General features: G+C 63.2%; 39 protein-coding genes and 1 tRNA gene (2 of these 40 only partly in view). 18 read left to right on the forward strand and 22 right to left on the reverse strand.

What is annotated here, in order from left to right:
- From E5K00_RS15425 to E5K00_RS15445, 5 genes are all read left to right on the forward strand, one after another.
- Positions 1–60 carry the 3' end of an ABC transporter ATP-binding protein gene (locus E5K00_RS15425; protein WP_135465014.1) on the forward strand. Its footprint begins 609 nt before the window's first position, so only the last 60 of its 669 coding nucleotides appear in the window; its start codon lies off the left edge, out of view; it ends in the stop codon at positions 58–60.
- A 111-nt stretch (positions 61–171) separates the two neighbouring features.
- Positions 172–732, forward strand: a complete 561-nt coding sequence (locus tag E5K00_RS15430; RefSeq protein ID WP_135464211.1) for an RNA polymerase sigma factor — start codon at positions 172–174, stop codon at positions 730–732.
- Positions 722–1969 carry an ABC transporter permease gene (locus tag E5K00_RS15435; protein WP_135464212.1) on the forward strand — a complete coding sequence of 416 codons (1248 nt, stop codon included), beginning with the start codon at positions 722–724 and terminating at the stop codon, positions 1967–1969. The genes E5K00_RS15430 and E5K00_RS15435 overlap by 11 nt, the downstream gene beginning before the upstream one ends.
- A 218-nt stretch (positions 1970–2187) precedes the next feature.
- The gene (locus E5K00_RS15440; protein ID WP_167856917.1) at positions 2188–3327 is read left to right on the forward strand and encodes an ABC transporter permease; all 1140 of its coding nucleotides are present in this window, start codon (positions 2188–2190) and stop codon (positions 3325–3327) included.
- 245 nt (positions 3328–3572) lie between these two features.
- The gene (locus E5K00_RS15445) at positions 3573–4952 is read left to right on the forward strand and encodes a sigma-54-dependent transcriptional regulator (RefSeq protein ID WP_135464214.1); all 1380 of its coding nucleotides are present in this window, start codon (positions 3573–3575) and stop codon (positions 4950–4952) included.
- A gap of 16 nt (positions 4953–4968) precedes the next feature.
- Here the strand turns inward: E5K00_RS15445 and E5K00_RS15450 are convergent, their stop codons facing one another.
- Positions 4969–5394: an endonuclease domain-containing protein gene (locus tag E5K00_RS15450; RefSeq protein ID WP_135464215.1), complete on the reverse strand. Its 426-nt coding sequence runs from the start codon at positions 5392–5394 to the stop codon at positions 4969–4971.
- Between the two features lie 153 nt (positions 5395–5547).
- On the opposite strand from E5K00_RS15450, the gene E5K00_RS15455 reads away from it, so the two are divergent.
- The gene (locus E5K00_RS15455) at positions 5548–6861 is read left to right on the forward strand and encodes a sensor histidine kinase (protein ID WP_135464216.1); all 1314 of its coding nucleotides are present in this window, start codon (positions 5548–5550) and stop codon (positions 6859–6861) included.
- A gap of 15 nt (positions 6862–6876) precedes the next feature.
- On the opposite strand, the gene E5K00_RS15460 is transcribed toward E5K00_RS15455, so the two are convergent.
- Together E5K00_RS15460 and E5K00_RS15465 are read right to left on the reverse strand one after the other, a co-directional pair.
- Complete coding sequence (locus tag E5K00_RS15460; protein ID WP_167856918.1) at positions 6877–7077, reverse strand: helix-turn-helix transcriptional regulator; 201 nt, start codon at positions 7075–7077, stop codon at positions 6877–6879.
- A complete protein-coding gene (locus E5K00_RS15465) occupies positions 7067–7537 on the reverse strand; it encodes a hypothetical protein (protein ID WP_135464217.1) in 471 nt (156 codons plus the stop codon). Before E5K00_RS15465 ends, E5K00_RS15460 begins: the two co-directional genes overlap by 11 nt.
- 273 nt (positions 7538–7810) lie before the next feature.
- On the opposite strand from E5K00_RS15465, the gene E5K00_RS15470 reads away from it, so the two are divergent.
- Positions 7811–8485 carry a DUF1345 domain-containing protein gene (locus tag E5K00_RS15470; protein ID WP_135464218.1) on the forward strand — a complete coding sequence of 225 codons (675 nt, stop codon included), beginning with the start codon at positions 7811–7813 and terminating at the stop codon, positions 8483–8485.
- A gap of 44 nt (positions 8486–8529) precedes the next feature.
- On the opposite strand, the gene E5K00_RS15475 is transcribed toward E5K00_RS15470, so the two are convergent.
- Positions 8530–9183: a response regulator gene (locus E5K00_RS15475; protein ID WP_135464219.1), complete on the reverse strand. Its 654-nt coding sequence runs from the start codon at positions 9181–9183 to the stop codon at positions 8530–8532.
- 431 nt (positions 9184–9614) lie between these two features.
- On the opposite strand from E5K00_RS15475, the gene E5K00_RS15480 reads away from it, so the two are divergent.
- Positions 9615–10265 carry a response regulator gene (locus E5K00_RS15480; RefSeq protein ID WP_135464220.1) on the forward strand — a complete coding sequence of 217 codons (651 nt, stop codon included), beginning with the start codon at positions 9615–9617 and terminating at the stop codon, positions 10263–10265.
- Between the two features lie 77 nt (positions 10266–10342).
- On the opposite strand, the gene E5K00_RS15485 is transcribed toward E5K00_RS15480, so the two are convergent.
- The 5 genes from E5K00_RS15485 to E5K00_RS15505 all read right to left on the reverse strand — a co-directional run bounded on the left by E5K00_RS15485 (position 10343) and on the right by E5K00_RS15505 (position 20705).
- A complete protein-coding gene (locus E5K00_RS15485) occupies positions 10343–17752 on the reverse strand; it encodes an Ig-like domain-containing protein (RefSeq protein ID WP_167856919.1) in 7410 nt (2469 codons plus the stop codon).
- Positions 17753–18083: 331 nt separating this feature from the next.
- A complete protein-coding gene (locus tag E5K00_RS15490) occupies positions 18084–18632 on the reverse strand; it encodes a phage tail protein (protein ID WP_135464222.1) in 549 nt (182 codons plus the stop codon).
- Positions 18633–18703: 71 nt separating this feature from the next.
- Positions 18704–19246: a phage tail protein gene (locus tag E5K00_RS15495; RefSeq protein ID WP_135464223.1), complete on the reverse strand. Its 543-nt coding sequence runs from the start codon at positions 19244–19246 to the stop codon at positions 18704–18706.
- Between the two features lie 546 nt (positions 19247–19792).
- Entirely contained in the window at positions 19793–20266 is a 474-nt protein-coding gene (locus tag E5K00_RS15500) for an RNA polymerase sigma factor (protein ID WP_245328309.1), read from the reverse strand.
- 367 nt (positions 20267–20633) lie between these two features.
- Positions 20634–20705: transfer RNA gene (locus tag E5K00_RS15505), tRNA-Arg, on the reverse strand.
- 116 nt (positions 20706–20821) lie between these two features.
- Here E5K00_RS15505 and E5K00_RS15510 point away from each other — a divergent pair.
- Positions 20822–22027 carry a DUF2652 domain-containing protein gene (locus E5K00_RS15510; RefSeq protein WP_135464225.1) on the forward strand — a complete coding sequence of 402 codons (1206 nt, stop codon included), beginning with the start codon at positions 20822–20824 and terminating at the stop codon, positions 22025–22027.
- A gap of 66 nt (positions 22028–22093) precedes the next feature.
- On the opposite strand, the gene E5K00_RS15515 is transcribed toward E5K00_RS15510, so the two are convergent.
- Entirely contained in the window at positions 22094–23320 is a 1227-nt protein-coding gene (locus E5K00_RS15515; RefSeq protein WP_135464226.1) for a Pycsar system effector family protein, read from the reverse strand.
- A 293-nt stretch (positions 23321–23613) separates the two neighbouring features.
- Here E5K00_RS15515 and E5K00_RS15520 point away from each other — a divergent pair, with 293 nt between their 5' ends.
- Positions 23614–27459, forward strand: coding sequence for a metallophosphoesterase (locus E5K00_RS15520; protein ID WP_245328310.1), 3846 nt, complete (start codon positions 23614–23616; stop codon positions 27457–27459).
- A gap of 184 nt (positions 27460–27643) precedes the next feature.
- Positions 27644–28783: a DUF6268 family outer membrane beta-barrel protein gene (locus E5K00_RS15525; RefSeq protein ID WP_135464228.1), complete on the forward strand. Its 1140-nt coding sequence runs from the start codon at positions 27644–27646 to the stop codon at positions 28781–28783.
- 74 nt (positions 28784–28857) lie between these two features.
- On the opposite strand, the gene ppk1 is transcribed toward E5K00_RS15525, so the two are convergent.
- The 6 genes from ppk1 to E5K00_RS15555 form a co-directional block, all read right to left on the reverse strand.
- Complete coding sequence (gene ppk1 / locus E5K00_RS15530; protein ID WP_135464229.1) at positions 28858–30960, reverse strand: polyphosphate kinase 1; 2103 nt, start codon at positions 30958–30960, stop codon at positions 28858–28860.
- An 80-nt stretch (positions 30961–31040) separates the two neighbouring features.
- On the reverse strand, positions 31041–31538 hold the full coding sequence (locus E5K00_RS15535) for a SixA phosphatase family protein (RefSeq protein ID WP_135464230.1): 498 nt from the start codon (positions 31536–31538) through the stop codon (positions 31041–31043).
- A 181-nt stretch (positions 31539–31719) separates the two neighbouring features.
- Positions 31720–33351 carry a GEVED domain-containing protein gene (locus E5K00_RS15540; RefSeq protein ID WP_245328311.1) on the reverse strand — a complete coding sequence of 544 codons (1632 nt, stop codon included), beginning with the start codon at positions 33349–33351 and terminating at the stop codon, positions 31720–31722.
- 445 nt (positions 33352–33796) lie between these two features.
- Positions 33797–35077 carry a M43 family zinc metalloprotease gene (locus E5K00_RS23270; RefSeq protein WP_135464232.1) on the reverse strand — a complete coding sequence of 427 codons (1281 nt, stop codon included), beginning with the start codon at positions 35075–35077 and terminating at the stop codon, positions 33797–33799.
- 309 nt (positions 35078–35386) lie between these two features.
- Positions 35387–36718: a GTPase HflX gene (hflX, locus tag E5K00_RS15550; protein WP_135464233.1), complete on the reverse strand. Its 1332-nt coding sequence runs from the start codon at positions 36716–36718 to the stop codon at positions 35387–35389.
- Between the two features lie 52 nt (positions 36719–36770).
- Complete coding sequence (locus E5K00_RS15555) at positions 36771–37115, reverse strand: c-type cytochrome (protein WP_135464234.1); 345 nt, start codon at positions 37113–37115, stop codon at positions 36771–36773.
- A gap of 97 nt (positions 37116–37212) precedes the next feature.
- On the opposite strand from E5K00_RS15555, the gene E5K00_RS15560 reads away from it, so the two are divergent.
- The 3 genes from E5K00_RS15560 (at position 37213) to E5K00_RS15570 (ending at position 40444) form a co-directional block, all read left to right on the forward strand.
- Complete coding sequence (locus E5K00_RS15560; protein WP_135464235.1) at positions 37213–38334, forward strand: glycosyltransferase family 4 protein; 1122 nt, start codon at positions 37213–37215, stop codon at positions 38332–38334.
- A gap of 68 nt (positions 38335–38402) precedes the next feature.
- Positions 38403–38948: a dTDP-4-dehydrorhamnose 3,5-epimerase gene (gene rfbC / locus E5K00_RS15565; protein ID WP_135464236.1), complete on the forward strand. Its 546-nt coding sequence runs from the start codon at positions 38403–38405 to the stop codon at positions 38946–38948.
- A 230-nt stretch (positions 38949–39178) separates the two neighbouring features.
- Positions 39179–40444 carry a hypothetical protein gene (locus tag E5K00_RS15570; protein WP_135464237.1) on the forward strand — a complete coding sequence of 422 codons (1266 nt, stop codon included), beginning with the start codon at positions 39179–39181 and terminating at the stop codon, positions 40442–40444.
- 263 nt (positions 40445–40707) lie between these two features.
- Here E5K00_RS15570 and E5K00_RS15575 read toward each other — a convergent pair whose 3' ends face one another.
- Positions 40708–42162, reverse strand: coding sequence for an IS1182 family transposase (locus E5K00_RS15575; RefSeq protein ID WP_167856920.1), 1455 nt, complete (start codon positions 42160–42162; stop codon positions 40708–40710).
- 356 nt (positions 42163–42518) lie between these two features.
- Between E5K00_RS15575 and E5K00_RS15580 the strand changes: the two genes are divergently transcribed.
- Positions 42519–43220 carry a helix-turn-helix domain-containing protein gene (locus E5K00_RS15580; protein ID WP_394346326.1) on the forward strand — a complete coding sequence of 234 codons (702 nt, stop codon included), beginning with the start codon at positions 42519–42521 and terminating at the stop codon, positions 43218–43220.
- 79 nt (positions 43221–43299) lie between these two features.
- Positions 43300–43716 (forward strand): hypothetical protein, encoded by a 417-nt coding sequence (locus E5K00_RS15585; protein WP_135464240.1) that lies wholly within the window; start codon positions 43300–43302, stop codon positions 43714–43716.
- A gap of 503 nt (positions 43717–44219) precedes the next feature.
- On the opposite strand, the gene E5K00_RS15590 is transcribed toward E5K00_RS15585, so the two are convergent.
- A complete protein-coding gene (locus E5K00_RS15590; protein WP_135464241.1) occupies positions 44220–45512 on the reverse strand; it encodes a UDP-N-acetylmuramoyl-tripeptide--D-alanyl-D-alanine ligase in 1293 nt (430 codons plus the stop codon).
- Between the two features lie 58 nt (positions 45513–45570).
- Here E5K00_RS15590 and E5K00_RS15595 point away from each other — a divergent pair, with 58 nt between their 5' ends.
- Positions 45571–47868: a T9SS type A sorting domain-containing protein gene (locus tag E5K00_RS15595; protein WP_167856921.1), complete on the forward strand. Its 2298-nt coding sequence runs from the start codon at positions 45571–45573 to the stop codon at positions 47866–47868.
- Positions 47869–47944: 76 nt separating this feature from the next.
- On the opposite strand, the gene E5K00_RS15600 is transcribed toward E5K00_RS15595, so the two are convergent.
- The 4 genes from E5K00_RS15600 to msrA form a co-directional block, all read right to left on the reverse strand.
- Positions 47945–48754 carry an amidohydrolase gene (locus tag E5K00_RS15600; protein WP_135464243.1) on the reverse strand — a complete coding sequence of 270 codons (810 nt, stop codon included), beginning with the start codon at positions 48752–48754 and terminating at the stop codon, positions 47945–47947.
- A 156-nt stretch (positions 48755–48910) separates the two neighbouring features.
- Positions 48911–50068, reverse strand: a complete 1158-nt coding sequence (locus E5K00_RS15605; protein ID WP_135464244.1) for a methionine aminotransferase — start codon at positions 50066–50068, stop codon at positions 48911–48913.
- A 65-nt stretch (positions 50069–50133) separates the two neighbouring features.
- Complete coding sequence (locus tag E5K00_RS15610; RefSeq protein WP_135464245.1) at positions 50134–53991, reverse strand: PAS domain-containing protein; 3858 nt, start codon at positions 53989–53991, stop codon at positions 50134–50136.
- Between the two features lie 190 nt (positions 53992–54181).
- On the reverse strand, positions 54182–54844 hold the full coding sequence (gene msrA / locus E5K00_RS15615) for a peptide-methionine (S)-S-oxide reductase MsrA (RefSeq protein ID WP_135464246.1): 663 nt from the start codon (positions 54842–54844) through the stop codon (positions 54182–54184).
- A gap of 231 nt (positions 54845–55075) precedes the next feature.
- On the opposite strand from msrA, the gene E5K00_RS15620 reads away from it, so the two are divergent.
- Positions 55076–57671, forward strand: the 5' portion of a protein-coding gene (locus E5K00_RS15620) for a TolB-like translocation protein (protein ID WP_135464247.1). Its footprint extends 287 nt past the window's final position; the window shows 2596 of its 2883 coding nt (coding positions 1–2596); its start codon is at positions 55076–55078; its stop codon lies off the right edge, out of view.

Below are 57671 nucleotides of genomic sequence, written 5' to 3' on the forward strand. Positions count from 1 at the left end.
CAGCAGGCCCTGAAAACGGAGCGCGTCATCCGCTTCTTCGACGGCAGCCAGGTGCAGTAATTCTGAATTCTGAATTGGAAGCAACTGCCACCCGGGTAGCCCAGTCCGGCGAAAGTCCCTTCAGGACCCGGAATTCAGAATTCAGAATTCAACATTCATAATTCAACAGTCATGTTATCCGAAACCGACCTCGTGGCCGAGTGCCGCCGCGGCAACCCCCGGGCCCAGAAGGTGCTCTACGACCGGCTTGCCCCCGCTATGCTGGGCGTGTGCCTGCGCTACCTGCGCCACCCGGAAGACGCTGAGGAGGCCCTGGTGCTGGGCTTCGTGAAGGTGTTCCGGGCCCTGGCGCAGTACCGCCACGAGGGCAGCTTCCGGGGCTGGGTGCGCCGCATCATGATCAACGAGGCCCTGGGCCAGCTGCGCCGCAAGCAGCCCCTGCACGTCGACATCGACGAGTGCCACGACGGGGTGGCCACGATGGCTGCCGCCGCCGAAAGCAACCTCGACGCGGCCGATTTGCAGCGCCTGATTCAGGCGCTGCCCACCGGCTACCGCACCGTGTTCAACCTCTACGCCGTGGAGGGCTACAACCACCCCGAAATTGCCGCGCTGCTCGGCATCTCGGAGGGTACTTCCAAGTCGCAGCTCAGCAAGGCCCGCGCCCAGTTGCAGCGGCAGCTGGCCGTGCTTCACCACTCTTCTTTTCAGCCCCAGTCTTATGCTGCTTAGCTACCTCAAAATTGCCTGGAAGGTGCTGTTGCGCCGCAAGTTCTTCACCTTCATCAGCCTGTTCGGCATCAGCTTCACGCTGATGGTGCTGCTGGTGGTAGTGGCCATGTTCGACCATACCGTGGGCGCCCACGCCCCCGAGACGCGCCTGGACCGGATGCTGTTCGTCAACTTCATGCGGATCAAGTTCAAGGACAACGGCAACCAGAACTCGCCGCCCAGCTACTACGTGCTCGACCGGTATGTGCGCAAGCTCAAAACCCCGGAGCAGGTGGCCATCTACTCCAACTTCCACTCGACGCCCAGCTACGTGGGCAACAGCCGCATCGACCTCGACCTGAAGTACACCGACGAGGCGTTCTGGCAGGTGCTGGACTTCACCTTCCGGGACGGGAAGCCCTTTTCGGCCGCCGACGTGAAGGCCGCCGCCCACGTGGCCGTCATCAACCGCACCACGGCCCGCAAGTATTTCGGCACCGAGCGGGGCGTGGTGGGTAAGATCATCGAGGTAAACCAAACCAACTTCCGCGTGCTGGGCGTGGTCGACGACGTGCCGGCCATGCGCATCAGCTCCTACGCCGACGTGTGGGTGCCCATCACCATCCACCCCAGCGACCTGAACCGGGTGAGCCTCACCGGCGACTTCTCGGCCATTATCCTGGCCCGCTCGGCTGGCGACCTCAAGGCCGTGCAGGCCGAGTTCGACCAGATGGCCAAGCAGATTCCGCTGACCGACCCCAGGACCATGCTCTACCTGGACCTGCACGCCGACTCGCTGTTGGGCTCCTTCTCGCGGCAGATCATGAGTCCGCTGACCGAGCACAGCTCCGACGGCCTGAACATTCTCTACGCCATCCTGGCCGGCCTGGCCCTGCTCTTTATGCTGCTGCCGGCCCTGAACCTGGTCAACATCAACGTGAGCCGCATCATGGAGCGCTCCTCCGAAATCGGGGTGCGCAAGGCCTTCGGGGCCACCGGCGGCACCCTGATTGGGCAGTTCCTGGTCGAAAACATCTTTCTGACCACCATTGGGGGCCTGCTGGGGTTGCTGATGGCCTACGTGGCCCTGCAGCTCATCGGCGGCTCGCAGCTGCTGGCCTACGCCCACTTCGAGCTGAACTGGCGCATTTTCAGCTGGGCCCTGCTCGTGACGCTGTTCTTCGGCGTGCTCTCCGGGGTGTACCCGGCCTTCAAAATGTCGCGCCTCCAGCCAGTGCAGGCCCTGAAGGGAAAGTGAGGTGTGAAATGGTGAGATGGTGAGTTGTCGTTCAAGCTGCGCCAACTGCGCAACACGCTCCGGCAGAGCATCAACTCACCATCTCACTACTCACAAACTCACCATTTCACCCCGCCACCAGAACATCAAACTCACCATTTCACCACTTCACCATTTCACCGATGGTTCGTCACCTGTTTATTCTGATCTGGAACCGTAAGCGGTCCAACTTTTTGCTCATGGCCGAAATTCTGCTGTCGTTTTTCGTGCTGTTCGTCGTGAGCGTGCTGCTGGTGAATTACTACTACAACTACCGCCAGCCCATGGGCTTCCACTCCGACAACGTGTGGGAGTTCGGCATCAATGCCGGGCAGGACACGGTGGCGCGGCGCGAAAAGATGCGGCTGGTGGTGCAGGAGCTGCAGGCCACGCCGGGCGTGGTGGCCGTCACGGGCACCGGCGACAACACGCCCTTCTCCTTCAGCACCATGAACACCGACGAGTACCGCTACCACGGCCGGCAGATCGGCTACATCGACCGCTACGACGCCGACGATGAGGCGGTGAAGGTGCTGGGCCTGAACGTGGTGGCCGGCCGCTGGTTCGACCGCCGCGACGATGCCGCCGGCCGCCGCTTCCCGGTGCTGATCAACCAGGCCTTTGCCCAGCAGATGTTCGGCGACGAGGCCCCCGTGGGCAAGGTGCTCACCAACGAGAAGAAGAGCGAGGAGTGGCACGTGGTGGGCGTGGTGGACGCCTACCGCTCCGCCAGCGACTTTGCCGCCAACGAACCGGCCATCTTTCACCGCAAAACCCTGGATGATACTTCGCGCTACGTGCAGCAAGAAGTCCCGATTCTGCTGGTGCGGGTGCAGCCCGGCAGCGGGGCCGTGCTGGAGCAGCAGCTGGTGCGCAAAATCAAGAACGTGACCAAGGGTTGGAGCGCCAACGTGAATACGCTGGCGGAAAACCGCCGCGACAAGCTCAAGTTCATCATGACGCCGCTGGCCGCGCTGGGGCTGGTGGGCCTGTTCCTGATTATCAACGTGGCCCTGGGCTTGTTCGGGGTGCTGTGGTACAACATCAACCAGCGCAAGGCCGAAATCGGGCTGCGCCGGGCCCTGGGCGCCACCGGCAACGGTATCAGCAAGCAGTTTCTGGGCGAAATGCTGGTCGTGACGACGCTGGGCGTGCTGGGCGGGCTGGCGTTGGCGGTGCAGTTTCCGCTGCTGGGCGTGTTCGGGGTGGCCTCCGGGGTGTACGTGCAGGCCATGCTGCTGGCCACCGTCCTGATTTTCGTGCTGACCGCCATCTGCGCCCTGCAACCCAGCCGCATTGCCGCCGGCATTCAGCCCGCCGTGTCGTTGCGGGAGGAGTAGGGGGGCGGGCGTTGGTTGTTAAAAAAATAAAAAAAGTTTTTTAACAACCGGCACCTGGCCTGCTGCCTGGTTGTGAAAAAAATAAAAAAAATTTCTTTACAACCCGAGCTAGCTCTATTACCTGGGTGTAAACAAAATTTTTTCTTCTGGTTTACACCCGGTTTGCTGCCTAGTCGGCCCCGGAGCCGGCTTTATCCGCTGCGGCGTTCTTTTCTATTGATCTTTTCCGTCCTTCGCGGCTACCTATGATTCTTGTCGTCGATGATGATTTGGCCGTCCGCACTTCGCTGGGGCTGCTGCTCAAACAGGCCGGCTACCCGGCCAAAGGCGTTGCCACGCCCGAGGAAGCCTTGCAGGTGGTGCAGGCCACGCCCCCGGCCCTGGTGCTGATGGACATGAACTACTCCCTCGACACCTCCGGCCACGACGGGCTGCAGCTGCTGGCCCAGGTGAAGCAGGTGGCCCCGCAGGTGCCCGTGATTCTGATTACGGGCTGGGGCTCCATCACGCTGGCCGTGGAAGGCATCAAGGCCGGGGCCGCCGAGTTCGTGACCAAGCCTTGGAACAACGACTCCCTGCTCCAGACCATCCGCACCATCCTGAGCCTACAGGAGCGTCCCGCCGCCGGCTCCACCCTCAGCCGCCGCGACCTGGACCGGCAGTTCAACTTCCGCAACATCGTGGGGGCCGATGCCCAGCTGCTGCACGTGCTGCGCAACGTGGGCCAGGTGGCCGCCACCGACGCTTCCGTGCTGATTGAAGGGGAGAGCGGCACGGGCAAGGAGCTCATTGCCGAGGCCATCCACCAGAACAGCCACCGCCGCGACAAACCCTTCGTGAAAGTGAACCTGGGCGGTATTTCGGCTTCCCTGTTCGAGAGTGAGATGTTCGGGCACCGCCGCGGGGCCTTCACCGACGCCAAAACCGACCGGGTGGGCCGCTTCGAGTTGGCCAACAAAGGCACCATTTTCCTCGACGAAATCGGGGAGCTGGACCTGGGCAGCCAGGTGAAGCTGCTGCGCGTGCTGCAAGACCGTACCTACGAGGTGCTCGGCGACAGCCGGGCCCGCAGCCTCGACATTCGGGTGATTTGCGCCACCAACCGCAACCTGGCCGAGATGGTGCGCGAAGGCCGGTTCCGCGAAGACCTCTACTACCGCATCAACCTGATAACCGTGCGCCTGCCCGCCCTGCGCGAGCGGCCCGACGACATTCCGCTGCTGGTAAATCACTTCGTGCAGAACCTGCGCACTACTTACAACCGCCCTTCGCTGAAAGTGGGGACCCGGGCCCTGCACTGGCTGCGCGAGCTGCCGCTGTCGGGCAACATCCGGGAGCTGAAAAACCTGGTGGAGCGCGCCGTGCTGGTGTCGGGCAAAGACGAGCTGAGCCCCGAGGACTTCCAGGCCCAGTTCACCAAAGTGCCCGCCAAGGCCGCGCCCGGCGAGCTGCCGCCCGTGGGCTCGATGACCCTGGAGGAAGTGGAAGTGCAGATGATCCGCAAGTCGATGGAGTTCTACGCCGGCAACGTGAGCCGGGTAGCCAAAGCCCTGGGCCTAAGCCGCGGTGCGCTATACAGAAGGCTGGAGAAGTACGACATTCCGTTTGACGCGGCCCAAAGCTAGAGCTAAGGCTAGAAAGCTAGTTCCCCTCCTCAGATGAGGAGGGGCTAGGGGTGGTTGAAACGCCAGAACAACCCCCAGCACCAAACGCCGCTTCAATTCCGGCCAATACTCCATCCAACTGCTCCAGTACCAGCCTATTCTCGAACCGCAGTACCCGCAGGCCCAAACCCGCCAGATAAGCTGTCCGTTCCACATCGTGGGCCTCGCCAGTTACCGTGAAGTGTCCCGCACCATCCAGCTCCACTATCAGCTTTTCGGCCGGGCAGTAGAAGTCCACGATGTAAGCGCCAATGCCATGCTGGCGGCGAAACTTGCGGCCAGCCAGCTTGCTGCTTTGTAGCGCCCTCCATAAAGTAGCTTCGGCCTCGGTAAGATGATTTCGAAGCTCACGGCGCGTAGCTTTCTGATGGGTAAGATTATGAATATGTTCGGTGTCGGGCATAATAAATAGTTTTAGGTAGCTCAATATAAACAACGCTCCGGTCAACCACCCCTAGCCCCTCCTTGCTTGATGCGCAACATCATCTGAGGAGGGGAACTAGCTTTGTAGCTTCTCCTAGCTTTCTAGCCTTTAGCTTTGGCCTAATCCTTACCCATGACCCTGCGCGTCAAGTTTTTGCTCTTTGTCGTCATTATTCACGGGGTCCTGATTGCGCTGGCCGCCCAGGTGATGCGCACCAACGCGCCGCTGTTCGTGGCCACGGAAGTCATGCTGCTCGGGTCCATTGTGCTCACCGTGCAGCTCTACCGGGGCTTCGTGCGGCCGTTTCAGCTGATTGCGGCCGGCACCGAGGCCATTCGGGCCAAAGACTTTTCCATGAAGTTCGTGCCCGTCGGCCAGCGCGAAATGGACCAGCTCATCGACGTGTATAACCACATGATTGACGAGCTGCGGCAGGAGCGCGTCACGCAGCACGAGAAAAGCTACCTGCTGGAGCACCTGATTCAGGCCTCACCGGCCGGCATCCTGCTGCTCGATTTCGACGGGCGCATTGAGGCCGCCAACCCCGCCGCCGAGCGGTGCCTGCTCTTGCCCCTGGCCGGGCTGCTGCGCCAGCTGCCCAGTGAGCTGCCCGGCGGCTGGGGCCCGGCCCTGAGCACGCTGCGGGCCGGGCAGCCCCAGGTGGTGCAGCTCTCGGGCATCCGGACCTACCGCGCCCACTGCTCCCACTTCCTCGACCGGGGCTTCACCCGCAACTTCATCGTGCTGGAAGAGCTGACCCAAGACCTGATCCGGCAAGAAAAGCAGGCCTACGAGAAGCTGATCCGGATGATGTCGCACGAAATCAACAACTCCATCGGGGCCATCAACTCCATCCTGCAAAGCTTCAGCTACTACACCCCGCAGCTGCGCCCCGATGACCAGCCCGACTTCACGGAGGCCCTGGAGGTGTCCATCAACCGCAATACCCACCTGGCCAACTTCATTGCCAACTTTGCCAACCTGGTGCGCCTGCCCGCGCCCACGCGCCGCCCCTGCGACGTGCACGACTTGCTGCGCTCCATTCACCGCCTGATGCTGGTGCCCAGCGAAAAGCGCCGTATTGCCTGGCACTGGGCGCTGGCCCCCGCCCCGCTCTGGGTGGAACTCGACTGCCAGCAGATCGAACAGGCCGTGCTCAACATCGTCAAGAATGCCCTAGAAGCCATTGGCGCAGACGGCAACCTGACGATTCATACCAGCCTGCAGCCGCCCATGCTGCGCATCGAAGACGACGGGGCCGGCATTGCGCCCGAGGTGCAGCGGCGGCTGTTCACTCCGTTTTTCAGCACCAAGCGCGACGGGCAGGGCATCGGCCTCACCATGATCCGCGACATCCTGCTCCAGCACGACTTCACCTTCAGCCTCGAAACCACCCCGGCCGGTACCACGGCCTTCACCATCTGGTTTGCGGCGGCCAAGGCCTAGCGGCGCACGGCGGGCTTAGTCTGCGGCTTCGAGGGCGAAGAGCTGCTCGACGGGTTTGCCGAATACGGCGGCCAGCTTCAGGGCCAGCACCGTGGAGGGCACGTACTTGCCGGCTTCCAGGGCGTTAATCGTCTGCCGGCTTACGCCGATGCGCTGGGCCAGCTCTTCCTGGGTCAGGCGGAGCACGGCCCGTTCTACGCGGATGTTATTCTGCATGCATAGCCGCTTTAGCGCCGCGAAACAGGACCACGTGAAACCGCACCAGAAACAGCAGCAGCGGCGTGAACATGGCGTAGGTCATGACCTCGAAAAAAGGCATGCCGCTGACCAGCAGGAAGGCCAGCACGAGCAACGCGTAGTAGGCGTACATGGCCCACAGCAACGATTCGAGCCGGAGCTGCGCAATGTATTCGTCTTCGTGCTTTTCGCGGGAGCAGGCTGCCAGCAGGCCGCCGCCAATGAGCACAATGGCATACAGGTCGTGGTTGGCGCGCACCTGCCGCCCGTTCACCAGATCTGGCAGGTCGGCGCTGCCGATGGGCGAGGGCAGCCACGCCAGCAAATGGGGCAGGTGCAGCAGGTTGTACCATTCCAGCAAACCCAGTACCAGGGCCACTGCGGCCAGGCCCAGGCCCAGCAGCTTGTAGCGGTGCGGAAATAAATAGCGTGTCGGCATACCAACAGAATGAGGCGGTGAAGTATGCTCTAAATGTATAGTTTATTTTACTTAATGTAAAGTTTAATTTACATAAAAATATATTTTTCGCCCAGATTCCACGGAACTCCGGCAGCACCCAAGCCGGCCGGCAACAGCAAGCCACCCACCAAGCCGCTCTACCCGGAACGGCTTTTGGTGCAATCGGAACCATCCAAAAAATGCCGGTGAACCGTAGAAGCTGAGCCGGGAGAATTACGCACCTTTGGCTCCCGACTCCCGCTTCCCGTCTGTATGCCGACTGCCGTTTTTCGACTTATTCACCGCACGGGCCAGCTGCCGGCGGGGCCCCGGCTGCTGCTGGCCCTGGCCCTGGGCCTGCTGACCTGGGCGGGGCTGGCCACGCTGCCACCCGCCGCCCGCATCGTAGCCGCCTGGGACGCCTTCGGCTTGTCGTCATTGCTGCTGATCTGGGCGGCCATTACCACGGCCGACGCGGCCCACATTCGCCAGACGGCCCGGCGGGAAGATGCCAGCCGCACCTTGTCGTTCGTGTTTGTGCTGGTAGCGGCGCTGGGTAGCCTGCTGGCGGTGCTACTGCTGCTCAGCTCGGTGCACGAGCTCAGCCGCTCCGAGCGGCACCTGCACGTGTGGCTGGCCACGGCCGCCGTGGCGCTGGCCTGGCTGCTGGTGCACACGGTGTTCACGCTCCGCTACGCCCACCTCTACTACGATGCCACCACCGCGGGCCGCCCCGGCGGCCTGGAGTTTCCCGGCGGCGAGCAGCAGCCCGATTACCTCGACTTTGCCTACTTCTCCTTCGTGGTCGGCATGACGGCCCAGACCGCCGACGTGAGCATCAGCGGGCGGCAGCTGCGGCGGCTGGCGCTGCTGCACGGTATCGTGTCGTTCGGTTTCAATACGGCGGTGGTGGCCCTGAGCATCAGCGGGCTGGCCGGGGTGCTCTGAGTGCCGCCTCGGCACAGAATGGGGCGCGGGCCCAGACCCCGATTCTACTTCACCAGGCCTTGGTTCACGGCGAACTTGATGAGGGCGGCGGTGTTTTTGGCCTGGGTTTTCTCGATGATGTTCTGGCGGTGGGTTTCGATGGTGCGCTTGCTGGTGAAGAGCTTGTCGGCAATTTCGGCGTTGGTCAGTCCCTCGGCAATGAGCTGCAGCACTTCCAGCTCCCGCCCCGACAGCTCGGCCGGGTGATGGTCGGGGCCGCCGTCCCAGGGCTTGCCGGTGTTCATCGTGAGCTTGCGCAGCAGCTCCAGGCCGATTTCGGTGCACAGAAAGGGCCGGCCCTGCGCCACCGTCCGGATGCCGTACACGATTTCCGCAATGGAGGCATTCTTCAGGACGTAGCCCGCAGCTCCCGCGTCCAGGGCCTGGGCCACGTACCGCTCGTGGTCGAGCATAGACAGCACCAGCACGCGCACCTCGGGGTACTGAGCCCGCAGAATCGGCAGCGCCGCGAAGCCGTCCAGCTCGGGCATGGTCAGGTCCAGCACGATGACGTCCGTGGGCGTGGTGGGCAGCAGATCGAGCAGCTGCTGGCCGGTGCCGGCTTCGCCTACCACGTCAAAGTCGGCCTCCGCAACGAGCATTGCCCGAATACCCTGCCGCAAAATAGTGTGGTCATCAGCCAGGATGATACGTGTCATACGACGAAAAAAATAGGTGGGCCGGAGGTAAAATATTAACAGCCAGTAGGGTGCGGTGTTTTTCGCCGCAAATGGGAACTAGGCAAAAATATATCTAATCGTAGGTATTACGACCGGATGGGGTTACCAAGGCTGAAAACGGAAAAAAGCCAGGTCCGTATTTATACGCATGAATAATGAAGAGTAGTCACAGGCGCCGCGCTTTAGAGGTATAAATACTGCTTTTAGTGCCCTGCTGCTGCTTTGCCTGCCCGGCGGCGTAATATTGCTGCCCAGCTGGCGGTTGGTCGGCAGGTTTTTCGGCGGGCCGGCGGAGGCGCCTGCCGAAGCCGGATACCTCCCCCCGGTGCTGGCTGCTAAAAGCAAGGGTTGCGCTGGCAACTGAAGGTGGGCCGGGTCGGAAAGCAGCGATTGAGCTAATAGTGTCTGTCATGATTCGAATAATTCTTACCGATGACCATGCCATCATCCGCGACGGAGTCCGCTCGTTGCTGCGCGATGAGCCTGAGCTGGACGTGGTAGGGGAAGCCGGCAACGGCGAAGAACTTCTGGCCCTGCTACCCGGCACGCCAGCCGACGTAGTGCTGCTGGATCTGACGATGCCGGGTAAAGATGGGTTTGCTACCCTGAACACGCTACGCGAACAATACCCGCAGATCCGGGTGCTGATTTTGTCCATGCTCGACCACGAGCGGTATGTGGCCCAGGCCCTGGATGCGGGGGCCACGGGCTACGTCCTGAAGAACACCAGCCGCAGTGAGCTGGTATATGCCCTGCATCGGGTAGCGGCCGGGCATCACTTCTTGTGCACCGCCATTTCCATGGGGCTCCTGCGCAAGTTTCAGGCTCCTGAGTTGCCCGTGGGGGAAAGCGCCCGGGCTACCAGCTCGCTGTCGAAGCGGGAGCTGGAAGTGTTGCAGCTGATTGCCGAGGGACTGACCAACGCCGAAATTGCCGACAAGCTCTTCACCAGCAAGCGCACCATCGAAACCCACCGCCAGAACATCATCGAGAAAACCCAGGCCAAAAACACCGCCGCCCTCATCAAGTTCGCCGTGAGCAGCGGCTTGCTGCCTGAGTAACTGGCCGGCTACCGCGCAGAAGGCATAAAAAAAGCCCCCTGAAAACTCAGGGGGCTTTTTTGTGCTAGCGACGCCGCTTATTCAATAATGAGGCGCTTGGTAATGGTGCCGGCTTCCGTGCTCAGGCGCAGCAAGTACACGCCCACGGGCAGCTCTTGCAGCGACAACGCGTGGGCCGTAGCGCCCAGCGCGGGTAGCACTTCCTTCCGCACCTCACGCCCAACGGCATCGAGCATGCTCACCGTCACGGGCTTGCGGCCCAGCGCGGCGGGAAGCTCAATCCAGGCCGTTTTGCGGGCTGGGTTGGGGTAGAGCGTAACGCTGGCGGCCAGGGCATTGCTGCCCACGCCCAGCGGACGTACTGCTCCGAAGCTCAGCGAGAACCGGTCCGTAATCAGGGCGGCGTTGCTGGCCGAGAACGTGTAGCTGGACTGCTGCTGCAGGTCGATCTGCTGGCCGGTTACGGCGTCACGCAGATAAATCGACGTGGTACCGAAGTTAGCCAACGACGCGGCTTGCAGCGTGTAGGTGCCCGTTACGGGTACACCCACGGTCAGCGGTACCAGCGTGCTGGTGGTCAGCAGGGGCAGACCGTTCACGGCCAGGCCTTTGCCCACGGCCACCGAAGCCAGGTTCAGGCCGGTGGTGTTGGGCAGCTTCTCGGCGTCGTAGTGGTCGTCGAGCCCCGCCGTGGCGCCTTCTTCGAAGTATACGTAGGCAGGGTCATGCACACCCTGGGCACTCACCAGATCCAGCTGCAGCGCGGGCCGGGTATCGGCGGCGGGGCGGTTGAACACGGGGGAGTCGTAGGACGTGGACCGCCAGGCATCCTGGAAGTTGAAGGAGGCAACCGGCTGATTTACCCGCAGGAAGAAGCCAGCCATGGCGGGCACCGTGCCGTTGGGCAGCGTGCCGAAGCCGTTCTGGTAGAACTGGTAAATACCGCCGTACTGCGTGCTCGACTTATAGACGTAGATGGCATCAATTACGCCGGCCGGCAAGTTGGTCCGGGCCTTGTTCCAGTCCAGGGGCGCCGGATACGGGTTGCCCAGCAAGTGCCAGCCCGAATTGGCTTCGGTCCCAAACGAGAGGCTGCCTACTGGTACAGTGCCCGAGTTGAGCGTGCCAATCAGGTCTACTTTCTCGCTGGCGGCAATGTTGACCGTGTAGCCGCGGCCCCGCACCAGATTGTCGCCGAGCGAGCTGGGCGAGAAGTAGCCGTAGTCGAAGTTCTGCGTCGTGGCATTGGTGCCCACGATGCGCGCTTGGTCATAGCCGTACACGGTGGGGAAGGGGTTCACCGTGTTGCCCTGGGTGTTATAGTCCGGGTTGACGACGGGGGAGAAACCGCTGGTCGTCAGATCGGCTACCGTGGTGGTCTGCACCGGCGAGCTGTAGTGGCGGTAGCCCAGGCCCGTGTTCCGGCTGGGGTCGATATACCGCTGCATCGTGGCCTGACCAATAACGGTTGCCCCATTGTTGTTGATTACCATGGCCGTACCCGTCGCGTCTGACTCCAGCGTGAAAGGATTGCCATTGGTGTTGAAGTTGCCGTTGAGGGTGAGCACCCGCTGCACGGCCGCACCGGCCGAGGTAGCCAGCAAGGCCCCGTTGGCCTCAATGGTCAGGTTCCAGAAGCGGGTGGTACCGCTGCCCGCAATACTAATCAACGCTGTGCTACCCAGGTTCACCGTGCCGCCCGTGGGCTGGAAGGTGCCGTTGTTGCTCAGGTTACCTGCCAGCACTAGCGTACCGCTGGTCTGGGTCAGCCTTGCGCCGCTGTTGATGGTCAGGTTGCGAGCGTTGGCCGTGGCCGTGGTGAGAGATGGAAAGCGGCCACCGCTGGGCGAAGTCGGAATGGTCGCATCGACGCTCGTGGTCGGCACACCGGAGGTCCAGTTGACCGCCGTGAACCAGTCGCTCGAATTGCTTCCGGTCCAGGTGGTAGCCGTCACGACCGGCACCGCAATGACCAGGCTGTAAGAGCGTGATCCGCTGAAGGGGCCCGGCGCTGCCGAGTTGTCGGTCGCCGTCACGGTGAAATTGAACGTGCCGTTGACGATGGGCGTGCCCGCAAGCGTGCCACCGGTCGTCAAGGTCAGACCCGTCGGCAATGCGCCGGCGGTAACGGCAAACGAGTAGGGGGCCGTGCCACCCGAGGCTGTCAGCGTCTGGCTGTAGCCCGTGCCCTGCGTACCGCTGGGTAGCGTGGCCGGATTCACCGCAATAGTCGGCGCCTGGAAGGTAACCGAGTAGGCTGGAGCGGCGGTGTTGCCGTTGCCAGCTTGGTCCTGGGACACGTTGGCCGGTACGTTCACCGTTACGGTGCCATTGGCCGAGGGCGTCACGTTGAACGAGTAGTTCGCGCCCGAGCCCGAGAAGCCCGAAATCGTGCCCCCCGTTACCGTTACATCCCCCGTCACAAAGCCCGTCACGCTTTCCGAGAAGGTTACGCTCACCGGAATCGGAGACGTTGAGGTGGGGTTGCTGGCCGAGGAGCTGATAGCTACTGCGGGGCGGACGGAATCCACCGTGAAGGTGTTCGTGTTCGAGTTGGCACTCACGGCTTGGCCACTGAGCTGGGCCGTGGCGTACACCGTGTGCGAGCCTTGGCTCAGGGCCGAGGGCTGGGCGATGCTCCAGTTGCCGCTGCCGTTGGCCGTGGTGGTGCTGGGCAGCGCCACGCCGTCCACGTACACCTGCACGGTCGAGTTGGCCGGGGCCGTACCGCCGTAGGTGGGCGTGCTGGTGCTGACAAAGCTGCCGTTGGCCGGCACAACTACCACTGGGGCCGCTGTAACGGTCTGGCTGTAGATAAAGCTGAAGGGGGTAGCGGCGGTGTTGCCGTTGCCAGCTTGGTCTTGGGCCACGTTAGCCGGTACGTTCACCGTCACGGTGCCGTTGGCCGAGGGCGTCACGTTGAACGAGTAGTTCAGGCCCGAGCCGGCGAAGTTGGAGATGGTGCCGTTGCTGACGCTTACAGCCCCGGCTACGAAGCCCGTCACGCTTTCCGAGAAGCTCACCGAGAAAAGAACGGGCGAGGTGCTCGTAGTGGCGCCATTCGTGAGGCCCGAAGCACTGAGCACTACAGTGGGCGGGAAGGTATCGACGGTAAAGGTGTTCGTGTTGGAGTTGACACTCACGGCCAGACCGCTGAGCTGGGCGGTGGCATACACCGTGTGGCTGCCCTGGGTCAGAGGTGTCGGCTGGATCAAGCCCCAGATGCCGCTGCTATTGGTCGTCGTCGTGCCAACGGCCGAGCCATCGACGTACACGGTGACCGTTGAGCTGGCAGCTGCCGTGCCGCCGTAAATCGGGCGGTTATTGTTTACTAGGCTGCCGTTCGCCGGTTCCGCTACTACAGGCGCAGGCGTTACCGGCTGCGAATAGATAAAGGTGAACTGGGTAGCAGCGGTGTTGCCATTGCCGGCCGCATCCACGGCCACGTTAGCCGGTACGTCTACCGTCAGCGTGCCATTGGCCGAGGGCGTCACGTTGAAGGTATAGGTCGCACCCGAACCCGCGAAGCCCGAAATCGTGCCGTTGCTGACGCTTACATCCCCGGCCACGAAGCCCGTCACGCTTTCCGTGAAGGTCACCGTGAAAGGTAGGGGCGAAGTCGAGGTCGTCGTGCCGGAAGCCCCCGCCGAGGAGCTGATGGCTACTGCGGGGCGGACGGAATCAACGATGAAGGTGTTCGTGTTCGAGTTGGCACTGACGGCCTGGCCGTTGAGTTGAGCTGTGGCATACACCGTGTGCGAGCCTTGGGCCAGGGCCGTAGGCTGCGTGAAGGTCCAGCTGCCACCAGCCGAGGCCGTAGTGGTGCCGATGCTGATGCCATCCACGTACACCGTTACCGTGGCCGTGGCCACGGCCGTGCCGGAGTAAGCCGGCGTGGCGGTGTTGAGCAGGCTGCCATTGGCCGGCGCCGTTACGACTGGCGTAGCCGTAACCGTCTGCGAGTAAATAATAGAGAATTGGGTGGCGGCGGTGTTGCCGTTGCCGGCCGCATCCTGGGCTACGTTAGCCGGTACGTTCACCGTCACGGTGCCGTTGGCCGAGGGCGTCACGTTGAAGGTAAACGTGGCGCCGGGGCTCGTGCCCGAGAAGCCCGAAATCGTGCCCCCCGTTACCGTGATATCCCCGGTCACGAAGCCCGTCACGTTTTCCGAGAAGGTTACCGAGAAGGGAATCGGCGAGGTGCCGGTCGTGCTACCGTTAGCCCCGGCCGAGGAGCTGATAGCCACTGCGGGGCGGACGGAATCAACCGTGAAGGTATTCGTGTTCGAGTTGGCACTCACAGCCTGACCGTTGCTCTGGGCCGTGGCGTACACCGTGTGCGAGCCTTGGCTCAGGGCCGTGGGCTGGGCGATGCTCCAGTTGCCGCTGCCATTGGCCGTGGTGGTGCTGGGCAGCGCCACGCCGTCCACGTACACCTGCACCGTCGAGTTGGCCGGGGCCGTGCCGCCGTAGGTGGGCGTGCTGGTGCTCACCAGGCTGCCGTTGGCGGGTACAGTTACCACCGGGACGGCCGTCACCAGCTGCTGGTAGACGATGCTGAACTGGGTAGCGGCACTATTGCCCGTATTGTTAGCATCTACAGCCACGTTGGCCGGTACGTTCACCGTCACGGTGCCGTTGGCTGACGGAGTTACGTTGAAGGTGTAGGTCGTGCCCGAGCCCGTGAAGCCCGAAATCGTACCGCCCGTTACCGTCACGTCGCCCGCCACAAAGCCGGTTACGCTGGCCGAGAACGTCACCGTCACCGGGATAGGCGAGGTGTTGGTCGGGCTGGTGGCCGTGCTGCTGATAGTAGCCGTCAGGGCCGGGGCCGTCACGCTGAACGCGGCCGAGGTGAAGGCATCGTACGTGGGGATGTTGTTAGGCTGAATACTGCCTACGAACACGTCGTTCACAAACACGTTCAGCCGCTGGTCGCGTGCGGTGTAGTTGCGCTGGATGGCTTGGAAGCCGACCTGGTAGCTGCCCGTGGGCACGGCCAGGTTTTGCGACGCGCTGGCGTTGTTGTCGCCGTTCGTGCTTTGCAGCAGCAGCACCGCATCACCCGAAAAGGCCGTCGAGCCGAATGCGCTGTTGTTGCGCGAAACGCCGGAGAAAGCCCCGCCAAAGGTCCAGGGGGAAGCTACTACACCTTGGGACTGATACAGGAAGCTGCTCGCCCCCACGTTGTTGCTTTCAAAGCTGCCGTTTTGCAGGGCATTGGCCACGGGGCTGCCGCCGCTGAACACCTGTACTACGTCCACGAAGGCCGTTACATCACTGTTGCCGCTGGCGCTGCCCGCGGCCTGAATGCGCAGGGTGGGCGCCGCCGCGAAGCTCTTGGTGATAGTGTAAGTTTCGCCCAGCGTGTAGGGCACGTTGGTGACCGTGGGCGAAATGCCCGCGCTATTCTGCACGTTCAGCGTCAGAGTTCCGTTGCCAGTGCCGGTGTTCACCACTACGGTGTAGCTAGCACCCGAACCGGATACGGAGCTCACGCTGGCGCCCGTGGAGCTGGTCACCGAGAAATTGCTGGTCGTCAGGCCCGATACGTTACCCGAGAAAACCACCCGGTAGCTTACCTGAGTCGTGGCCGTCGGCGAAGGCAGCAGGCGCGTTATCGATACGACCGTGGCCGTGGGGGCCGTGTAGGTGATGCTGAATTGGGTGGCGGCGGTGTTGAAGTTGCCGGCCGCGTCTTGGGCCACGTTGGCCGGCACGTTCACCGTTACCGTACCATTAGCCGTGGGCGTCACGTTGAAGGAGTAGGACGCCCCCGAGCCGGTGAAGCCCGAAATCGTGCCGTTGCCGACCGTTACATCCCCCTGCACGAAGCCAGTTACTGGCTCCGAGAAGGTCACCGTCACCGGAATGGGCGAGGTGCTGGTCGGGCTGGTGGCCGTGCTGCTGATGGCGACGTTCGGCTGGGTAGTGTCGACCACAAAGGAGTTGGTGTTCGAGTTGGCGCTCTGGGCCGAGCCGTTGATGCTGGCCCGCGCAAACACCGTGTGGCTGCCCTGGGTCAGGGCCGTGGGTTGGGTCAGCGAGAAGGTGCCGCCGGCCGTGGCCGTGGTGGTGCCAATAGCCGAGCCATCCACGTATACCGTGACCGTGCTGTTGGCCGTAGCCGTGCCGGAGTAAGCCGGTGTGGTCGTGGCCAGCAGGCTGCCGTTGGCGGGCGCCGTTACCACGGGAGCATTTGGGGGGGTAGTAAAGCTTACCACGCTGCCGTAGCTGGTGCCCACCGAGTTGATGGCATAGGCTCGCACGTAATACGTAGTGCCTGCCGTCAGTCCGCCGATGGTTTCGGAGAAAGTACCCGTGCCCGTGCCGTTGGTATCCTTCGTGTCGCTGGTAGTCGGGGTGGTGTTGGTGGTGCTGTATACCACGCCGCGCTCCGTGACGGTAGCGCCGCCATCGGCCGTTACGTTACCGCCCAGGATGGCGCTGGTGGAGGTGATGCTGGCCGCCGCAGTTGTGGTTACCGTCGGGGCGCTGGCGGCTACGGAGTTGTTGCCTATGCCGTTGAAGCTGTAGACTCCACCCGCCACGACCGTACTGATGTACGTGCCGGTCAGGGTGAAGCGGGAAATACCCGTGTTGCCGGTGTTCGCGCCGTCGCCGACGTAGATAACGCTGTTGGGAACATCAACCCGCAACGATTGAGGGTTGTTGAACGTGGTGGCCGAGTTGCCCGAGGCCAATACTGTCACACCCGTCCCGTCGAGGTTGGCCGAAACAAGCCGGTCGTCAGCAGCCGTGCCGCTGCTTTGCACCCAGTAGAGCTTGTTGCCCACTACCTGCAGCCCGTTGATGCTAATCCCGGCTACGCCCGCTACGATAGTGTTGAGGTACGTGCCAGACAGAGTGAAGCGGGAAATACCCGTGTTGCCGGTGTTCGCGCCGTCGCCGACGTAGATAACGTTATTGGCCGCATCCACCCACAACGATTGAGGGTTGTTGAACGTCGTGGCCGAATTGTCCGAAATCAGGGTTGTCCTGTTCGTGCCATCAAGGTTGGCTGAAGCAACCTGGTCGAGCGCGGCCGTGCCGCTGCTTTGCACCCAGTAAATCTTGTTGCCTACTACCTGCACGGCATTGATACCAGCACCAGACGTACCCGGCACAATGGTGCTGAGCAGCGTGCCCGTCAGGCTGAAGGTGCGAATGCCGGTAGTAGCGGTAGTCGCGCCATCACCGACGTAAATAATGTTGTTGGCCGCATCCACCCACAGCGCGTTGGGGTTGTCGAAGTTGCTCGCCCCGGAGGCCAGCGCAGTCTGGCCCGTGCCGTCCAGGTTAGCCGACGCAAGCCGGTCGTCGGCAGCCGTGCCGCTGCTCTGCACCCAGTAGATCTTGTTGGCCGTCGTTTGGGCTTGCGCGCCACTGGTGGCCAGCAACAGCAGCAGGAAGGCCAGAAGCCGGCCCGCATATGCCTGGCCGGCTGTACGCCAGCGGCCAGGCTCTCCCACGTCGGAGGGGAGCATCGCTCGGCGAATGATAGAGAGAAAAGGTAAACTCATGGGTTGTAGGAAAAAGTGTAGTGATGCAGTAGTGAGCGAAAAGGTGTTCGGCCTACGCGCTTAGGGGAAAGCAGCTGGCAGTAGAGGAGACAAACCGGACCAAGCGCTGACAGCCCCAAGCGGGTGGCGCGTGCAGGCGAAAGGGAAATATCGGGTATGTATAATGTATCCGGTACTGAATAAACAGGGAAGCACTGCCCCGCTTTTTCAAGCCGGGCAGTGCCTCTGGTGCATTGAGGGTAATGGAAAGCAGGCCTGCCGCGCTCCTGCGCGCCGCCACCTGCCTCCCGGCTGGCTAGCTGCGCGACGGGAACACGCCGTTCAGGCAGATGATGTAGTTGAGGGCCAAGAAAGGGGGGCGGTTTTCGTGGGCCTGGCTGCCGCCGACGGGGGCAATGGCGCTGGGGCTCATGGGCGTCGGCGTGCCGGGGGTGGTGGTGGTGTAGGGGTTCACCGTCACCTCGTCGCCGGTGCTGATCGAGCCGGTGGCCGCGCCCAGCATGGCCCCGGCGGGGGAGGCCACGTTGCCAGTGGCCGTGTTGCCCACCAGCTGGTGGGTGTGAGCCGGCATCTGCTGAGTCGTCAGCGTTACCGTCTCTACCCCGCCGACCTGGCCGATGGTGTAGTTGGTTTGACTTTGGCTTTGACCCATGCCCACGGCCACGCGGCCGTTCAGATTTGGCAGGGCGAAATTGGTGGTGCCGTTGCCCCCGTAAAACGTGCCGATGACGGCAAACAGGGCTTGGTACTGATTGATGGGCAGCAGCTGACCATTGCAGAAGGCCCAGTCCCGGGGAGCGAAGTTGCCGCCGAATAATTTAACGATGCCAATGTACTCGTCCATGTCGATAGAAAGAGAAAAAAGGTTGGTTTACAAGAGTCTAGCTGGTAAGAGCCAGCACAAATGCTATTTAGTTAGCTGCGGGATGGGTACAGCCCGTTCACGCAGATGATGTAGTTGAGGGCCAGGAAAGGGGGGCGGTTTTCGTGGGCCTGGCTACCGCCGACGGGGGCAATGGCGCTGGGGCTCATGGGCGTCGGCGTGCCGGGGGTGGTGGTGGTGTAGGGGTTCACCGTCACCTCGTCGCCGGTGCTGATCGAGCCGGTGGCCGCGCCCAGCATGGCCCCGGCGGGGGAGGCCACGTTGCCAGTGGCCGTGTTGCCCACCAGCTGGTGGGTGTGGCCCGGCATCTGCTGGGTCGTCAGCGTCACCGTCTCCACCCCGCCGATTAAGCCCAGAGGATAATTGCCCTGGCCCAAAATGGCGCCGACGGCCACGCGCCCGCGCAGGTCGGGCAGCGCGAACGTCGATGTGCCGTTGCCTCCGTAAGTAGTACCCAGAATAGAATACAAGGCAGAGTTCTGCGCAATTGAAATCAGGTTACCGTTGCAGATAGCCCAGTTCTGCGGCGCGTAATTACCCGCAAACAGTTTGATCATACCAATGTACTCGTCCATAGAAGGAAAAAGGGGAAGAAAGTGAAAGAAATAGCCTTAGCGTCGGGCCAAGGCCGAAAAGCCAGAGCACACGCTAAAGCCCCTGGTAGGGCTGTGCATGATAAGCCAGGAAGGGTGGCGCGTGTAAGATGACAAAGCGGGTAGGGCTCTTAATAGAAGCCCGGTATCGGGTAGGCAAGCAAAAGGAATAAAACCCACTTGCTGCTCAGGCACCATGCGGGTTATAAGGAGGCTGCACGGGCCGGAGCGCGTATAGCACGAATCAGAGCAATAGGTAGTAGAAAAGGGCGGCGTAGATACGCTCTGGGGGGAGCGGGCAGCAAATCTGCGGAAATAAAACCAGTTTTAATAGTACTATTGTAATATTTATAAAATGGACACCGTTCCGCTTGCGCGCCCGCCCGAGCTGCCGAAATCGTAGAAGTGGTAAGAAGTGAATATTCGGCCCTGCCAACCGGAAAAGGCAGGCGTGAGCCGCTGATCCAGAAAGGATAAGCGAAAATTCACGGATTGTAAAAATACAGTTTTGCCCCGGCCTACAGAATGCTACCGGGCTGCTTTGGCCAGGGCGTGCATGGCGGCGCGGGCCCGCGTCTTGACGGTGCCCAGCGGAACTTGGAGCTCATCGGCTACCTCGGCCTGAGTGAACCCCCCGAAGTACAACAAGTCAATGATTTTACGGTCGTTCGGCTTGAGGCGCATGACTAGTTCGCGCAGGCCTACGTGCTCGGGCTGGAAGCCGGAAGCCGCCATTTCGTAGCAGGCAGTGCTTTTTTCCAGGGATTGGGTTTTCTGGCCCTCGTGGTAGTGCCGGGTCCGGATGCAGTCGATGGCCGCGTTGCGGCAGATGTTCAGGGCCCAGGTAAACAGCCGCCCGCGGTTGGCATCGTAGGAGGCGAATGAAGACCAGATTTTTACCATGCTTTCCTGCAAGGTGTCTTCCGCCAGGGACTCGGAGCGGACGATGCGCAGGATAACGTTGTAGAGAATGTGGCCATAGTTGTCATAAAACATAGTCATAGCCGACTCGTCCCGCGCGTATAGCCGCTGCACTAACACATTTTCACCGACTGGTAGCATTAAAGCAATACGAATAAACGTTAAGCGGAACAGAGACAGAATAAGGGGTTACCCTTGGCAAAAAGTACCGGGCCAGCGCGCAAGGCTTCGCGCGGGCAAAACGCCTTAACCAAGAGTAGCTCCCTGTATACTGGGTTGAAACAAGGAAGTTGCTGCGCTGGCGGGCTAGTCGTTGGAAACCGATCTGGGCCCGCTGAACTTGGGTTTCCGCTCTTTAAAAGTAAGATCGTGACGCTTGGTGCTCTTGGGCAAGCATAGCTCCCGAGCAAAAAAAACCTGCTTACGGAACGTAAGCAGGCGAGGGGAGTAGCCGCGACGGGAATCGAACCCATATCAAGCGTTTAGGAAACGCCTATTCTATCCGTTGAACTACGCAGCCGGCACAGGTTTCCGGGCAAAGGTAACGGGAAAGCAACCTACGACCCAAACCTGCTTCTCTTCGCCTTGCGTATAGGCGGCTATAAAGGCTTGCTGATTTCTTTCTGGTTTGTATCTATGGGTGTATTGGACGACCTACGCACGGCCCGCCGGGCCGCCGGCAAACGACCGGTGACTGCCGCCACGGCCGCCGACGATGGTATGGTGCCCGCACTGCTGTTCATCCCCGATATCAGCGGCTTCACGCGCTTTATCCAGGAGTCGGGCAGCGTGCTGGCCCCGCAGCTCATTGCCGATCTGCTCGAAATTCTGGTGGAAGCCAACACGCTCAGCATGGAAGTCAGCGAAATTCAGGGTGACGCCATTCTGTTTTACCGCCTCGGGCCGCCGCCCTCGGTGCAGGAAGTTGTGACTCAGTGCCGGCGCATCTTCCTGGACTTTCAGAACTACCTGCGTCTGATGGAGCGCGACCTGGATTCGGAGCTGAGCGCGGCCCTGCGCAGCCACGATTTGACGATTAAGATTATCGTGCACTTTGGCAAGGTTAGCGTGGCTCAGATCCGGCAGTTTACCAAGCTGATGGGGCGCGACGTTATTGTGGTGCACCGGCTGCTGAAAAACAACGTGACCGGCAACGAGTACGTCCTGCTCTCCGATGGCTACCTGGAAACCCAGCCGGCGGCCGACGTAGCCCGCAGCTTTTCCTGGACGCGCCTGCTGCGGGGCACCTGCCTCTACGATTTTCTGGGCGAAATCTGCTACCGCTACGCCTACCTGTCGCCGCTGCGGCGGCTGCTCAACGAGGAGGGTACCGGCAACGGCGCCCACCGCGGGGCCGATGGCAACGCCCTAAAGGTGATGAGCACCGTGCGCGTACCGGCGGCTTATGCCCTGCGCGTGCTCAGCAACTTCCGGCTGCGCGCCCACTGGATGCCCGGCGTGAGCGAGGTGACGTACGACCTGACCAAGGCCGGCCGCCTGGGCACCAGCTACAAAGTCAACCTGAACCGCGGGCAGATTGACTTCCAGACCGTGCAGCGCTTCGAGGATGCCGACCGGATTGAGTACGTCGAGAAAATCTCGCTGTTCCGGCTGTTTCCCAATTCCTTCCTGTTCTGCTTTATCGAGGCCGTCGACGACCGTTCCTGCCTCGTGACGCTGGAGTTTCGCTACGGCTACATTGCCAGCGCCCGCCCCCTGATCCGGTTTGGGCAATTGCAGCGCATGCGCCGCTTCATGGGCCGGTCGATAGCGCAGCTAGCCCGCCTCTGCGAGCGAATGCACCGCCGGCGCCAGGTGCATGGCCAGGCCGATGCTTCGTAAGTGCCAGCACAAAAAAGCCCCGCCAGAACAGTGACGGGGCTTTTTTATGAAGCTTGACTGCGAAGCCTACGACTTGTAGAGCAGCACGATGCCGAAGGACAAGGCCGTCAGAATCAGGCCGACCATGAAGATGGTGTAGCTGATGCGCAGCAGCCGGTACTTGCGGGCCAGCACCTCGCCCAGGTAATAAATGTCCGTCACCATGTTGGTGTAGAGGTTGTCTTTGTTGCGCATCAGGCCCGTCATGCCGCTCTGGAAATCGTCGAGGCTGAGCTTGGTGAAGTTGCCGAAGAAGAGCAGGTTTACGCGGCGGTTGGTAGCCACCTGCGGACTTTTCTTGAGCCACTTAAAGCTGGTCACGTCGGGCTGGGCCGACAGGATGGCCGATACCACCGAGCCCAGAGCCGTAGCCAGCAGAATGCCCATCGGCACCGTCAGGATGGGGTTGCGGGTGAAGGCCGGCCCGATGGCCGTGGTTTTGGCCCCGAGGTAGGTAATAATAACCGACATAATCACCGCGTTGAGGCTGATCATCATGCTGGCCTTCTTGTCGGCCATGTCCGAGAGCTTGATGTGGTTGCTGTAGGTGGTCCGGAACATCGTTTCGACGCCCCGCTTGCCCTCGGCGAAGTTGCCCTGCTCTTCCTGCTCCCGCTTCTTCTTTTTCTTCTCGGTCTTCTTCAGCAGCTTGCGCTGGTCCTTGATGTTTTCCTTGAACTGCTCCTTGTACCGGTCCTTGGCTGCGTCGGTCATGAACTTGGAGGAGAGCAGGTAGTCGAGCTGGGTTTCGGCCCACTCCACGCTGTCGTAGCTGCGGCCCAGCACGGTTTCCCACTCGGCCCGCAGCAGCTCGCCGTTGGCAAAGAAATCCTCGCGGCCCATGCTGCTCAGGTCGGCGTCCACCATCAGCTGCTGCAGCTCGGTTTTGGCCGTTTCGTCGCGGTGTGTGGCCTTGATGATGTCTTTTATCAGGGCAATCCGGTCGGCGGGGTAGCCTTGGCTTTGCAGCCACTGCTCGGCCAGGGCCATGCTGCGGTATTCGTGGCCGTCGTAGACCTCGGTGTAGCCCGCGTCGTGAAACCAGGCCGCCAGTACCAGGGCCTCTTGGTCTTCGCCGCTTAGCTCGGTGGCCTCGCCCAGGGCTTTGGCCTCTTTCACGGTGCTGGCCGTGTGCTTGAAGGAGTGGTACACCAGCGGCTTGGGCAGCTTTTCCTCGAACAGCGTCGTGATGTAGGCCTTGGCTTTTTTCAGAATTTCGGCTTTAGCCGGTTTTAGCGTCTCAGTAGTTTCCATGTGGCGGAAGTAGTTGGGGGCGGGCAGCCGGCTGGATGCACCCCGTATTCGCCTAGAACGCGAATCGCAGAGCGAAGTTTTTGCCCGGCCCGAGCCCAACCGTAGCCGGAAAGATTGCGTAGGGCAGCGCAGCAGCCGTCAACGCCCGATGCGCGGTGCCGTATGCTACAGTTTACGACCTTTTTGGCCGGGGCCCAAGCCCTTTTCTACACCTCCCGCGCTGCTTTTACGTTCATTGCTTCTATATGAGAAGACCTTTTCTGCTGGGTTGTTTCCTGCTTGCACTAAGCAGTATGACCACTGCTTTTGCCCAAAAATCTCAAACGCCTCACCCAACCCGGCCCAATTATAACCACGGCGCGGAAAACTGGGAAAGCAAAACCCCGCCCGACAGCAGCCGCATTCGTTACTCCATCTTCCTGATCGGCGACGTGGGCAAGCCCGTCGCGAAAGCCGACGGGGGCGAACCGTCGCTGAACTTTTTGCACCAGCAGATCGTGAAGGCCGGCTCTAAAAGCACCACCATTTTCCTGGGCGACAACGTGTACGAGTACGGCATGCCCCGCGAGGGCGCCTACGACCGCAAGGTGTCGGAGGAGCGCATGATCGGGCAGCTCGAAACCCTGCGCGGCTACGCCGGCGAGAAGTACATGATTCCGGGCAACCACGACTGGAAGCAGGGCCAGACCGGCGGCGTCGACCAGGTAAATCGCGAGCAGCTGTTCGTGGAAAATTACCTGACCAGCGACTCGGCGGCCTTTCCCTTCACCGGCGACTTTTTCATCCCGCGCGATGCTTGCCCCGGCCCGTTTGAGGTGCGCCTGCAGGACGACATTCTGATGATTGCCATCAACTCGCAGTGGTTTCTGCAAACCAACGGCGAGCGGCCCTACGGCGGCAACAGCGGCTGCGGCGTAGCCAACGAAACCGACTTCTTCACCCAGCTCGAAGACATCATTCAGCGGAATCAGAACCGCAACATCATGGTCATTGCCCACCACCCGCTGTTTTCGGATGGTATTCACGGGGGCTACTTCACCCTGGCCGACCATTTCTTTCCGCTTTCCATCGTCTATAAGTACGCGTTTCTGCCCCTGCCCATCATCGGCTCGGTGTATCCGTTTGCCCGTAAGTACGGCGGGGTCAGCCAGGATATTCCCCATCCGCAGTACCAGGCCTACAAGAAGGGGCTGATGGAGATTTTCGACAAGTACCCCAACGTCATCTACGCCGCCGGCCACGAGCACAACCTGCAGTATTTCAAGATAGGCTCGACGCACGAAATCGTGAGCGGCTCGGGCTGCAAAACCCAGCACGTGCGCCCCGGCAAGAGCGGCGACGCCATGTTCTCGGACAAGGAAAAAGGCTGGTCGCGCGTCAATTACTACGACAACGGCGAGGTCTGGACCGAGTTCTGGATTCCCAACGACAAGGGCGAAAGTGGCCGGCTGGTGTTCCGCACCCCGCTCTACGCCAAGGAAACCAAGGTGGTAGCCCAGATTCAGGAAGTGAAGAACGTGAAGCGGCCCAACTTCCGGGACAGCACCGTGACGATGGCCGTGAACAAGAACTACGACGAGCGGGGCAAGTTTCACCGCTTCCTGTTCGGCGAGCATTACCGCAAGGAGTGGGCCACGCCCGTCACCTTTCCGGTGCTCGACATGGCCACGGAGCGGGGTGGCCTGGAGCCCTACAAAATCGGGGGCGGCAAGCAGACGGCCTCGCTGAAGGTGCGCAACGAGGAAGGCCGCAACTACACCCTGCGCGGCCTGAACAAGGACCCCGCCGCGGTACTGCCCGAGGCCCTGCGCGAAGGCGCGGCCAAGGATATTCTGCAGGACCAGATTTCGGCCCAGCACCCGTTTGGCGCCTTCCCGGTGGCCGTGCTGGGCACCACGGCCGGCATTCTGCATACCAACCCGCAGCCGGTCTTTATTCCCCAGGACCCGCTGCTGGGCCAGTACTACGAGCGGTTTTCGAACACGCCGGCCATGATTGAGGAAGACGCCAAGGACGACCAGAGCAACGTGGCCTCGCTGGGCAACGCCGAAAACCTGGTGGGCACCGACAAGGTGATGGAGCGGCTGATCGACGACAACGACAACCGCGTCAACGAAAAAGCCTTTGCCCGCTCCCGCCTCTTCGACATGTGGATTGGCGACTGGGACCGGCACGAGGACCAGTGGCGCTGGGCCGAAACCAAGGACAAGGACGGGGACCGGAAGTTCACGGCCGTGCCCGAAGACCGCGACATTGCCTTCTTCAAGGGCGACGGGCTGCTGCCTTACCTGGCGTCGCGCAAGTGGGCCATCCGCAACTTCCAGAACTTCGGCTACGACTACGCCGACTACAAGGGCCTCAACCTGACGGCCCTGGCCAACGACCGGGTGTTTCTGGCCTCGGTGACCAAGGAAGACTGGGTGAAGCTGGCCGAGAAGATGAAGGCCGACCTGACCGACGCCGAAATCGAAAAGGCCTTCCGCAGCCAGTGGCCCAAGGAAATCTACGACCTGCACGGCCCCGAAATCATTGCCAAGCTCAAGAGCCGCCGCGACCTGCTGCCCCAGCTGGCCGCCGACTACTACGGCACGCTCAACGCCATTGCGGAGGTGAAAGGCAGCTCGAAGCGCGAGAAGTTTGAAGTGGAGCGCCTCGAAGGCGACAAAACCCACGTGAAGGTCACCAAGATCAACAAGGAAGGCAAGCTGACCAAAACCCTGTTCGACAAGACATTCGACAAGGAAACCAAGGAAATCCGCCTCTACGGCTTCTCGGGCCGGGATATTTACAACGTGTCGGGCCAGTCGAAGGGCGGCTCGTTGCTGCGCATCATCGGCGGCACCGACCGGGACTCGATTACCGACAACTCCCGCGTGGGCGGCCTGGGCCACAAAACCCAGATCTACGACGCCGACACCGGCAACGTCATCAACGCGGGCAAGGAAGCCCGCCTGCGGTTGCAGCCCGGCACCGAGGTCAGCCAGTACGACACCCACCCGCGCACCGACCGCAAAGACTACAGCCTGAACTACTTCGGTCCGGCCCTGTACTTTGGCTACAACGTCGACGACCGGCTGTTTTTCGGCGGCGGGGCAACCTACCGCACCTACAGCTTCCGCAAAGCGCCCTTCTCGACCGAGCAGACCCTGGCGGCCAACTACTCGCCCTCGCAGCAGGCCTACAACGTGCGCTACAACGGGCAGTTCGTGGATGTCATCGGCCGCTACGACCTGCTGGTGAATGCCCAGCTCTACGGCCCGCAGCTGCTCTACAACTTCTTTGGCGAAGGCAACGACACCCGCAACGAGCTGCTGGGCTCAGACGACCGAGTCCGCAACCGCGACATCAACGACACCTACCGGGTGCGCTTCTCGCGCCTCTACGTGAGCCCCGTGCTGGAGCGCGACGTGTTCAGCTTCCTGAAGGTGGGCATCGGGCCGCAGTACGACCAGTTCCGGGTGCAGCGCAACCCCATCGGCAGCCAGATTGCGGCCGGTCTCGACCCGAGCAACAACGGCCGGGAAGGTACTGCCGCCGTGGGCATCCGCTCCTCCGACTTCGGCATGAACCGCTACCTGGGTGGCCGGGCCTATCTGAACATCGACGCGGCCAGTTCGCCCAAAAACCCGCGCATCGGTTTGCGCTGGTACAACGAGGTGCAGCAGAACTACCAGCTCAATGCCGAGCAGCTCAACTTCGGCCGCATCACCTCCGAGTTCCGCTTCTACCTCACGCCCAACTTCCCCTTCCAGCTCACCTGGGCCGGGCGCATCGGGGCCGCCCGCAACTGGGGCGACTACCGCTTCTACCAGACCAACACGCTGGGCGGCACCACCAACCTGCGCGGCTACCGCCGCACGCGCTACGCGGGCCGCAGCACGGTGTATGCCAACGCCGAAGCCCGCCTGCAGCTGTTCTCCTTCAACGCCTACCTGGTGCCCGGCAAGTTCGGCATCCTGGGCCTGGCCGATGCGGGCCGCGTGTACTCGGCCTACGACACCCGCTCGGGCATCGACGCCTTCCACACCGGGTTTGGCGGCGGCGTCTGGGTCGACGTGCTCAAGCAAGCCGTTATCAATGCTACTTACTCGGTAGGGGAGGAAAAGCTGGTGTTCGTCGGCTTCGACTTCCTGTTTTAACCACCCGCCGCTTCGGCCCCAATCGTGCCCCGTACGGCTTGCTTTTGGCAAGTGGTACGGGGCATTTTGCCGGGTCCCGAAATGAATCCTGGCTGGGCGGTTTTCGGCCTATCCTTTTCGACTTAAACACGTTTAGAAGCGGGTGTTCCTTCGTCGCGAAACCCTCGCGCTTTTACTGCTCTTCATGAAGACTCGCTCCGTATTGCCGGTTACTATTCCCGTTCGCCACTTTCTGCTTTCCGCCGGTTTCAGCGGCCTTGCCCTGGCCGCGCAGGCGCAGGTAACGCCCACCACGCCGGTGTATCCGCTGCCGGCCCCATCGGCCACCGATACAACTGCCGCCGGCGTCGATGCCCAGCAATTCGCCACGCCCTCGGTCGTGGGCATGGGGCCCAGCAAAGGTCTGATCTTCCATTACGAGCGGGTGCCGCGCTTCAACGTGGCCACCAACGGGCAGAGCGTGGGCCTAGCTGACTACAACACCCAGGCCACCAAAAATGCCCGCCTGATCATTAAAGGCTACATTCCGATGCTGAACCACCCCCACCTCAAGCTGATTCTGGGGGTGAACTATGAGCGGGAGGAGTTTCAGTTCCGGGACCGGCCCACCGGCTTCGAGCTCTACGACAACATCGAAAACAAGGGCCTGAAAACCCTGGGCACCCAGCTGGCCGTTATCCGGCCCGTCAACGAGGTGAACTGGTACATCTTCCGGGTGAAGGGCGAGCTGAGCGGCGACTATACGTCCTCGGAGCTGAACGTATCCGACTACCTGCGGGTGTCGTCGGAGTTTCTGTACGGCTGGAAGCGCAGCCCCATGTTTTCGTGGGGCGTGGGCGTGCAGCTGGGCTACACTTTCGGCCGCTTCAGTCCCTACCCGGCCCTGCTCTACAACCGCACGTTCAACAAGCACTGGGGGATTGAGGCCCTGTTTCCGGCCCGCGTTACGGCCCGCTACAACGCCTCGCCCCGGTCCCTGTTTTTTGCCGGCTACTCCGTCGACGGCCTCAACTACATCGTGAAGCAACGCACGCCGCTGGTCCGCAAGCTGGAAAACGGCCAGGTCGACCAGGGCAAAACGGTGCTGCGTACCCTGGAGCTGCGCGAAACGGAAGTCAAGTTCCGGGCCCGCTGGGAGCGGGAAATCTACGATTTCCTCTGGTTTGGCCTGGAAGGCGGCTACCGCTACAACTACGCTTTCGACGCCTTCGACCGCACCAACTCCGACCGGGAGAAAATCATCGACAGCAAGCTGGCCAACGCCCCCTACGCCAGCGTCGAGCTGTTTATCGTGCCCCCGCGCAAGTTCCTGAAGCGGCAGTAAAGCCTGGCAAGTCCGGAGCCAAAAAGGCCCGCTTTCCTCACGGGAAGCGGGCCTTTTCGTGTTGTAGCCGACGCTTACTTCTTGGCCGCCGGGGCCTTGCGGCGGCGGCTCAGCTTGCGCAGGTACTCGTAGGTTTCGAACTGTGCCCGGATCTGCGGCGCCGACGGGTCGTCTTGGCCCAGGAAGTTGTTGTGGTAGTCCCGGGACTTCACGTTGTCCTGCCGCTGCAGATCCAGCAGGTGGCGCACCTCGGCCCGCAGCTCGTCGTTGTAAATCGGGAAGGCCACTTCCACCCGGCGGTCCAGGTTACGGGCCATCCAGTCGGAGGAGGCCACGTACACCTTTTCCTGGCCGTTGTTGCCAAATACGTACACCCGGGCGTGCTCCAGGTACCTATCGACCATGCCGCGCTGCTGGATGTTGGTGCTCTGGCCCTCGAGCTGAGGCACCAGGCAGGAAATGCCCCGGATGAGCAGCTCCACCCGCACGCCGGCCTCACTGGCTTCGTAGAGCTTCCGGATCATCCGCTCGTCCTGTAGCGCGTTCAGCTTCAGGATGATGTAGGCGTCCTTGCCCGCTTTAGCCAGCTTGATTTCCTTGTCTACTAGCGCGTTCAGCTGCTCGCGCAGCTCAAACGGAGCCACCAGCAGGTGCTTGAAGCCGGACTTGGGCTGCCGGTCGTGGAAGTAGCGGAACACTTCGGCCGCTTCGTGGGTCAGGCGCGGATCGGCGGTAAACAGGCCGTGGTCGGCGTAAATGCCGCTGGTGACTTCGTTGAAATTGCCGGTGCTGAAGTAGGCGTAGAAGCGGTTCTGCTCGTCTTCGGTGCGCGTAATGAGCAGCAGCTTGCTGTGCACCTTCAGATCCGGAATGCCGAAAATAACGTTGGCCCCGGCCTTCTGCAGCTTCTCGGCCCAGTACATGTTCGATTCCTCATCGAAGCGCGCCTTGAGCTCGACTACCACCGTCACCTGCTTGCCGGCCTTCACCGCCTTGAGCAGGGCCTTGGCCACTTCGCTTTTGGCCGAAACCCGGTAGAGCGTGATGCTAAGGCTCGTCACCTGCGCGTCGGCGGCGGCTTCCGTGATAAAGCGCGTCACGTAGTCGAACGACTGGTAGGGCAGGTGCAGCAGATGGTCGCGCTCGGCAATGGCGGCCAGCATTTTGCCGGCCGTGCGGGGCAGCGTGGGGTGGGGCAGCGGGGGCTGCTCCTGGTACTTGAGCTGGTCGAGGCCCAGGTCGGGGAAGCCGAAAAAGTCGCGGAAGTTATGGTAGCGGCTGCCTTCCACCAGCTCGTCCTTGCCGATGCCGGTTTTCTGCATTACGGCTTTGAGCACGGCCTTGGGCATGGTGGGGTCGTAGAGCAGGCGGGCCGGGTAGCCGGTTTCGCGCTTTTGCAGGCTGCTCTTGATCTTGGCCATCAGGTTGCCCGATACCTCTTCCTGAATGTCGAGCTCGGCGTCGCGCGAAATCTTGATGGCGTGCACCTCGACCTTCTCGTACTTCGGAAACAGCTCGGCCGCGCAGCACCTAATAACGTCGTCCAGAAACATCACGTAGCGCTCTTCGCCCTCGGCGGGCAGCTCCACGAAACGGCCGCCGTGGCGCTTGGTGGGCAGTTCCATGGCCAGCACCCGCTCGTCTTCCAGGCGCTTTTTCTCCTTCACCGGCTGCGTCAGCAGAAACGTGAGGTACACGGTCTGATCTTTCAGGAACAAGTGGTGCAGGTTGTCGTCCAGGATAACCGGGGACAGCAAATCCTGCACTTTCTCCCGGAAATACTGGTGCACCCACTCGCGCTGGGGCGCCGTCAGGTCGTGCTCGGCCACGAGGTGAATGTGCTGGCGGTGCAGCTCGGGCAGAATGTCGTTGCGAAACGTGTCGCCGAACTCCTGCTGCTGCCGTTTTACCTCATCCAGTAGGTTTTTCAATTGCTCGCCGGGGTCTTCCCCCAGCTTGGCCCGGGTTTTTTTCTTGAGCTTCACCAGGCGCCGCAGCGTGGCCACGCGCACCTTGAAGTACTCGTCGAGGTTGGAGGAGAAGATAGCCAGAAACTTGAGGCGCTCCAGCAGCGGCACATCGGCGTTCTGGGCTTCCTGGAGCACGCGGCGGTTGAAGGTGAGCCAGCTTAGCTCGCGGTTCAGGAGCAGCGGACCGCTTTTTTTGGTTGATTCCATACGGGGAGAAAAGCAGAGCGAGCGGCTCCACACAATTAAGGAGCCGGCTTTCTGGTGACGCAATCCGGTTGATTCGGTGACTATTCCGGCTGATTGCGGGGGTAGTCGTAAAAGTAAAATTCGGCGTTGCTACGGTCGGCTTCGGCCCAGCTGGCGCAGTTGAACTTCACGCACACGATGGCCGCCGTGGGCAGCTCATTCAAAGGGCTGGGCGAAATGACGTTGGCAAAGTCCGTGATAGTGGGGTTGTGGCCTACCAGTAGCACGCTGTCGGCACCGTTGGGCAGCTGCCGGACTATTTCCGCCAGGCCGGGCACCTCGGCGCGGTAAATAGCCTCAATCACCTGAATCTGCTGGTGCGGATATTCTACTGCCTTGGCCACCAGCGCCGCCGTACTCATGGCCCGCACCGCCGGGGAGCTGACCAGCAGATCGAGGTGAATGCCGCGCTTGGCCAGGGCCTGCCCCATGCGGGGCGCGTCGGTGCGGCCCCGGTCGTTGAGGGGTCTTTCCTGGTCGCTCAGGTCATCGAAACTCCAGCTCGATTTGGCATGACGCATCAGGTACAGGGTTTTCATACGGTGCGGATCTAAGGGTGGGCAGGCCTCTTTACTGTTGGCCTTCGGAAATGGTTATGAAGATTAAAGTACGGTGCTCGGCCGGGCCAAAACAAACAAGGCCCGCCGTTGCCGGCGGGCCTTGTCGGGAAAGTAGCATCAGGTAGCCGCGCGTGAGGAATATCGGCTGCCCGGGGCTGGATTATTGCTTCACGAAGCGCTGGTGCGTTACCTGCTGACCATCGGCGATGGTGAGCATATACACGCCTTTGGCCAGCTGCGACACGTTCAGTTGGCCGTTGGCAAACTGCGCCTGCTTCATTTCGGCACCGCGTACGTCGTACACTTTCACCGCTACGGCCGCCGCGTCCCGATCCGACGGGATTACCACGTTCAGCACGTCGGTGGCGGGGTTCGGATACACCGAATACTCGGTAGCACCACCGCTCAGGCGGGCCGTCGATTCCATGCGGGCGGTACCGCCCGTGATGTTGATGGTGTAGTCTTCCGTTTCGCCGTAGCTGTAAGAGCCGCAGCTGGTCGTGGCCGAAGCGTCGCTCATCACCACCCGCATGCGGGTAGCGCCCGACTTAGCCGTGGTGGGCACCGTGAAGGTCGAAGAACGGGTGGTCGTGGCGGTGCTGGCCGCGGCGTTTACTACCAGCTCACCGGCATCGGTGAAGACGCCGTTCTGGTTGTAGTCGATGTAGACTTTGAAGTACTCCGAGTAAGCCGTGCCAGCAAAGCCGGCGCTGTAGCTGATGGTCTGCGACGAGCCGGCCGCTACCGAAGTGCTGGTAGCCGTGCCGTTGTAGTAGCCGGCATCAGCGCCTGAAGTGCGGGCAATAGTGCCCAGCTTCACGTAGTCGATGTACTCGTAGGCTACGCTGGTGCCTTTCGACGAGCAGTAGGTAACGGGGGGAGGCGTGGTGCCACCGCCGCCGGGAGCCGTGCCACCGAGCGAGGTTAGCAGCGAGGCGCGGCTCCCGCCGGAGGCGAACAGCGCACCCATGCGCGACGATTGACCTGTGGAAAACATGTACATGCAGGCGTCATCGGTGTAATCCATGTAGTTCATGAACATGTCGCCGTTGGTCGTGTTGCCGCAGGTGCGACGCGGGAACGCAGGGCAGCCGCTGTTCGAGGTCTGCTGAGTAGGCGTGTCGCTCACCAGGTCGTTGCCGCAGTTGGCATCGCCCCAGATGTGGCGCAGATTCAGCCAGTGACCTACTTCGTGAGTTGCCGTGCGGCCCAGGTTGAAGGGCGCCGACAGGTAGCCGGTACGACCAAAGTAGTTGGGCCCGATAACTACGCCATCGGTGCTGGCCGCGCCCCCGGGAAACTGCGCGTAGCCCAGAATACCGCCACCAATGTTGCACACCCACAGATTCAGATACTGGCTGGCGGGCCAGGCGTTCAGGCCGCCGGTGCTGGTGCTCTTCATGGCATCAGCGGTGCCCCAAGTGGTTTTGGTAGTCGATTTCCGCTCGATACCGGTGGTAGCGTTGCCATTTGGGTCGCGTTTGGCCAGCACGAACTGTAGGCCAGCGTCGGCTGCGAGGCCGGCAAAAGCCGCCGGCGTTTTGCTGACATCCGAATTGAGCTTGCGAAAGTCCTCGTTCAGCACGGCTATTTGCGAGGCAATCTGAGCGTCCGAAATATTTTCGTTGGTATTGCTATACAGCACGTGCACCACTACCGGGATAGTACCCAGAACGGCAGTGGTCCGGTTGGCGGTAGGGTTAGCCTCGAATGTACGTGTCTGGTTTTCAATAGCCGCCATGCGTTGAGCCAGCGAAGGGTCGGCGGCCAGTTGGGCTTCTAGGGCTTCCATGGTGGCGCACTGCCGCGAATTCAACGATTTCTGCGCTTGCGCTTCAGAAGCTAACCCGAGGCCCAGGCAGGCCAAGGCAACTGCGTAAAAGGTTTTTTTCATGTGAAATGAAATGATTTGGTTGTGGAAAGGGAGAACGAGGGTGCCAATGTATTGAAATTTTACACAGTATTGCTCTGTTAGGATGTGATAATTGTAATTTTTTAGCTGAAATACTTCGTCGTATTCAGCTTATAGGCCTTTTTCTGTTACGATTTTGCAATAGCTGCATAATGGTTTTAGCAAGGTCAGTAATTATATTATTCCAGGCTGCGCGCCAGCAATAAACCCCAAAAGAAAAGCCCGCCAAGATTGGCGGGCTTTTCCGGTGAGTGATGTGTGGATCTTGGAACAGAAGGCTGAACAGATGCTGCAACAGCTGTCAGCACGTTGCCAAGATAAAGGTTTATTGCTTTTCGAAGCGCTGACGGATGGTTTGCTCGCCGTTCGTCAGGGTCATCTGGTACAGGCCCTTGGGCAGCTGCGCCACCGATACCTGGCCCTGGCCGTTGTAGGTAGCCTGCTTCATCTGGTGGCCTTGCAGGTCGTATACCTGCACCGACCAAGCCTTGCTGGCCGTCGTCTGGGGCAGGGTCAGGTTCAGCACGTTGCTGGCGGGGTTGGGGTACATGGCCACTTCCGCCGCCGAGCCAAACGTGTTGGAGGCCGCCATGCGGGGAGCGGTGCCGCCCAGCGACGTGAGCAGCGAAGCCCGCGAACCACCCGTGGTGAACAGCGCGTCCATCCGGGCCGACTGGCCGCTGGTGAACATGTACATGCAGGCGTCGTAGGTGTAGTCCATGTAGTTCATCGACATGTCGCCCTGGTTGCCGCAGGTTACGTGGGGGAACGTGGGGCAGCCCCCGTTCGAGGTTTGCTGAGTCGGGGTATCCGCTACCAGGTCGTTGCCGCAGCTGGCATCACCCCAGATGTGGCGCAGGTTCAGCCAGTGGCCTACTTCGTGGGTGGCCGTGCGACCTTTGTTGTAGTTGGTAGCCGAGCCGCCGGGAACCGACGAGTACAGGCATACCACGCCGTCGGTAGCGGCGGCGCCGCCGGGAAACTGCGCGTAGCCCAGCAGGCCCTGGCCGAGGTTGCAGAACCACAGGTTCAGGTACTGGCTGGCGGGCCAGGCGTCGCTGCCACCCTTATTGCTGTACTTCACGAAGTCGTTGCTGCTGAACGAGCGGGTTTTGGTCGACTTGCGGATTACGCCCGTGGTGGGGGCACCGCTGGGGTCGCGCTTGGCCAGCACAAACCGGACGTTGGTGCCCGCGGCTACTCCGGCGAAAGCCGACGGCACCAGGCTGGCATCGGCGTTGGCTTTGGCGAAGTCGTCGTTCAGCACTTTAATCTGCGCGTCAATCTGGGCCTGCGAAATGTTCTGGGCCGTGGTGTTGTAGACCACGTGTACCACCACCGGAATCGTCACCGTGGCGGTTATCCGGTTGGCGGCCGAGCCCGACAACACCTGCGCGGTGTGGCGCTCTACGGCGGCCATGCGCTTGGCCAGGCTGGGGTCGGCGGCCATCTGGGCCTCCAGCACGTCCATCGTGGCGCACTGGCGGGTGGGCAGCATACCGGTGCTGGTCAGATCAGCGGGGGCGGCGCGCTGGTCTTGGGCCTGAGCGGCGAAATTTCCCAGCCCGAGGCAGGCCAGCGCAATTGCGTAAAAGTTTTTCTTCATGTGGAAAGAGAGAAATGGTTTGGAAGGAGGAACGGAAAGCCTGTCAATCTAGGAAATGTATATGTAAGATCATACTAAATGGTGTGCTTTGATTGATAAAATTCCAAAATAATGCATGGTATTTTGTATATATTCTAAGTTCTATGACTTTGTGAAGAACAGATGAAAATACTGTCATTACCTTGTTCATGCGGTTTTAGCCCGTTTCCCTAAGCGAGTTGAAGGCAGGAACACCGTTAGTAGGTGCACAAAAAAAGCCCGGCCTGTAGGGGCCGGGCGGGGAATATGTAGTCATGGAGGACGCGGAGATTATTCCGCTTCGTCGTAGCTCTGGTGAGGGTAGCGCTGGGCTTGCAGCGTGGCCACGTGGCGCACCAGCAACGCCCGTAGCTCGTCGATATTCTGGCGCTCCTGGGCCGAAATGAAGATAACCGGGTCGTGCATCTTGGCCATGTAGCTGGCTTCGAGCTGCTCCAGCGTGGGCCGGGGCTCCACGTCTTCGTCGGGGTTCATGCCCTCAAAGCCGCCGTGGTGCTCTTCGGCGCCGCTGTCGTAGCGGTCAATCTTGTTGAAGACCAGCAGCATGGGCTTGTCGGCGGCCTCGATGTCCTTGAGCGTGTCGTTGACGACGGCAATCTGCTCCTCGAACGAAGGGTGGGAAATATCCACGACGTGGACCAGCAAATCGGCCTCCCGGATTTCGTCGAGGGTGCTTTTGAAGCTCTCAATCAGGCGGGTGGGCAGCTTGCGGATAAACCCGACGGTGTCGGAGAGCAGGAAGGGCGTGTTTTCGAGCACCACCTTGCGCACCGTGGAGTCGACGGTGGCGAAGAGCTTGTTCTCGGCAAACACATCGGAGCGGCTCAGCAGGTTCATAATCGTGCTTTTGCCCACGTTGGTGTAGCCCACCAGCGCCACCCGCACCAGTCCGGCGCGCGACTTGCGCTGGGTGAGGCTCTGCTTGTCGAGGTCCTTGAGCTTGTCCTTGAGGAAGGCTATCCGGTCGCGCACCACGCGCCGGTCAGTCTCGATTTCGGTTTCCCCCGGTCCGCGCTGACTCACGCCCCCGCCGCGCTGCTTGTCCAGGTGACTCCACAGGCCGGTGAGGCGGGGCAGCAGGTACTGGTACTGGGCCAGCTCGACCTGGGCCCGGGCCGTGGCCGACTTGGCCCGGCTGGCAAAGATGTCGATGATGAGCAGGCTGCGGTCCACGATTTTGACCTGGAGCTCGGCTTCGAGGTTGCGCAGCTGGGAAGGGGAAAGGTCGTCGTCGAAGATGACCATGCTGGCGTTGCTGTGGCGCACGTAGGCCTTGATTTCCTCGAGCTTACCCTCGCCCACGAAGGTGCGGATGTCGGGCTTGTCGAGACGCTGCACGAAGCGCTTGGTGACCAGGGCCCCGGCGGTTTCGGCCAGGAAGGCCAGTTCGTCGAGGTATTCCTGGGTTTGGAGCTCGGGCTGGCGCTTGTCGGGCACGGCCACTAGCACGGCGGTTTCCTGTTCCAGGGCCGTGTCGTAGGTGCCATCTTTGTTGGCCTTGGCCAGAATGCGGCCCACGCGGCCCGACACGCCGTCGACGGAGCCGGGGTGGCGGGTGCTGTTGCCGGGCTTACGGCCTTTGGAGGACGGTTTATTCGCCATAGAGTGCGGAAGGTGGGAAGAAAAACAGGCGCGGCGCCACGCGGGCCGACGCTTATTTTAGAGTGAGAGAATAGTCAACGACCTGCTGAATCTGCTCGGGGCTGAGCTGGTCTTTAAAGGAGGGCATCTTGCCCAGGCCCTGGGTTACCATATACACGCGGCCGGTGGCATTGAGGTTGCTCTTGGTCAGGTCGTGGGCCCCGTTGAGGCCGAGCTTGCCGTCGGGGCCGTGGCAGACGGCGCAGTTCTGCGCGAACAGGGCCTGGCCGGGCAGCTCGGCCGGAGCCGGGGCCGGGGCCGCCGTTTCGGCCGGGGCGGAAGCGGGCGTAGAGTGGCAGGCCGCCGCCACCGTAAGCAGCAGCGCGGAGGCACACAGAAGGAAAGCCGGGCGAATCATGGGGCGAAGGTACGCAACGCGCCCCGGGCCGCTACTTTTTTGCCGATACCGAAACCGGACCTGCTACCTTTGCAACCCCGAATCCCGAATCAGCAGTATGCGCGTTGCCATTGTCATTAATACGTCCTGGAATATCTGGAATTTCCGCCGGAGCCTGGTCAAAGCCCTGCAGGACGCGGGCCACGAAGTGCTGGCCATAGCCCCGCCCGACGCCTATTCTGAGCGGCTGGAAACCGAGCTGGGCTGCCGCTACGTGCCGATTCTGATGGAAAACAAGGGCACCAACCCCGTAAAGGACGCCCAGCTCACCCGCCGCTTCTACTCCATCTACCGGCGCGAAAAGCCCGATGTGGTGTTGCAGTACACCATCAAGCCCAACATCTACGGCACGCTGGCCGCACGGCTGGCCGGCATTCCGAGCGTGAACAACGTCTCGGGCCTGGGCACCGTGTTTATCGTGCAGAACCTGGTGAGCAAAGTGGCCCTGAGCCTGTACCGGTTTGCCTTCCGCTTCCCCAAGCGGGTGTTTTTCCAGAACGACGACGACCGGCAGCTGTTCTTGCAGCACGGCCTGGTGCGCCCCGACATCACCGACCTGCTGCCCGGCTCCGGCGTCGATACCAACCGGTTCCGGCCCGCCGCCGAGTTTGTGCGCCACGAGCCCTTCACCTTCCTGATGATAGCGCGGGTGCTCTACGAAAAAGGCGTGGAGGAATACTTCGAGGCGGCCCGCCTGGTGCGCGAGGCCATGCCCGGCACCCGGGTGCAGCTGCTGGGCGGCGTGGACGAGTCGGGCAACATCGGGGTGAAGCGCGCCGTGTTCGAGCAGTGGCTCCAGGCCGGTAACATCGAGTACCTGGGCACTTCCGACAACGTGGCCGAGCACATCCAGCGGGCCGACTGCGTGGTGCTGCCCTCGTACCGGGAAGGCACGCCCAAAACCCTGCTCGAAGCCGCCGCTATGGGCAAGCCCATCGTGACGACCGACGTGCCCGGCTGCCGCGAAACCGTGGTGGACGGCCAGAACGGCCTGCTCTGCGAAGTTCGTAGCGCGGCCGACCTGGCCCGGAAAATGCTGCAAATCCAGCGCCTGAGCGCCGCCGAGCTGGAGGCGATGGGCAAAGCCGGCCGGCAGCTGGCCGAGCAGAAGTTCGACGAGCAGATCGTGCTGGATAAATACCTGCGCATCGTGGCGGCCGTGGCCCCGCGTGCGCGCTAGCCCCGGATTCTCCCTACCTTGCCACTCCCTCACACCGTGGCCCCTATTTCAATAACCTCTCTCCCTGAATGGAAATTAAGCATCACGCTCTGGCCGGCGTAATCGAGTTTACGCCTCGGGTATTTGGCGACCCGCGCGGCGCCTTTTTTGAGTCTTTCAGCGCCCGGATTATGCAGGAGGCCGGCGCCGTGGGCAACTGGGTGCAGGACAACCAATCCAGCTCGGGCGTGGGCGTACTGCGCGGGCTGCACTTTCAGCGGCCTCCCCACAGCCAGGCCAAGCTCGTGCGCGTCGCCGCCGGCCGCGTCGTGGACGTGGTAGTGGATCTGCGCCGCTCGTCGGCCACCTACGGGCAGCACGTGAAGGTGGAGCTGGACGCCCGGCGCTGCAACATGCTCTACGTGCCCACCGGCTTCGCCCACGGCTTTATGGCTTTGGAAGAGAATACGCTGTTTCTCTACAAGTGCACCGACTACTACGCGCCCGGCTCCGAGGGCGGCCTGCGCTGGAACGACCCCACGCTGGGCATCGACTGGGGCATCGACGCGCCCCTGGTTTCCGACAAGGACCGGGTGCTGCCCCTGTTTGCCGACTTCGACTCGCCTTTCGAGTAAACTGCCGCGCGGTGGTGGGCGGGGGAGCCGCGGCTCCCGGCAGAGTGCCAAACGGTTCGTTTTACCATAATAAAAGCCCCTGGCCGCCCCGGTTAGGGGCTTTTTCGTGGCCGAGGCGCTGGTCGGCGCGGGTGTAAAGGTCGGTGCCTAGTAGCCCGCCCGGTTATTTCGCTGGCTACTTGCTACTTTGGGCGCATACTATTGGCTATCCGCTAACCGTTGCCTTGCATATGGAAGAACTGAACTCCCCGGCGGCCGAACCCGCGCTGCCCACCACGCCCGAAGCCCGGGCCGCCTACATCAAAGCCGCCCAAACCAAGCCCGACCTGGCCGCCCTGACGCGCCTGTTCGCGGCCGAGCTGCGGGCCAATCCCGCCCTGGCCGAAGCCCTGACACCCTACCTGCCCCAAAGTGAGTCGTTGATCGTGGGCCTGTATGCCAATGCTAAGGCCGCCGCCTTCGTCAAGGGGCCCTTCCTGGCGAAGCAGGCGGAGGCCCGCTTCATCGAGGTGCGCGAGGCGGCGGCCCACGACCTGTGGGAGATTCAGCAGAAAAAGCTGTTCGACCTGCAGTGCCGCTGGCGGGCCGAGCAGATTACGCTGCCCGGCGTGCGCCACACCGAGGAATTTCGGCAGTGGGAGGACTACATCGACCACTGCCCCTGGCTGCCGCCCATCACCGCCGACGAGGTAGCCCTCTACCAGGACTACCTGCGCTCCGACCAGTACGTGCCCAACCAGAACTGGTCCTGGCAAAACTACCGCCAGTTCCGGCGCACCGCCGAAGGGGAGGAGCAGGGTCCCGACGAGGCCGATGGCCCCAACGACGACGACGGCTACGAGGCCGCCACCAGGCGGGGCTACCGCACCCTGCCCGCCTGGTACCAGTACCACAACGAGGCCACCGGCCAGAACCTGCTGCTGACCCTGCCCGACGTGCGCGGCGAAAAGGAGGCCTACTACATCGGGCTGACCGAAGCTGACAAAGCCGAGAAGCTGGCCGCCCAGCGGGCCCGCGGCGACATGGCCGCCTCCCTGCCCTGGCACCCCCTGGTGCTGCACCGCGACGACCTGGCGCCCTACTTCCGGCAGTTTGAGGACCCCGCCGACCTGCCCCGCCTGCTGCGCTGGTATGAGGCCGACCAGCAGGATGAGCGCCGCCGCCACGGCTACCTGTTCGAGGCCAACCTGTGGATTGAGCGGGCCCTGGAAGACCAGACCAACCCCTGGCCCATCGCCGCCCACGCCGACTGGCGGCAGGCGGTTATTGCGGCCGGCATGCGGGCCTGGGGCCACCAGCTGGCCGAGGTGCTGCCCGCCGTGTGGCAGGAGCAAGAGCAGAACCGCGCCCTGGGCCTGCCCCTCACGGGCCCGAAACAGTACGGCGACCAGAAGCCCTTCGCCGAGGTGAACTGGAGCGAGGAAGAAACCTACCACCCCAAGTTTATCCTGCGCGGCCGGGAGCTGGCCGGCGAGCCCCGCGACTTCAATTTCTGAGCGGCGGCGGCGCAGCTGCGCGGTCTGCACCCCAATTTTCCGACCAGATTGAGTTCAGGAAACTCATCGGCAATCCGGGTTAAGTGAACTTTGAAAGGGGAACCAGTTTCCTGAACTCAAACTGGTCCGTAGGACCACTTTGCCATGCCAGTAGACGTGCACGGGCAGCGGTTCAGGAAAAGGAGGGTGGCTGTTGCAGAACTCGTTTCGTTCGGTTCTTTTTCCAGCCCGGGACTGTGCGAGTTTCCATCTGTGCGTCAAGGTCAGGCAGTTGAGCTATACGAGCGCCTGGCAGCGGCCAGTAATGACTGTGGTAGGGCCATGGCCAGGCTCACTTGCCGGTTGAGCCGGTACTTAAGCAGCTTTTTCAGGTTGTAGGCTACGGCCGTGAGCAGCATCGTCTTGTGGGCTCCGGCCTGGCCGCGCACGTTCATCCGGCGCAGGCCGTAGTGGTGGAGCAGATTCCCGAAGACGGGCTCCACCGTGCCCTGGCGCACCCGGCGCATGTGTTGGCCCCGGCGGCTTTGCTGGCGCTGCCAGGCCCGGCGGTACGGCTCGTCGTAGAGCGTGCGGGTGAGCTGCTTGCGCTTAGCCCCGGGCACACAGGTGGGCTTGAGCGGGCACTGCTGGCAGTCTGAGCAGGTGGCCCAGTAGATTTTCAGCCCCGTGCCGTCAGCCGAGGTGTCGTACTTACGAAACGAGAGGACCTTGCCGGCGGCACAGGTGTAGTCGTCGGTTGAGGGCCGGTAAGTAAAGCCCTCGATAGCGGCCTTATAGCGGCCAAAAACCGGGATCCAGGCCGTGACTTGTTGGGCTTCGAGCAGGGCGTAATTGGTGCCGTTGGCGTAGCCCGCATCGGCCAGCAGCTCCTGCATGCGCAGCTGCTGGGACCGTAACCGCTGCTGCAGGCCGGTGAGTAAGCGGGGTAGGTGCAGGCTGTCGCGACTATCGGCCAAATCGGCCTGCACGTGGCTGATCACGCCCTTAGCCGTGTCCACGGCCAGGCTGCAGAGGTAGTTCAGGGCCCGGGCTTTGCCGGGCTTGATGGAGATGCGCGCGTCGGGGTCGGTGGGGCTGTAGTGGGTCTTGTTGCTCAGTAGCCGCGCCTGTTCGTGTTGCGCACCAAGAGCGCCGGTCGGTGCGCCCTGCCGCTGACGTTGCCTCGTGGCTAGTTGGCGCAGCTGGTGCGCCGGAGCCGTCACGGCGGGGGCAGCGGCGGTCGGCTGAGTGGGCTCGCCCGTGGCTAGAAATGGGGCGCTGGTACTCGGCTTCCCCTTTTCCAGCACCGCTTCGAGCGAGGCATTGGCCTTGACCGGGGCAGAGTCCACGGCCTGTATGTCGCCCGCCACCAGGCCCTGGGCCACGCACTGGGCAAAGACGTGGTCGAAGAGGCGCTCAAACACGGCGGCCGGAAACAGCTGACGGGTCCGGCTCACGGTGGAATGCCAGGGCAACTCCTCGTCCACTTCGTAGCCTAGGAAGAAGAGGATGTCCAGCCGCAGGGCGCAGTGCTCGACCAGGCGCCGGTCACTGACCAGATTTTCTAGCCGGCCCACGAGCACGAGCTTAAAGAAGACCACCGGGTCGAGCGAGGGCTGCCCGGTGTGACTATAGAGGGCGCGCGTTTCTTGATAGAGAAATGTCCAGTCCACCAGTTCCGCGAGTCGGCGGTAGAGGTTATGGGCCGGGACCCGTTCGGAGAGCCGAAAACGAGTCACGACCTTGTCGGTAAAATCCTTCCTGCCTTGCATCTTCCTGCTACGAATGCAGCAACTTGCTGGCCAGTACTTCTGCAACAGCCACGGTGGTTTACGTTTTCTGGGAGGATGCCAGCAATATCAATAAAGTGTTCCGGCATATAGCCGGAGCAATTCAGAGGATCTGGACAAGGACAAGCCCACCTACCCAAGCTGCTACCAAACGCGCCTATCCGCTCCCGATTGGGGCCGCCGGGCACCTTTGGGCGTTGCGGGGTGGCTACCGGCTGGCGCGTACCAGCTGGCTTACCCTACCAGCTGGTTGTTAAAAAATAAAAATAAATTTTTCCACAACCAGCCGGTAGGGTAAGCCGTGGTTGTTAAAAAATTTATTTTTATTTTTTAACAACCAATGCTCCACTCGCCCATGTCGCGCCACGCTGACCCTGGCTGCCACCGTACGCCAGCACTTTGGCCTCACACAAGCCGAGCTAGCCGCCTTCGTGGGCGTAAACCAGCAGTTCCTGGCCGCCGTAGAGGCCGGCCGCAAACAGCTCGGCCCCGTTGCCGACCAGCGCCTGCAAGTGCTGGCCCGGCAGCTGCCCCCGCCCGACGGCCACGGCCCCGTGCCCCCGGCCTTCACCGACGGCGACGAGGCCCCGCCGCCCGACCCGGCCGAGGCCGCCGAGGGGCTGGCGGCCCTGCGCCAGCGCCTGGACCGCTGCCAGTGGCTGCGCACCGACCTGACCTACAAGGTGGGGCAGCAGCGCCAGCCCAATCAGGCCCGGCACCAGCGCCGCCGCTGGGCCGTGCGGGTGCTGGGCCCCCTGCTGGCCGCCCCCTTGCCCCAGCCCGACTGGCTGGCTCCCGGCGGCCCCGCCCTGCCGCTGCCGCCCTACCCCCGCGCCACCCCCGACGCGGCCCGCGACACCCACTGGCTCGAAGGGCTGGCCCTGCGCCTGGCCGCCACTACCGCGCCCCTGTCCCCGGCGGCCGCCGCCCTGGCCCGGGCCCGTCTGCGGGGGCTGGAGGCAGAAATTCAAGAACTTACGGCCGCCATCCTTGAGTTTGAGAAATAGGAAATGTAGCTTTAGAAGCCGACGGGTACTCACGCGGTATTGTTAGTGTCTTCTTATCAGTTTTACTACTACGTTTCTCATGAATTACTCCCTTTCGTTGCTCACCACCCGGGCCCAGTGCGACGCCGTGCTGGCCTACGCCAACGCCAAGCTCGGCCTGCTCGGCTACCACGACGCCCAAACCGGCCGCCGGACCAGTAACCTGACTACCTCGGCCACCAGCGACGCGGCCGAGCTGGTCAGCCTCAACGCCTTTATCACGGCCATGACGCCGGTTATTCCCACTCTGCCCGCCGGCAAGAACCGCGAAAAACAAGAAAATGAGCTGCGCGTCAGCACCGACCGGCGCGACGCGCTGCTGGCCCGCCAAGGCCAGCAAGGCCCCGAAGTGCTGCTGGAAGCCGAGGCCGAAAGCGGCCTGATTGACATCCAGGTGCCCTTCATCCAGGACTTTATTGCCCAGGTCACGGCCCACCGGGCCACCCTGAGCGCCTAGCCCGCCCGGCTAGGGTCTCCTACTGAAAAGGCCGCCCCGGAGTACCGGGGCGGCCTTTTTTGTGATAATCCCGCCAGCCCAAGGGAGCCCCATCGGGGCAACATGTGTATAGAAACCCGGGCACCCAACCCAACCAAGCCCCAGCGGGGCGACATGTGTATAGCAATCCGGGCAACTATTCTAACAAAGCCCCAGCGGGGCGGCATGTCTATAGCAATCAGCCCTCGAGCGTTTTTCCGAGCCCCAGCGGGGCGGTACCGGATGCCGCCCCGCTGGGGCTCGGCTGGGTTGCGTGCCTGGGTTGCTATACACATGCCGCCCCGCTGGGGCTCGGCTGGGTTGCGTACCCGGGTTGCTATAGACATGCCGCCCCGCTGGGGCTTGGTTGGGTTGCGTGCCTGGGTTGCTATAGACATGTCGCCCCGCTGGGGCTTGGTTGGGTTGCGTGCCTGGGTTGCTATAGACATGTCGCCCCGCTGGGGCTCGCCCGCCGGTGGGCCGGCTTACACCAGTGGTAGCAGGGTTTCCAGGCCCATGCCCCGGGAGCCTTTGATCAGGATCTGCTGGCCCGTGAGGGGGTGGGCTTCTAACCACTGGGCGGCTGCGGCCTTGGTGGGGAAGTGCAGGAACTCGGGCTTCAGGGCCGCGTGCTGCATGTCGGGGCCCACCAGCAGCACGGTGCCGAAGGGCTGGGCGGCCAGCAGCTCGCCCAGGGCGCGGTGCTCGGCCTGGCTTTCCTCGCCCAGCTCGAACATGTCGCCCAGGATGACCACCTTCCCGCCGGGGGCGGGGCGGGCGGCGAAGCTGGTCAGGGCCGCGGCCATCGACGAGGGGTTGGCATTGTAGGCGTCGAGCACCACCTCGTTGCGGCTGGTGCTCACCAGCTGGGAGCGGTTGTTGGTGGGGGCGTAGCCGGCCAGGGCGGTGGCAATGTCCGGGGTCGGTACCTGGAAGTGGGTGCCCACGGCGGCGGCGGCGGCCAGGTTCAGGAAGTTGTAGCCGCCGGTAATCTGGGCCTCGACTACCGTGCCGTCGTGCAGGCGTAACACCACCTGGGGTGCGGCTGCCAGCAACTCGGCGGGGTAGGTGTCGGCGGGGCCGGGGTAGGTAATCTGCTCCGCCACCACGGCCGCCAGGCCGGGCAGGCGGGCATCGGCGGTATTCACGAAGGCCGTGCCGCCGGTAGCGGCCAGGAAGCGGAACAGCTCACTTTTGCCCTTGGCAATGCCTTCCTCGCCGCCGAAGCCTTCGAGGTGAGCCTTGCCGATGTTGGTAATCAGGCCGTGGGTGGGCTCGGCCAGGTGGCTGAGCAGGTCGATTTCGCCCTGGTGGTTGGCCCCCATTTCCACGATGGCCAGCTCGTGCTCCTGGGTAATGCTGAGCAGGGTGAGGGGCACGCCGATGTGGTTGTTGAGGTTGCCGCGGGTGTACTGCACCCGGTAGCGGCGGCTGAGCACGGCGTGGAGCAGCTCCTTGGTCGTGGTCTTGCCGTTCGAGCCGGTGATGCCGATAACCGGAATGGCCAGCTGCCGCCGGTGGTAGTGGGCCAGCCGCTGCAAGGCCAGCAGCGGGTCGGGGGCGTAGGTGTAGCGGGCCGGGTCGGTGGCGGCCAGCGCCGCGTCGTCGACCACGGCGTAGCGGGCCCCTTTGGCCAGGGCCTGGGGAGCGAAGTCGCGGCCCCGGAACGAGGGGCCGTTCAGGGCCACGAACAGGGTGCCGGTCTGGTCCTGGCGCGAGTCGGTGCTGACGGCCGTGCTCTGCTGAAACCGGGCGTATACTTCCGCAATATCTTCCATGCTGATTGTGCGTACCTTGACGTTACTTTTGTTCTGCTCTAAACGACTCGAACGACCTATGCGCCAACCCTTCGTTACCCTGTTTTTACTAGGCTTATCTGTCGGGCTGCCGCTGGGCGCGGCGGCCCAAACCCCGTTCGGGCTGGAATACCAGTCGGTGGCAAAAGTAGTACACGGCACCGACACGCTGCGCGCCCCCTGGGCCGGGGGCCTGAACACGACGCACTTTTCCAGCATCGACCTCAACGGCGACAACCAGCCGGACCTCTACCTCTTCGACCGGCAGACGCGCCGCTCCCTCACGTTCCTGAACGTGGCCGGCCCCAGCGGCGGCCGCCAGTGGCAGTACGCGCCCGAGTACCAGGCCCTGTTTCCGACCACCGGCCTCAGCAACTGGGTGCAGCTGCGCGACTACGACTGCGACGGGCGGCCCGACCTCTTCACGATGGGCACCATCAGCGGCAGCATCCGGGTGTACCGCAACGTGGCCGGCGCCGACGGCCGCCCCACGTTCCAGCAGGTGAGCGACGAGCTCGAGTACTTCGACCCCGGCCCCAACGGCGGCCTGATCAACATCAACAGCGGCGGCTACAACACCCCGGCTATTGAGGACGTGAACGGCGACGGCCGCCTCGACATCACCACCTTCAACTACATCAACAGCGCCACCATTCACTACTTCGTGAATACCAGCACGGCGGCCTGCGGCGGCCTGTCGTTTCAGAAGGTAACCGACGAGTGGGGCGGCCTGAAAACGTGCTACACCAGCTGCTCGTCGTTTAGCTTCGCCGGCGAGGCCTGCCGCAGCGCGCTCAAGCCCAACCACACCAGCGGCAACAACCTGCTGCCCATCGACCTGGACGGCGACGGCGACAAAGACCTGCTCACGGCCCGCGACAACTGCTCGGAGCTGGTGCGCATCCTCAACGCCGGCACCAGCGGCACGGCCCGCTTCACCGGGGCCGGCGTCAGCGACAATTTCCCGGCCGCGAAGCCCGTGCGCCTGCCCAACTTTCCGGCCCCGTACTCGCTGGACGTGACCTTCGACGGCCGGCCCGACCTGGTGGTGACGCCCAACGTGTTCGACCACCTCGACACCATCGACACCCACCAGACGGTGTGGCTGTATGAGAATACCAGCGCCACCAACGTGCCCAACTTCGCTTTCCGGCAAAACAACTTCCTGCAGAAAGACATGCTGGACGTGAGCGACAAAGCCGCGCCGGCCTTCGGCGACCTGACCGGCGACGGGCTCAAGGACATGCTGATCGGGGGCGTGAGCCGGGCCACGGCCAGCGGCTTCTACCGGGCGTCGCTGTGGTTTTACCAGAACGTGGGCACGGCCGCCAAGCCCGTGTTCAAGCTCATCACCAACGACTACCTGAACTTGGCGGCCAAAAACTACCTGTCGCTGCGGCCGGTGCTGGTCGATCTGAACCGGGACGGGGCCCTGGACTTGGCCTACTCGGCGTTCGGGCACCGCAACAGCTCCTACAACTTCATTGCTTACATCTTTAATACGGCCCCGGCCGCGCAGCCGGCGGCTTTCAACACGGCCTCGCCCACGCTGCTCGAAAACGTGCCGGCCCGCGTCTACGACACGCCCTGCTTTACCGACGTGGACGGCGACGGGTACGTGGACATGCTGCTCAGCAGTAATAGCAGCTCCTTCGACTTTCCGGGCCAGGCCCTGCGCTACTACCGCAACAACGGCAGCCAGCCCCTGAGCCGGGCGTTTGCCTTGGTCAACAATGACTTTGGCCACCTCCGCACCCCCGACGACGAGCGGCCCAACAACCTGGCCGCCACCGTGGCCGACTTCGACCGGGACGGGCAGCCCGACCTGGTCACCATCGACGAGCTGGGGCGGCTGCACTTCTTCAGCAACTACCGCGGCCAGGGCGCCATCTTCCTGGACCGCACCGACGTGCTCTACAATAACACCCTGGGCCGCTTCGAGAACCTGGAGCTGGGCTCCCGCATCGAAAACCTATACACTCTGACCGCCGCCGACGTGAACGGCGACGGGGCCCCGGAGCTGTTCATCGGCACCGAAACCGGTGGCGTAGTCGCCCTGGGCATTCGGGGGCTGATTCTGGGCACCAAGCCGGCCGCCGCCCAGGCCCTGGCCCTGAGCGTGTATCCCAACCCGGCGGCTACCTCCGCCACCATCGAAACGCCCCGCCCCACCCGCCTCGTGGTGCTCGACGTGCTGGGCCGCCCCGTCCGGCGGACCGACGCCACGCTACGCCAGCAGCACACGCTGGACTTGCGCGGCCTGGCCCCGGGCGTGTACCTGGTGCGCGCCGAAGCGGCCAACGGGCAAGCCGGCGTGCAGCGCCTGATTGTGCAGTAACAAAGCGGCGGACTCAGGCCAATAAAAAAGCCTCTGCACCATGGCAGAGGCTTTTTTATTGGCCGCTTCGGAAGAGCTACCCGTGGTGGGAAAGCTCCGATACCGGCTCCCCCAACGAGAAAGTGTCCGCGTCGTTCAGGGCCGGGAACCGCTCCCGGAAGGCTTCCAGGTCGGCGCGGCGCAGGGTACGGGTGATGCTGGTTTCGTGGTTGCCGACTTCCACTAGGTACTCGCCGCGCATGTCGAGCAGGGCCGAGTCGCCGGCGTAGGCCAGGCTGTTGCCGTCGATGCCCACCACGTTCACCCCGATGGTGTACGCCAGGTTTTCGATGGCCCGGGCGCGCAGCAGCGTAATCCAGGCGGTGCGGCGCGAGGCGGGCCAGTTGGCCACGTACAGCAGCAAGTCGTAGGGCGCGGTGCTGGGGTTGCGGCTCCAGACCGGGAAGCGCAAATCGTAGCACACAAGGGGGCAGATGCGCCAGCCGCGCCACTCCTCAATCAGCCGCTCGGTGCCGGCCGTGTACACGTCTTTCTCGCCGGCCACCCCAAACAGGTGGCGCTTGTTGTAGTAGCTCAGCGTGCCGTCGGGTCGCACCCACAGCAAGCGGTTGTAGTAGCGGTCCTGGTCCCGGATAATCAGGCTGCCGGTCACGACGGCGTCGCGGTCGGCGGCCAGTTGTTTCATCCAGGCCACGGTGGGGCCGTCCATGGTTTCGGCCAGGCTGGCGGCATCCATGCTGAAGCCGGTAGTAAACATTTCCGGCAGCACGATCAGGTCGGTGCGAATGGAAATCTCCTCGATATGCTGGCCTAGTTCGGCCCAGTTGGCGGCCGGGTCGTGCCATTGCAGGGAGGCTTGAACGAAGGAAACGGTTAAGTCAGACACGCGCAGTAGGTTGAGGTAGTGAGAAGAGCGTCGGGATTGTATCAAAGAAATATAGCACTTCCTGCGGGAAGAATGCAAGCTATTTCCTGATAGTTCCTACGCCGCTTCCCGTCCCGGTGAAACAACAGTAGCACTTGAATTCGAGAAGGCCGCGCCCTACACCCGGCACAGCCGCTCGGCGGCCAGCCGCAGGGTTTCGTCGCGCTTGGCAAAGCAAAACCGGATCAGCCCCTGGTCCAGGCCATCGTGGTAGAAGGCCGACACCGGAATAACCGCCACGCCACACTCGCGGGTGAGGCGCTGGGCAAAGGCCGCGTCGCCTTCGGCCGAAACTTGGTGGTAGCGGGCCAGGGCAAAGTAGGACCCAGGCACGGGCAGCAGCTCGAAGCGCGACGCCTGTAGCAAGCCCACGAACAAGTCGCGCTTCTGCTGGTAGAAAGCCGGCAGGGTCCGGTACTGCTCGGCGTCGGCCAGCACGTCGGCCAGGGCGTGCTGGGCGGGCGTGCTCACGGCAAAGGTCAGGAACTGGTGCACCCGCCGCACCTCGGCCGTGAGGGCCGGAGGCGCAATGCAGTAGCCCACTTTCCAGCCCGTGGCGTGGTAGGTTTTGCCAAACGACGACAGCACGAAGCTACGCTCGGCCAGGGCCGGCACCTGCAAGGCGCTGTGGTGCCGCTGCCCATCGAAGACCATGTGCTCATACACCTCGTCGCTGAGCAGGAAAGCGTTGGTATCGGCCAGCAGCTCGGCCAGCGTATTCATATCCTGGGCCGAAAGCACCGCGCCCGAGGGGTTGTGGGGCGTATTGATCATCACCAGGCGGGTGCGGGGCGAGAGAGCGGCTTTCACCTGGTCCCAGTCGGGCGTGAACTCGGGCACGCGCAGGGGCACGTAGACCGGCGTGCCGCCCTGCAGCCGGATGGCCGGGCCGTAGAGGTCGTAGGCGGGCTCCAGCACCAGTACTTCGTCGCCGGGGCGCACCACGGCGGCCAGCACGGCGTACAGCGCCTCGGTGGCCCCGCTGGTCACGGTAATTTCGGTGTCGGGGTTGGGGGCCGCCACGCCGTAGACGGCCGCGGTTTTGTGGCTGATGGCTTCGCGCAGGCGGGGCAGGCCGGGCATGGGCGCGTACTGGTGGTGGCCGCTGGTGCGCGCGTGCCGGGCTAGGGCCTCGGTCAGGGCCTGGGGCGGGTCGTAGTCGGGGAAGCCCTGGGCCAGATTGATGGCGCCGCATTCGGCCGCCAGCTGCGACATGACGGAGAAAATACTGGTGCCTACATCAGGCAGCTTAGAGGTCAGGAGCGGTAAGGGCATATACGGGCATACGTACAGCCGGCAAGAAACAACCTGCCGGGCCAGAATTGCCAGCGTTGCCCAAATTATATTGAGAAAACCGGCTCCTGCGGCGCTGCTACCGGGCCGAGGCTGCCCACCGGAATATAAATGCTGAACGTGGTGCCCTTGCCCAGCTGGCTTTCTACCTCGATGCGGCCCCCGTAGCTTTGTACGATGCGGTTGATCAGGTACAGGCCCATGCCCGAGCCGGAAACATGGTCGTGAAAGCGCCGGAACATCTGGAACAGCTGGCTGCCGTAGCGTTCCAGGTCGATGCCCAGGCCGTTGTCGCGGGCGCAGAGCACCAGGTAGTGGTCCTGCTGAACGCTCCAGAGGTGAATGCGCGGCGTGCGTTTCGGGGCCGCGTATTTCAGGGCGTTGCTGATCAGGTTGTAGAGCACGCTCTGCAGGTTGGGCCGCACGAACTGCACGACCGGGGCGGCGGTAAAGTCGGTGGTGACGATGGCGCGCACGTTGGCCAGCTGCTCGCCGATGCTGGCCAGCACCTCCCGGGCCAGGGGTTCCAGCGGCACGGGCTCGGTGGGCAGCTCGTGGCGTAGCTTCTGCACCTGCACCAGCTCGGAGAGGTTATGAATCGTGTCGTCGATCTGCTGCAGGGCCCGCTCAAACATGGTGACGAGCTTCATGGCCTCCGGGTCGCGGAAGTAGGCCGTGCGGGTGAGCTCCTCGAAGATGCCGGCCATGTTGTGAATCGGCTGCCGCAAGTCGTGGGAGGCGGTATACACGAAGTTGTCCAGGTCCTCGTTGATGCGGCGCAGCTCCATGTTTTGCTCCTTGAGCTGCTGCTCGATGCGCTGGGCCTCGGTTACGTCGGTGTTGGTGCCGATCCAGCGTACCACCCGGCCCTGCTCGTCGTGAATGGGTTGGGCCCGCGACAAAAACCAGCGGTACTCGCCGTCTTTGCCGCGCATCGGGAAGGTATCCGTCCAGGGCTGGTCGCTGCCGACGGCCGCCAGCCACTTCTCCCGCACCCGTACTACGTGGTCGGGGTGATGCACTTTTTCCCACCCGAAGCCCTGCATCTCGGCCAGATCGGTGCCGGTATAAGCATACCACTGCTCGTTGTACCAGAAGATCCAGCCGTCGGGGTTAGCCATCCAGGCCAGCTGGGGCATGGCGTTGGCCAGGGTCGTAAACTCCTTCTCGCGCTGGCTCAACGCCATTTCGGCCTGGTGTTGCAGCGTCACGTCCTGCATGGCCCCAATCATGCGGGTGGCCCGGCCGGCCGCGTCGCGGGCCACGTGGCCCCGGTCGAAGACGTGGGCGTAGGAGCCGTCGGCGCGGCGGAAGCGGTAGGCGTCCTGCCAATCGGCCAGCCCCGCGTCGATGGCGGCGTGAATGCCGGCTACCACCCGGGCCGCGTCGTCGGGGTGCAGCTGCTCGTACCACCAGCTCACGTTCGACTCTACCTGCCGGGGCTGGTACCCGAACACCCGCTCAATGGCCGGGTTCCAGGTCACCGCGTCGGTCAGCAGGTCCCAGTCCCAGATGGCGTCGTTGGTGGCCAGGGCCGCCAGCTCGTAGCGTTCCTGGCTCCAGCGCAGCGTGGCCTGAATTTGCTTTTGCTCGTGAATGTCGGTGGTCGAGCCGTACCAGCGCACCACGTGGCCGAGGTCGTTCAGCACCGGCACGGCCCGGCTCAGGTGCCAGCGGTACTCGCCATCGTGGCGGCGCAGGCGCAGCTCCCCGCTCCAGATCTGGCGGGCCGCCAGCGCCCCCGCGAAGGAGTCGTTGGTGGCGGCCACGTCGTCGGGGTGCATGGCTTCCTGGAGCAGCCTGGCCAGGTTGTCGGTGGCGGGCTGGCCGGTGTAGGCAAACCACTGCGGACTCAGGTAGGTGGGCTCCCCGGCGGGCTGGCTGGTGTAGGTTATCTGGGGCAGCGCCTCGGTCATGACGCGCATTTCCTCGTCGCGCTGGCGCACGGCCGCGTCCAGGGCCAGGGCCCGGCGCCGCGACAGAACCCGGTCCGTCACCTCAATGGCAAATACCAGAATGCCCTGAATCTGGCCCACCTCGTCGCGCAGGGGCTGGTAGGTGAAGTCGAGGTAGCGGGGTTCGGGCTGGCCGGTGTGCTCGTTTTCAATCAGCGTGAGCTGCTCCAGGCCGTAGTAGGGCTGCCCGCTGGAATACACCTGCTGCATCAGGGCCACGAAACCCTGCTCTTCCACCTCGGGCAGGGCCTCGGCAATGGGCACGCCCGACACGGCGCGGGGCCCATACAGGCGCTGCATCCCGTCGTTGACGAAGCCGATGACGTGGTCGGGCCCGAGCAGGGTGCCGATGTTGGCCGGAATCTGGCCCATGATGCGGCGCAGCAGCCGGTCTTTCTGCTGCATCTGGTCGCGCGCCTGCCGGCTTTCGTCGATGTCGGTGTTGGTGCCCACCCAGGAAATCAGCTGGCCCGTGTCGTCGTGAATGGGCTCGGCGCGGGCCAGAAACCAGCGGTACTGCCCGTCGCGGCCGCGCCAGCGGTGCTCGGTTTCGAAGCGGGTGCCGCGCCGCACGGCCGCGGTCCAGCGCTCCACGGTGGTGGGCAGGTCGTCGGGGTGCACAAACGGGCCCCAGTCCTGCAGCTCCGAAAAGTGGCTGCCGGTGAAGTCGTACCAGCGCTGATTGAAGTAGGTCACGGTGCCATCCGGGGCCGACACCCACGCCATCTGGGGCAACGATTCGAGCAGCTTGCTGAACTGCGTGTTGCTTTGCTGCAGGGCCTGCTCGGTGCGCTTCTGGTCGTCGATGTCGGTGGCCGCGCCCACCCACTGGGTGAGGTGGCCGGCCGCGTCGTAGGCCGGCACGGCCCGCACCAGAAACCAGCGGTACTTGCCCGTCGCCGCCTGGCGCATCCGCATTTCCAGCTCGAACGGCTGCTGGGCGTCGAAGGTGAGCAGCTTCACTGCCCGGGCCCTGACGATGTCGTCGGGGTGGGCCAGGGCGCTCCATTTGCCCAGCCGCGACTCGGCCACTCCCAGGCCCAGATACTGCTCCCAGTAGGGGTTGACGTAGTCGATGAGGCCGGCCGCGTCGGTGGTCCAGATGAGCTGGGGCTGCACTTCGGCCAGCACCTGAAAGCGCCGGGCGTGCTGCTGGGCCTCGCGCTCGGCCTGCCGCTGCTGGGTGACGTCCTGCATGGCCCCGAGCAGGCGCACGGCCCGGCCCGCGGCGTCGCGCACGATGTAGGCGCGGTCCAGCACTTCGGCCCAGGAGCCGTCGGCGCGCCGAAACCGGTACTCATCGTTGAGCACCGAGCCGCTGCCCGCCATCGTAGCAATGCGGGCGGCTTCCACGGCGGCCCGCTCCTCGGGGTGCACGTGCTGCTGCCAGAGCTGCGAGTCGGGAGCCAGCCCGGCCGGGTGGCCAAACAGCGTGGTGAACATCTCGTTGCGCCACACGGTGCCGGTGCGCATGTCAATGTCCCAGATGGCGTCGTGGGTGGCCTGGGTGAGCAGGTTGAAGCTTTCCCGGCTGAAGCTGCCCCGCTCTTCGGCCAGCACCTGCTGGGTGACGTCGAGCACGCGGCACACCACGTGGCGCAGCTGCCCCTGCTCCACGATGGGCCGCAGCGTGGCCTGCCAGTAATGGGTGGTCATGGAGCCGTCGTGGTGGGGCACGTCGTAGCGCTGGGTGGCTACCGGGCGGGTGTCGAGGTGCTCCAGGACTTCGCGCAGGGCGGTGCGCCACAAGCTGGCCGTATACTCGGGTCCGGCTACGGAAGCCGGCAGAATATCCAGCACCTCCACCCCGATCAGCTCGGCGGCCGGGCGGCGCAGGATGCGGCACGCCCCTTCGTTGACAGCCTCTATGGCCAGCGCCGGCGACAAAATCAGGTGCGGGGTCGGGAGCGAGTCAAAGATGAGGTGAAAGTCGACGGTGGCAGCGGGCATAGGAATCTAGCAACGAAGGATAAACAGCCGATTTCTTGCGCCCGGCAACAACGGGAAACAGCAATCCAGGCAAATATAAGTCCGCCCGCAGACAATGAAGCCCAACCGGAGGGAATAAACCCGGCCGCCCGGAGGCGGGTGCGGGGGGCAGCAAAAACGAGCCCCGGCCGTTGGGGGCCGGGGCTCGTTTTTACTGCGTATTCAGCTGATCTTTAAAGGCCTTGCGAAACTTCTCGATTTTGGGCGTCGACACCGACTGAATGTAGGGGTTGTCGGGGTGGAGGCGGTAGTAGCCCTGGTGGTAGTCTTCGGCGGGCCAGAACTGCTGGAAGGGCACCACCTGGGTCACGATGGGGGCGGCGTAGTGCTTGGAGGCATCCACCCGCTTAATGGTGGCTTCGATGAGCTGCTTTTCCTGGGGCGTGCGGTAAAACGCCACCGAGCGGTACTGCCGGCCCGCGTCGGGGCCCTGGCGGTTGAGGGTCGTGGGGTCGTGGCCGGCCAGGAAAAACACGTCGAGCAGCGTCTGGTAGCTGATCTGCTTGGGGTCGTAGTACACCTGGATGGACTCGGCGTGGCCGGTTTGGCCGCTGCTCACCTGCTCGTAGGTGGGGTTCTTTTCCGGGCCCCCGGCGTAGCCCGACACCACTTGCCGGACGCCGCGCAGCTCCTCGAAAATTTCTTCGGTACACCAGAAGCAGCCGCCCGCGAAGGTGGCCACGGCCAGGCCGCGCAGGTCTTTGGGTTCGGCGCCGGCGGTAGAGCGGCGGAAGGTCTGGGCGTCGGAGCGGTTCTGGGAGCAGGCTGCCAGCACCAGCACCAGGCCCAGGAGGTAGATTTTCAGTTGTTTCATCACGGCTTACCTACGAAAACGCCGCTGGTTTGGTCTGGCCCCGGGGCCAGGAATTTGGCCGGGGCCGGCACCTCGCGGCCCGCCAAGCAACAACTAGAGCAAGTGTCAGGTTTGCCGTTAAATTTGCCTGAGTGCGGCCGGTCGGCCTTTCCCGGCCGCTGCCGCCTTTCGCCCGCCTTTCCAGCCCGGCGCGCCGCATTGTCGGCAGTGCGCTTCTTCCCCGATGTCGTAATGTCCAAGTTCCTGCTGGCTGCCGTGGCCGCTACCGTAAGCTGCCTGCCGGCCCTGGCGCAGCCGGCTTTGCCCGTGTTGCCCCAAAACCCGACTTCCCTGCGCTGGTACCAGGTGCGCACGCCCCACTTCCAGGTGCTCTACCCCGAGGGGTTTGGGCCCCAGGCCCAGCGCACGGCCCGGCGCCTCGAGCAGGTGTATAGCCCGGTGAGTGCCTCCCTGGAAAAGGAGCCCCGGCCCGTGTCGGTGATTTTGCAAAACCAGACCACGGTCAGCAACGGCTTCGTGACCATCATTCCGCGCCACTCCGAGTTTTTCACCACCATGCCCCAGGACCCGTTCCTGACCGGCACGCTCGACTGGCTCGACCAGCTTGCCATCCACGAGTACCGCCACGTGGTGCAGTACGAAAAAGGCCAGCAGGGCCTGGGGCGGCTGGCTTACTCGCTCTTCGGCTACGGCGGGCTGGGCGTGGTCACGCTGGGCATTCCCGACTGGTTCTGGGAGGGCGACGCGGTGGGCACCGAAACCCTGCTCACGCGCAGCGGCCGGGGCCGGATTCCGTACTTCGACCTGGGCCTGCGGGCCAACCTGCTGGCCGGCCGGCGCTTCAGCTACAGCAAGGCCGTGGCCGGCTCCTTCCGCGACAATGTGCCCAACCACTACGTGCTGGGCTATTTTCTGACCACCAACTACAAGCGCACCAACGGCGCCCGGGCCTGGAGCGAGGTGCTGAACCGCTACTACCGGTTTCCGATCTACCCGTTCTCGTTTTCCAACAGCCTGAAGCACGCCTCGGGCCACGGGCTGCGCGTGGATGACCTCTACCAGCGCACCATGCAGCAGCTCGACTCGACGTGGCGGGCTCAGCAGCAGCAGCTGACGTTGACCAACGTGGCCGAGTTCCGGACGCGGGCCGAGCCCCGGGTGTTTACCGAGTACCAATACCCGCAGTACGTTACCGACAGCACGGTGCTGGCCGTGAAAGTCGGCCTCGGCGACATCTCCCAGCTGGTGCTCCTGAGCCGCCAGGGAGCTGAGCGGCGGGTGTTTGTGCAGGGCCCGGTGAACAACCCCGAGCTGCTGTCGGTGGGCGGGGGCAAGGCCTGCTGGCTGGAGTTCCGGCCCGACGTGCGCTGGGGCCAGCGCGTGTACTCCGACATCAAGGTGCTGGATCTGACCAGCGGGCAGCTCACCCGCCTCACCACCCAGGCGCGCTACACTACCGCCGCTCTGTCGCCCGACGGCCGCACCCTGATTGCCGTGCGCGCCACTACTGACTACCAAAACCAGCTGGTGGTACTGGACGCGCGCACCGGCCAGGAAAAGCGCGTATTGCCCAACCCCGCCAACGACTTCTACCTGCAGCCGCGCTGGCGCGCCGACGGCCGCTCCATCGTGGTCGTGACCTTGCAAGCCGGCGGCAAAACCATTGAAACCATCGACACCGAAACCGGCCAGCACCAGGCCCTGCTGCCCGTAAGCAACGTGAACCTGAGCCACCCCCAGCCCTGGGGCGACTACGTGCTCTGCAACTCGCCGCAGTCGGGCATCGACAACCTCTACGCCCTGGATACCCGCTCGGGCCAGGTGCGCCAGGTTACGTCGCGGCCCCTGGGGGCCTACCACGCCGCCGTAGCTCCCGACGGCCGCCACCTAGCCTTCCACGATTTCCGGGCCGAGGGCGCGCGGGTCGTCGAAATGCCGTTGCAGCCCGATACGTGGCCAGCCGCCCCGGCTGCCCCCGCCACGCCCGCCGCCTACACCGACCCGTTGCTAAGCCAGGAACCCGGCGCGGCTACGGTGGGCGCGGTGCTGCCCGGCGCGGCGGCTCCCGAAGCCGCACCCCTGGCCACGGCGCGCTACCACCGGCTCAGCCACGCCTTCAACGTGTTCAGCTGGGGCCTGATTCAGGCGCCAACGGGGCAGGGCCTGAGCGTGGGCATTCGCTCCCAGGATATTCTCAACACTACCCAGGCCGTGGTGGCCGCCGGCTACGACCAGACCGAGCGCACCACCAACGTTTCGGCCAACGTAAGCTACCAGGGCCTGTTTCCGGTGCTGGATCTGGGCTTCCAGCGCGGGGGCCGGCGCGCGTCGCAGTACATCGACCGGCGCCTGCCCGTCGACAGCCTGCGCTCCGACCGGTGGACCTACAACCGCTTCACGGCCGGGGTGCGCCTGCCCTTCAACTTTACCCGCTCCAAGTACCAACACGGCCTCACGCTGGGTGCCTACTACAGCGGCGAGCAGGTGCAGGGCTACGATTTGCCGGTGCGCTTCCTCGACGAAGTCGGGTTTGGTAAAAGTCTGCACGCGCTGAACTACACCCTGGCTTACTCGCACACGCTGCGGCAAAGTAAGCGCGACATGGCCCCGCGCTGGGGCCAGGCCCTCACGGCTTCCTGGCGCAATACGCCCTTCGGCGTGGGCCTGCCGGCCCGGCAGTGGGCCGTGTTTGGCAGCCTCTACCTGCCCGGTCTGGGCAAGCACCACTCGTTGCGGCTGCGCGGCGGCTACCAGGACCAGCAGCAGCGCCTCTACCAGTTCAGCCCGGCCGTGTTCTATCCGCGCGGCGAAGGCTACGTGAGCTTCA

Source organism: Hymenobacter aquaticus, from assembly GCF_004765605.1.
GTDB lineage: Bacteria > Bacteroidota > Bacteroidia > Cytophagales > Hymenobacteraceae > Hymenobacter > Hymenobacter aquaticus.

What these genes read in the sequence shown, in the direction of transcription:
- E5K00_RS15510 (WP_135464225.1), top strand. Translation starts at nt 20,822, where the DNA reads ATGGGTGTATTGGACGACCTACGCACGGCCCGCCGGGCCGCCGGCAAA.
- E5K00_RS15570 (WP_135464237.1), top strand. Translation starts at nt 39,179, where the DNA reads ATGGAAGAACTGAACTCCCCGGCGGCCGAACCCGCGCTGCCCACCACG.
- ppk1 (WP_135464229.1), bottom strand. Translation starts at nt 30,960, where the DNA reads ATGGAATCAACCAAAAAAAGCGGTCCGCTGCTCCTGAACCGCGAGCTA.
- E5K00_RS15485 (WP_167856919.1), bottom strand. Translation starts at nt 17,752, where the DNA reads ATGCTCCCCTCCGACGTGGGAGAGCCTGGCCGCTGGCGTACAGCCGGC.
- E5K00_RS15470 (WP_135464218.1), top strand. Translation starts at nt 7,811, where the DNA reads ATGCCGACTGCCGTTTTTCGACTTATTCACCGCACGGGCCAGCTGCCG.
- E5K00_RS15495 (WP_135464223.1), bottom strand. Translation starts at nt 19,246, where the DNA reads ATGGACGAGTACATTGGTATGATCAAACTGTTTGCGGGTAATTACGCG.
- E5K00_RS15515 (WP_135464226.1), bottom strand. Translation starts at nt 23,320, where the DNA reads ATGGAAACTACTGAGACGCTAAAACCGGCTAAAGCCGAAATTCTGAAA.
- E5K00_RS15480 (WP_135464220.1), top strand. Translation starts at nt 9,615, where the DNA reads ATGATTCGAATAATTCTTACCGATGACCATGCCATCATCCGCGACGGA.
- E5K00_RS15500 (WP_245328309.1), bottom strand. Translation starts at nt 20,266, where the DNA reads ATGACTATGTTTTATGACAACTATGGCCACATTCTCTACAACGTTATC.
- E5K00_RS15555 (WP_135464234.1), bottom strand. Translation starts at nt 37,115, where the DNA reads ATGATTCGCCCGGCTTTCCTTCTGTGTGCCTCCGCGCTGCTGCTTACG.
- msrA (WP_135464246.1), bottom strand. Translation starts at nt 54,844, where the DNA reads ATGAAACAACTGAAAATCTACCTCCTGGGCCTGGTGCTGGTGCTGGCA.
- E5K00_RS15525 (WP_135464228.1), top strand. Translation starts at nt 27,644, where the DNA reads ATGAAGACTCGCTCCGTATTGCCGGTTACTATTCCCGTTCGCCACTTT.
- E5K00_RS15440 (WP_167856917.1), top strand. Translation starts at nt 2,188, where the DNA reads ATGGCCGAAATTCTGCTGTCGTTTTTCGTGCTGTTCGTCGTGAGCGTG.
- E5K00_RS15605 (WP_135464244.1), bottom strand. Translation starts at nt 50,068, where the DNA reads ATGCCCTTACCGCTCCTGACCTCTAAGCTGCCTGATGTAGGCACCAGT.
- E5K00_RS15560 (WP_135464235.1), top strand. Translation starts at nt 37,213, where the DNA reads ATGCGCGTTGCCATTGTCATTAATACGTCCTGGAATATCTGGAATTTC.
- E5K00_RS23270 (WP_135464232.1), bottom strand. Translation starts at nt 35,077, where the DNA reads ATGAAGAAAAACTTTTACGCAATTGCGCTGGCCTGCCTCGGGCTGGGA.
- E5K00_RS15460 (WP_167856918.1), bottom strand. Translation starts at nt 7,077, where the DNA reads ATGCAGAATAACATCCGCGTAGAACGGGCCGTGCTCCGCCTGACCCAG.
- E5K00_RS15475 (WP_135464219.1), bottom strand. Translation starts at nt 9,183, where the DNA reads ATGACACGTATCATCCTGGCTGATGACCACACTATTTTGCGGCAGGGT.
- hflX (WP_135464233.1), bottom strand. Translation starts at nt 36,718, where the DNA reads ATGGCGAATAAACCGTCCTCCAAAGGCCGTAAGCCCGGCAACAGCACC.
- E5K00_RS15430 (WP_135464211.1), top strand. Translation starts at nt 172, where the DNA reads ATGTTATCCGAAACCGACCTCGTGGCCGAGTGCCGCCGCGGCAACCCC.
- E5K00_RS15465 (WP_135464217.1), bottom strand. Translation starts at nt 7,537, where the DNA reads ATGCCGACACGCTATTTATTTCCGCACCGCTACAAGCTGCTGGGCCTG.
- E5K00_RS15590 (WP_135464241.1), bottom strand. Translation starts at nt 45,512, where the DNA reads ATGGAAGATATTGCGGAAGTATACGCCCGGTTTCAGCAGAGCACGGCC.
- E5K00_RS15490 (WP_135464222.1), bottom strand. Translation starts at nt 18,632, where the DNA reads ATGGACGAGTACATTGGCATCGTTAAATTATTCGGCGGCAACTTCGCT.
- E5K00_RS15445 (WP_135464214.1), top strand. Translation starts at nt 3,573, where the DNA reads ATGATTCTTGTCGTCGATGATGATTTGGCCGTCCGCACTTCGCTGGGG.
- rfbC (WP_135464236.1), top strand. Translation starts at nt 38,403, where the DNA reads ATGGAAATTAAGCATCACGCTCTGGCCGGCGTAATCGAGTTTACGCCT.
- E5K00_RS15585 (WP_135464240.1), top strand. Translation starts at nt 43,300, where the DNA reads ATGAATTACTCCCTTTCGTTGCTCACCACCCGGGCCCAGTGCGACGCC.
- E5K00_RS15520 (WP_245328310.1), top strand. Translation starts at nt 23,614, where the DNA reads ATGACCACTGCTTTTGCCCAAAAATCTCAAACGCCTCACCCAACCCGG.
- E5K00_RS15450 (WP_135464215.1), bottom strand. Translation starts at nt 5,394, where the DNA reads ATGCCCGACACCGAACATATTCATAATCTTACCCATCAGAAAGCTACG.
- E5K00_RS15535 (WP_135464230.1), bottom strand. Translation starts at nt 31,538, where the DNA reads ATGAAAACCCTGTACCTGATGCGTCATGCCAAATCGAGCTGGAGTTTC.
- E5K00_RS15540 (WP_245328311.1), bottom strand. Translation starts at nt 33,351, where the DNA reads ATGGAAGCCCTAGAAGCCCAACTGGCCGCCGACCCTTCGCTGGCTCAA.
- E5K00_RS15595 (WP_167856921.1), top strand. Translation starts at nt 45,571, where the DNA reads ATGCGCCAACCCTTCGTTACCCTGTTTTTACTAGGCTTATCTGTCGGG.
- E5K00_RS15455 (WP_135464216.1), top strand. Translation starts at nt 5,548, where the DNA reads ATGACCCTGCGCGTCAAGTTTTTGCTCTTTGTCGTCATTATTCACGGG.
- E5K00_RS15610 (WP_135464245.1), bottom strand. Translation starts at nt 53,991, where the DNA reads ATGCCCGCTGCCACCGTCGACTTTCACCTCATCTTTGACTCGCTCCCG.
- E5K00_RS15435 (WP_135464212.1), top strand. Translation starts at nt 722, where the DNA reads ATGCTGCTTAGCTACCTCAAAATTGCCTGGAAGGTGCTGTTGCGCCGC.